This is a genomic window from Frankia sp. CcI156 (assembly GCF_001983015.1).
Taxonomy (GTDB): Bacteria; Actinomycetota; Actinomycetes; order Frankiales; family Frankiaceae; genus Frankia; species Frankia casuarinae.
Genome location: NZ_MOMD01000039.1, coordinates 1 through 53,550, shown reverse-complemented (window position 1 = coordinate 53,550; position 53,550 = coordinate 1). Strand labels below are relative to the sequence as shown.

Annotated in this window: 51 protein-coding genes and 4 pseudogenes; 34 read left to right on the top strand and 21 right to left on the bottom strand. The window is 72.0% G+C overall.

Annotated elements, in window-relative coordinates; translation table 11 throughout:
* The 3 pseudogenes from CcI156_RS15440 to CcI156_RS15430 all read left to right on the top strand — a co-directional run.
* A pseudogene (locus tag CcI156_RS15440) lies at window positions 1-219 on the top strand (ISAs1 family transposase); the annotation flags it as partial.
* 311 nt (window positions 220-530) lie between these two features.
* A pseudogene (locus CcI156_RS15435) lies at window positions 531-1,076 on the top strand (transposase); the annotation flags it as partial.
* Between the two features lie 29 nt (window positions 1,077-1,105).
* Window positions 1,106-1,623, top strand: a pseudogene (locus CcI156_RS15430) (IS5 family transposase); the annotation flags it as partial.
* 166 nt (window positions 1,624-1,789) lie between these two features.
* On the opposite strand, the gene CcI156_RS15425 reads toward CcI156_RS15430, so the two are convergent.
* Window positions 1,790-2,317, bottom strand: a complete 528-nt coding sequence (locus CcI156_RS15425; protein WP_011436730.1) for a DinB family protein — start codon at window positions 2,315-2,317, stop codon at window positions 1,790-1,792.
* Window positions 2,318-2,690: 373 nt separating this feature from the next.
* Here CcI156_RS15425 and CcI156_RS15420 point away from each other — a divergent pair, with 373 nt between their 5' ends.
* Both CcI156_RS15420 and CcI156_RS15415 read left to right on the top strand, forming a co-directional pair.
* Entirely contained in the window at window positions 2,691-3,206 is a 516-nt protein-coding gene (locus CcI156_RS15420; RefSeq protein ID WP_076806416.1) for a Tn3 family transposase, read from the top strand.
* Window positions 3,203-4,132, top strand: a complete 930-nt coding sequence (locus CcI156_RS15415; RefSeq protein WP_076806414.1) for a hypothetical protein — start codon at window positions 3,203-3,205, stop codon at window positions 4,130-4,132. The genes CcI156_RS15420 and CcI156_RS15415 overlap by 4 nt, the downstream gene beginning before the upstream one ends.
* 601 nt (window positions 4,133-4,733) lie before the next feature.
* Here the strand turns inward: CcI156_RS15415 and CcI156_RS15410 are convergent.
* The gene (locus tag CcI156_RS15410) at window positions 4,734-5,540 is read right to left on the bottom strand and encodes a methylenetetrahydrofolate reductase (protein WP_076806438.1); all 807 of its coding nucleotides are present in this window, start codon (window positions 5,538-5,540) and stop codon (window positions 4,734-4,736) included.
* Between the two features lie 504 nt (window positions 5,541-6,044).
* Between CcI156_RS15410 and CcI156_RS15405 the strand changes: the two genes are divergently transcribed.
* Window positions 6,045-7,391 (top strand): hypothetical protein, encoded by a 1,347-nt coding sequence (locus CcI156_RS15405; protein ID WP_254847451.1) that lies wholly within the window; start codon window positions 6,045-6,047, stop codon window positions 7,389-7,391.
* Window positions 7,392-7,468: 77 nt separating this feature from the next.
* On the opposite strand, the gene CcI156_RS15400 is transcribed toward CcI156_RS15405, so the two are convergent.
* A complete protein-coding gene (locus CcI156_RS15400; RefSeq protein ID WP_076806410.1) occupies window positions 7,469-8,143 on the bottom strand; it encodes an SUMF1/EgtB/PvdO family nonheme iron enzyme in 675 nt (224 codons plus the stop codon).
* Window positions 8,144-8,252: 109 nt separating this feature from the next.
* Between CcI156_RS15400 and CcI156_RS15395 the strand changes: the two genes are divergently transcribed.
* On the top strand, window positions 8,253-8,849 hold the full coding sequence (locus tag CcI156_RS15395; protein WP_011436724.1) for a TetR/AcrR family transcriptional regulator: 597 nt from the start codon (window positions 8,253-8,255) through the stop codon (window positions 8,847-8,849).
* Window positions 8,850-8,872: 23 nt separating this feature from the next.
* Entirely contained in the window at window positions 8,873-9,451 is a 579-nt protein-coding gene (locus CcI156_RS15390; protein ID WP_051875312.1) for a TIGR03086 family metal-binding protein, read from the top strand.
* 77 nt (window positions 9,452-9,528) lie between these two features.
* On the opposite strand, the gene CcI156_RS15385 is transcribed toward CcI156_RS15390, so the two are convergent.
* Both CcI156_RS15385 and CcI156_RS15380 read right to left on the bottom strand, forming a co-directional pair.
* Entirely contained in the window at window positions 9,529-10,212 is a 684-nt protein-coding gene (locus CcI156_RS15385) for a DUF2599 domain-containing protein (RefSeq protein WP_076806408.1), read from the bottom strand.
* 97 nt (window positions 10,213-10,309) lie between these two features.
* On the bottom strand, window positions 10,310-10,588 hold the full coding sequence (locus CcI156_RS15380; protein ID WP_011436721.1) for a GlsB/YeaQ/YmgE family stress response membrane protein: 279 nt from the start codon (window positions 10,586-10,588) through the stop codon (window positions 10,310-10,312).
* Between the two features lie 353 nt (window positions 10,589-10,941).
* On the opposite strand from CcI156_RS15380, the gene tatA reads away from it, so the two are divergent.
* Together tatA and CcI156_RS15370 are read left to right on the top strand one after the other, a co-directional pair.
* Window positions 10,942-11,226 carry a Sec-independent protein translocase subunit TatA gene (gene tatA, locus CcI156_RS15375; protein WP_011436719.1) on the top strand — a complete coding sequence of 95 codons (285 nt, stop codon included), beginning with the start codon at window positions 10,942-10,944 and terminating at the stop codon, window positions 11,224-11,226.
* A 91-nt stretch (window positions 11,227-11,317) separates the two neighbouring features.
* Entirely contained in the window at window positions 11,318-12,367 is a 1,050-nt protein-coding gene (locus tag CcI156_RS15370) for a site-specific integrase (RefSeq protein ID WP_108913407.1), read from the top strand.
* Window positions 12,368-12,508: 141 nt separating this feature from the next.
* On the opposite strand, the gene CcI156_RS15365 is transcribed toward CcI156_RS15370, so the two are convergent.
* Window positions 12,509-12,736, bottom strand: coding sequence for a hypothetical protein (locus CcI156_RS15365; RefSeq protein ID WP_217697702.1), 228 nt, complete (start codon window positions 12,734-12,736; stop codon window positions 12,509-12,511).
* A 142-nt stretch (window positions 12,737-12,878) separates the two neighbouring features.
* Here CcI156_RS15365 and CcI156_RS25725 point away from each other — a divergent pair, with 142 nt between their 5' ends.
* Window positions 12,879-13,055: a hypothetical protein gene (locus CcI156_RS25725; RefSeq protein WP_023841343.1), complete on the top strand. Its 177-nt coding sequence runs from the start codon at window positions 12,879-12,881 to the stop codon at window positions 13,053-13,055.
* 72 nt (window positions 13,056-13,127) lie between these two features.
* Here the strand turns inward: CcI156_RS25725 and CcI156_RS15360 are convergent, their stop codons facing one another.
* Together CcI156_RS15360 and CcI156_RS15355 are read right to left on the bottom strand one after the other, a co-directional pair.
* Window positions 13,128-13,727, bottom strand: coding sequence for an adenylate/guanylate cyclase domain-containing protein (locus CcI156_RS15360; RefSeq protein ID WP_011436715.1), 600 nt, complete (start codon window positions 13,725-13,727; stop codon window positions 13,128-13,130).
* 101 nt (window positions 13,728-13,828) lie between these two features.
* Complete coding sequence (locus tag CcI156_RS15355; RefSeq protein WP_076806404.1) at window positions 13,829-14,866, bottom strand: pentapeptide repeat-containing protein; 1,038 nt, start codon at window positions 14,864-14,866, stop codon at window positions 13,829-13,831.
* Window positions 14,867-15,613: 747 nt separating this feature from the next.
* Between CcI156_RS15355 and CcI156_RS15350 the strand changes: the two genes are divergently transcribed.
* The 7 genes from CcI156_RS15350 to CcI156_RS15320 all read left to right on the top strand — a co-directional run bounded on the left by CcI156_RS15350 (window position 15,614) and on the right by CcI156_RS15320 (window position 24,530).
* Window positions 15,614-17,872 (top strand): VWA domain-containing protein, encoded by a 2,259-nt coding sequence (locus CcI156_RS15350; protein ID WP_371681811.1) that lies wholly within the window; start codon window positions 15,614-15,616, stop codon window positions 17,870-17,872.
* Window positions 17,869-18,477: a cob(I)yrinic acid a,c-diamide adenosyltransferase gene (gene cobO, locus CcI156_RS15345; protein WP_011436712.1), complete on the top strand. Its 609-nt coding sequence runs from the start codon at window positions 17,869-17,871 to the stop codon at window positions 18,475-18,477. The genes CcI156_RS15350 and cobO overlap by 4 nt, the downstream gene beginning before the upstream one ends.
* The gene (locus CcI156_RS15340; RefSeq protein WP_076806401.1) at window positions 18,471-20,153 is read left to right on the top strand and encodes a cobyrinate a,c-diamide synthase; all 1,683 of its coding nucleotides are present in this window, start codon (window positions 18,471-18,473) and stop codon (window positions 20,151-20,153) included. The genes cobO and CcI156_RS15340 overlap by 7 nt, the downstream gene beginning before the upstream one ends.
* Window positions 20,150-20,626 (top strand): cobalamin biosynthesis protein, encoded by a 477-nt coding sequence (locus CcI156_RS15335; RefSeq protein WP_011436710.1) that lies wholly within the window; start codon window positions 20,150-20,152, stop codon window positions 20,624-20,626. Before CcI156_RS15340 ends, CcI156_RS15335 begins: the two co-directional genes overlap by 4 nt.
* 331 nt (window positions 20,627-20,957) lie before the next feature.
* Entirely contained in the window at window positions 20,958-22,655 is a 1,698-nt protein-coding gene (locus tag CcI156_RS15330; protein ID WP_076806399.1) for a carotenoid oxygenase family protein, read from the top strand.
* A gap of 58 nt (window positions 22,656-22,713) precedes the next feature.
* On the top strand, window positions 22,714-23,937 hold the full coding sequence (locus tag CcI156_RS15325; RefSeq protein ID WP_023841339.1) for an NAD(P)/FAD-dependent oxidoreductase: 1,224 nt from the start codon (window positions 22,714-22,716) through the stop codon (window positions 23,935-23,937).
* A gap of 41 nt (window positions 23,938-23,978) precedes the next feature.
* Entirely contained in the window at window positions 23,979-24,530 is a 552-nt protein-coding gene (locus CcI156_RS15320) for a hypothetical protein (protein ID WP_076806397.1), read from the top strand.
* A gap of 157 nt (window positions 24,531-24,687) precedes the next feature.
* On the opposite strand, the gene CcI156_RS15315 is transcribed toward CcI156_RS15320, so the two are convergent.
* Window positions 24,688-24,960 (bottom strand): helix-turn-helix domain-containing protein, encoded by a 273-nt coding sequence (locus tag CcI156_RS15315; protein ID WP_035941703.1) that lies wholly within the window; start codon window positions 24,958-24,960, stop codon window positions 24,688-24,690.
* A 214-nt stretch (window positions 24,961-25,174) separates the two neighbouring features.
* Between CcI156_RS15315 and CcI156_RS15310 the strand changes: the two genes are divergently transcribed.
* The 3 genes and pseudogenes from CcI156_RS15310 to CcI156_RS15300 all read left to right on the top strand — a co-directional run bounded on the left by CcI156_RS15310 (window position 25,175) and on the right by CcI156_RS15300 (window position 27,494).
* Window positions 25,175-25,663: a MarR family winged helix-turn-helix transcriptional regulator gene (locus CcI156_RS15310; protein WP_076806434.1), complete on the top strand. Its 489-nt coding sequence runs from the start codon at window positions 25,175-25,177 to the stop codon at window positions 25,661-25,663.
* 30 nt (window positions 25,664-25,693) lie between these two features.
* Window positions 25,694-25,887 (top strand): annotated as a pseudogene (locus CcI156_RS26995) (prolipoprotein diacylglyceryl transferase); the annotation flags it as partial.
* Between the two features lie 149 nt (window positions 25,888-26,036).
* Entirely contained in the window at window positions 26,037-27,494 is a 1,458-nt protein-coding gene (locus tag CcI156_RS15300) for an MFS transporter (protein WP_139341517.1), read from the top strand.
* Between the two features lie 82 nt (window positions 27,495-27,576).
* Here the strand turns inward: CcI156_RS15300 and CcI156_RS15295 are convergent, their stop codons facing one another.
* Complete coding sequence (locus CcI156_RS15295; RefSeq protein ID WP_254847450.1) at window positions 27,577-29,094, bottom strand: helix-turn-helix domain-containing protein; 1,518 nt, start codon at window positions 29,092-29,094, stop codon at window positions 27,577-27,579.
* A 196-nt stretch (window positions 29,095-29,290) separates the two neighbouring features.
* Here CcI156_RS15295 and CcI156_RS15290 point away from each other — a divergent pair, with 196 nt between their 5' ends.
* Entirely contained in the window at window positions 29,291-30,277 is a 987-nt protein-coding gene (locus CcI156_RS15290; RefSeq protein WP_076806395.1) for an amidohydrolase family protein, read from the top strand.
* Window positions 30,278-31,166: 889 nt separating this feature from the next.
* Window positions 31,167-32,117: a hypothetical protein gene (locus CcI156_RS15285; RefSeq protein ID WP_076806427.1), complete on the top strand. Its 951-nt coding sequence runs from the start codon at window positions 31,167-31,169 to the stop codon at window positions 32,115-32,117.
* 20 nt (window positions 32,118-32,137) lie between these two features.
* Here the strand turns inward: CcI156_RS15285 and CcI156_RS15280 are convergent, their stop codons facing one another.
* Window positions 32,138-32,410 (bottom strand): hypothetical protein, encoded by a 273-nt coding sequence (locus tag CcI156_RS15280; RefSeq protein ID WP_049760904.1) that lies wholly within the window; start codon window positions 32,408-32,410, stop codon window positions 32,138-32,140.
* 236 nt (window positions 32,411-32,646) lie between these two features.
* Between CcI156_RS15280 and CcI156_RS15275 the strand changes: the two genes are divergently transcribed.
* Window positions 32,647-33,120 carry a TM2 domain-containing protein gene (locus tag CcI156_RS15275; RefSeq protein ID WP_232235127.1) on the top strand — a complete coding sequence of 158 codons (474 nt, stop codon included), beginning with the start codon at window positions 32,647-32,649 and terminating at the stop codon, window positions 33,118-33,120.
* On the opposite strand, the gene CcI156_RS15270 is transcribed toward CcI156_RS15275, so the two are convergent.
* Window positions 33,105-33,683 (bottom strand): TetR/AcrR family transcriptional regulator, encoded by a 579-nt coding sequence (locus CcI156_RS15270; protein WP_023841334.1) that lies wholly within the window; start codon window positions 33,681-33,683, stop codon window positions 33,105-33,107. The two genes, CcI156_RS15275 and CcI156_RS15270, sit on opposite strands and share 16 nt — an antisense overlap.
* Window positions 33,684-33,786: 103 nt before the next feature.
* Between CcI156_RS15270 and CcI156_RS15265 the strand changes: the two genes are divergently transcribed.
* A complete protein-coding gene (locus CcI156_RS15265; protein WP_083718569.1) occupies window positions 33,787-35,136 on the top strand; it encodes an MFS transporter in 1,350 nt (449 codons plus the stop codon).
* Between the two features lie 256 nt (window positions 35,137-35,392).
* Here the strand turns inward: CcI156_RS15265 and CcI156_RS15260 are convergent, their stop codons facing one another.
* From CcI156_RS15260 to CcI156_RS15230, 7 genes are all read right to left on the bottom strand, one after another.
* Window positions 35,393-35,617, bottom strand: a complete 225-nt coding sequence (locus CcI156_RS15260) for a helix-turn-helix transcriptional regulator (RefSeq protein WP_011436695.1) — start codon at window positions 35,615-35,617, stop codon at window positions 35,393-35,395.
* The gene (locus CcI156_RS15255) at window positions 35,614-36,033 is read right to left on the bottom strand and encodes a hypothetical protein (protein ID WP_232235128.1); all 420 of its coding nucleotides are present in this window, start codon (window positions 36,031-36,033) and stop codon (window positions 35,614-35,616) included. Before CcI156_RS15255 ends, CcI156_RS15260 begins: the two co-directional genes overlap by 4 nt.
* A gap of 188 nt (window positions 36,034-36,221) precedes the next feature.
* Complete coding sequence (locus tag CcI156_RS15250; protein WP_076806393.1) at window positions 36,222-37,412, bottom strand: lysophospholipid acyltransferase family protein; 1,191 nt, start codon at window positions 37,410-37,412, stop codon at window positions 36,222-36,224.
* A 115-nt stretch (window positions 37,413-37,527) separates the two neighbouring features.
* Window positions 37,528-39,132, bottom strand: a complete 1,605-nt coding sequence (locus CcI156_RS15245) for a lactate racemase domain-containing protein (protein ID WP_076806391.1) — start codon at window positions 39,130-39,132, stop codon at window positions 37,528-37,530.
* A 118-nt stretch (window positions 39,133-39,250) separates the two neighbouring features.
* Window positions 39,251-40,414: a zinc-binding dehydrogenase gene (locus CcI156_RS15240; protein ID WP_076806423.1), complete on the bottom strand. Its 1,164-nt coding sequence runs from the start codon at window positions 40,412-40,414 to the stop codon at window positions 39,251-39,253.
* Complete coding sequence (locus tag CcI156_RS15235) at window positions 40,411-42,771, bottom strand: HAD-IB family phosphatase (protein ID WP_076806421.1); 2,361 nt, start codon at window positions 42,769-42,771, stop codon at window positions 40,411-40,413. The genes CcI156_RS15240 and CcI156_RS15235 overlap by 4 nt, the downstream gene beginning before the upstream one ends.
* 350 nt (window positions 42,772-43,121) lie before the next feature.
* Window positions 43,122-44,045: a 5'-3' exonuclease gene (locus CcI156_RS15230; RefSeq protein ID WP_082456744.1), complete on the bottom strand. Its 924-nt coding sequence runs from the start codon at window positions 44,043-44,045 to the stop codon at window positions 43,122-43,124.
* Between the two features lie 157 nt (window positions 44,046-44,202).
* Between CcI156_RS15230 and CcI156_RS15225 the strand changes: the two genes are divergently transcribed.
* The 4 genes from CcI156_RS15225 to CcI156_RS15210 all read left to right on the top strand — a co-directional run bounded on the left by CcI156_RS15225 (window position 44,203) and on the right by CcI156_RS15210 (window position 49,278).
* A complete protein-coding gene (locus CcI156_RS15225; protein ID WP_193359376.1) occupies window positions 44,203-44,643 on the top strand; it encodes an Lrp/AsnC family transcriptional regulator in 441 nt (146 codons plus the stop codon).
* Window positions 44,644-44,734: 91 nt separating this feature from the next.
* Window positions 44,735-46,381: an amidohydrolase gene (locus tag CcI156_RS15220; RefSeq protein ID WP_023841327.1), complete on the top strand. Its 1,647-nt coding sequence runs from the start codon at window positions 44,735-44,737 to the stop codon at window positions 46,379-46,381.
* 316 nt (window positions 46,382-46,697) lie between these two features.
* Window positions 46,698-48,290, top strand: a complete 1,593-nt coding sequence (lnt, locus tag CcI156_RS15215) for an apolipoprotein N-acyltransferase (RefSeq protein ID WP_254847449.1) — start codon at window positions 46,698-46,700, stop codon at window positions 48,288-48,290.
* 148 nt (window positions 48,291-48,438) lie between these two features.
* Window positions 48,439-49,278: a polyprenol monophosphomannose synthase gene (locus CcI156_RS15210; RefSeq protein ID WP_254847448.1), complete on the top strand. Its 840-nt coding sequence runs from the start codon at window positions 48,439-48,441 to the stop codon at window positions 49,276-49,278.
* A 317-nt stretch (window positions 49,279-49,595) separates the two neighbouring features.
* Here the strand turns inward: CcI156_RS15210 and CcI156_RS15205 are convergent, their stop codons facing one another.
* Entirely contained in the window at window positions 49,596-49,946 is a 351-nt protein-coding gene (locus CcI156_RS15205) for an RNA polymerase-binding protein RbpA (RefSeq protein ID WP_076806388.1), read from the bottom strand.
* A 96-nt stretch (window positions 49,947-50,042) separates the two neighbouring features.
* On the opposite strand from CcI156_RS15205, the gene CcI156_RS15200 reads away from it, so the two are divergent.
* From CcI156_RS15200 to CcI156_RS15175, 5 genes are all read left to right on the top strand, one after another.
* Entirely contained in the window at window positions 50,043-50,561 is a 519-nt protein-coding gene (locus CcI156_RS15200; RefSeq protein ID WP_076806386.1) for a hypothetical protein, read from the top strand.
* Window positions 50,558-50,977, top strand: coding sequence for a peptide-methionine (R)-S-oxide reductase MsrB (msrB, locus tag CcI156_RS15195; protein WP_011436682.1), 420 nt, complete (start codon window positions 50,558-50,560; stop codon window positions 50,975-50,977). The genes CcI156_RS15200 and msrB overlap by 4 nt, the downstream gene beginning before the upstream one ends.
* Window positions 50,978-51,576: 599 nt before the next feature.
* Window positions 51,577-51,972: a DUF5753 domain-containing protein gene (locus CcI156_RS15190; protein ID WP_083718567.1), complete on the top strand. Its 396-nt coding sequence runs from the start codon at window positions 51,577-51,579 to the stop codon at window positions 51,970-51,972.
* Between the two features lie 12 nt (window positions 51,973-51,984).
* Window positions 51,985-52,464: a DUF397 domain-containing protein gene (locus CcI156_RS27800; RefSeq protein WP_011436680.1), complete on the top strand. Its 480-nt coding sequence runs from the start codon at window positions 51,985-51,987 to the stop codon at window positions 52,462-52,464.
* A gap of 302 nt (window positions 52,465-52,766) precedes the next feature.
* Entirely contained in the window at window positions 52,767-53,018 is a 252-nt protein-coding gene (locus CcI156_RS15175; protein WP_076806384.1) for a hypothetical protein, read from the top strand.
* Between the two features lie 39 nt (window positions 53,019-53,057).
* On the opposite strand, the gene CcI156_RS15170 is transcribed toward CcI156_RS15175, so the two are convergent.
* Window positions 53,058-53,549 carry a recombinase family protein gene (locus tag CcI156_RS15170; RefSeq protein WP_083718565.1) on the bottom strand — a complete coding sequence of 164 codons (492 nt, stop codon included), beginning with the start codon at window positions 53,547-53,549 and terminating at the stop codon, window positions 53,058-53,060.
* Window position 53,550: the final 1 nt, after the last annotated feature.

The following is a 53,550-nucleotide window of genomic DNA, read 5'->3' as shown; positions in this document are numbered from 1 at the left end:
GTCCACTGGGTGCGCGATGTGACGTTCCGTGAGGATGCCTCGCGGGTTCGGACCGGCCCACTGCCCCGCATCATGACCACACTCCGTAACCTGATCATCGGGCTGATTCGCCTCGCTGGCCATAACCGCATCGCCCCGACCATCCGCAGAATCCGACACGACAACGCCCTGCTCCTGGCCATCCTCACTCTCGACAACCCCGCTGACCTGCATCAATGACTTTGCGGGTCACCCTGCGGGTACGGGATCTCCCGGTTCTCGTGCCTGAGGATTCCGTGCATGCCATGGTTCTCCGACCRCGCGGGGCCCGTCCCGAACTCGCGTCTAGCGCTCGCGACGGTGTTGCCTTCCGTGCTTTCKACCACGTCGGCGCACCCGGYCTTCTCATTTCGCGGCTCAATAGCCTGGCCTACACGTGCCCCTACCAACGCTTCAGCCGCCCCCTTGCGGAAGCAGCCACATGGCTCGGGGTCGTCGTGGATCGCTACTCCTTATCCTAAGGCCGGTTTATCCCGGCGCATCCGAAAGTCGAGGTCCGCACGTTCACCACGACCGGGGGTTCGTTAGGTCTCCTCGCGGACTGGCTGGCCCAGAACAAGGTCACGGTCGTGGGAATGGAATCAACAGGGGTTTACTGGAAACCTGTCTTCCGCCTGCTGGAAGACCAGTTCGAATGCTGGCTTCTCAACGCCGCGCATGTCCGTAACGTACCAGGCCGGAAAACGGATGTGGCCGACGCCGCGTGGCTTGCGGACCTCGTCGCGCACGGCCTGGTCCGGCCGTCGTTCGTTCCCCSGAAGCCGTTCCGGGACCTGCGCGACCTCACCCGGGCGCGGCGCACGGTCGTGGAGGAGAAGACCCGCGAGGTCCAGCGGCTGGAGAAGCTGATGCAGGACGCCGGGGTGAAACTCACCAGCGTCGCCTCCCAGCCGCTGGGAGTCTCCGGCCGGGCGATCCTGGAGAAGATGATCGCCGGGGAGCGGAACCCCGAGTATCTGGCGGAGCTGGCCCGCGGCCGGCTCCGCGGGAAGATCCCGGCGCTGAAAGTGCAGCCCGCTGGTCAACCGGGCCAGCACCTGCACATAGAGCGTGTCTCGTGTGGCCGCTCCGGTGGTCATCGGCGATCGTGGACGCGGCCAGCCTGCGGGCAAAAAAAGGGGAAGCCTGACCGGTCCGAACCCGGTCGACCGCGGCAAACCGGGCTCGAAGATCCATGTCCTGACCGACGCGGGCGGGCTGCCGCTGGTCGTGGCGGTCTCCCCGGCGAACCCGCACGACAGCGGGGCCTTCGTCCCGCTGGTGGCCAGCATCCCGGCGATCCGTTCCCGMCGTGGCCCGYGGCGGCGCCACCCGGCCAMGCTGCGTGCGGACAAGGCCTACGACCAGCCGGAACKACGGCGTTTCCTGCGYCGGCRCGGKATCGCGGTGCGGATCGCCCGCCGTGGTGTGGACAGTACCGAACGCCTCGGCCGGCACCGGTGGAAAGTCGAGAGAACCCTGGCCTGGCTCGGTGGCTACCGCCGCCTGAGCCCGCGTTATGAACGTAACGGCTACAACTTCCTCGGGTTCCTCTGCCTGGCTGCCGCGATCACCTGCTGGAAGAAGCTCCCGCACTCGACGTGAGACACGCTCTTAGCCTGTCCGGCCAGCTGTCGCAGCATRCCGATCTTCGCGAGATGGTGGGCGCCGCCGCGGGTCACCTGCCGGCGGACCCGCTCGTCGTTGACGGCCACCCCCAGCTCGTCGGCGGCGACGGACCGCGGGGGCCGGTGGAGCGACGGGCTGTCTGCTACCCGAGTACGCCGGTCGCTCCGTCGGTGAGCTCGCGCACGATGTCGGCGTGGCCGGTATGGCGGGCTGTCTCTTCGATCATGTGGATGTAGATCCACCGCAGTGATACCTGGGGTAGGTCGGGGCGGGAGACAGGGGTCGCGACGATGTCGTCGAGCGCGTACCCGGCCGCGGCCTTTCGGGAGGCTGCGCACGCCTGGTCGTACGCCGCCAGCAGCGAGTCGATGGTGTCGGTGTCGGCAAGCACCCAGCTGGTGTCTTCCTGGCCGGTCGGGAGTGTGTCGGGGTCGTCGGTCAGCCGACCGAACCAGTTTCGCTCCACCACGGTCAGGTGTTTGACGAGGCCGGCGAGGGTGGTGAGCGAGGGCAGCATCCTGCGTGCGCTGTCCTGGTCGCTGACACCGCGCACCTTGTGGACGAGGACATCCCGGTAAAAGTCGAGGAACGCTTCCAGGGTTTCGCGTTCGCCTGCGGTGCTGGCCTGCATGACCCGCAGTGTCGGCGGGCGTGGCGGTGGCGGCTGCATGCCGGCAACCGTAGCGCGCTGCGAAGACGGGGCCTGAGAGTGATCAAGTCTGGTGCGCGGGTTGGGTCAGGTTCCGATGACGAGGACTTCGCGGGCGGTGCGGTAGGATCTCGACGATGACCGCGAGCCGTGGCGGGCGGCCAGCGGGCGCGCTGACGGCCGCGGGTACGCGCTCCTGCCGACGTGGAGTCACACCGTTGTTCTTGCGCGTCTCCGAACGCACTCGACCAGGATCTGTGGGGAACCGACCTGGTAGGGAGGCCACCGAGATACGGCAGAAAGGGGCAACGGGCGGCTGTAGCCCGGTGGCGTACGGCGTTGGGTCGCTCGGTATCCTGCCGATCACTATCGGGGGTGTAGTACGGGGTGGCTGGTGGCATCGATCGAGGAGGAGGCTGCGGGGGCGGCCGATCCGATCGGGGAGGTCTCCGAACGCGCCGGCCGGCTGGTGATCAAAACGTTGGCGGAGGCCGGCYGGAAGAATCTGATCCGCGCCGCGATCTCGATCCGGGAAGGCGTCCGCTCCTCGGTCACGCTGCTGCGCCGTCTGGGCAAGGTCGAGGCCTTCCACGGCTTCGCCGACTGGCTGATGTTCGGCGGGGACCTGATCGGCCACAACGATCCCGACCATCACGAGAAGATCGTCAAGTTCAACGAGCTGACCGCGAACTGCGTGATCCACCAGAACGCGTTGGACATCACCGATGTCGTTAACCAGCTCGTCGCCGAAGGGCAGGTGGTCGAACCCGACGACCTGGCCACCATCAGCCCGTACATCCGCGAGAACGTCCGCCGCTTCGGTGAATGGGGGCTCGACACCACCCCACCCGAGCAGACCGTCACCCGCCTCGACGTCACTCTTCCCACCTCTGTGGATATTCGTCGATGACGCCGACGGCCCCCGGAAGTGGGGGAGACAGCGGGGGTGCGTGGCTTACCCGGATCGGGGAGCTGTTCGGGATTGTTCTGGCTCCGGTAACGGTACTCACCGCGCTGCTCTACGACTTCGGTTTCGTCCGTGCGCAGGCCCTGTTCGGCTATTTCGGCCTCGAAGTCAGCCAGCTGGACTTCTCCTTCCAGGATCTGGTGCTCCGCAGCGCCCAGGTCGTCTTCCGTCCCCTGATCTTCCTCGCCTTCCTGGTTCTGCTGACCCTGGCTGGCCACGCCCTGCTCACCCGGCAGCTGCGCCGACGTCCCCCCACCTCCCGCGTCGCTCGGGGGGCCTCTCCCGCAACCGGGCTGGTTGCCATGCTGCTGTTCCTGACCGCAGCCGGCAGCCTCGACCTGATCAACCTGAAGTTGATACCTGTGCGGGTGGCGCCGGTCGCGCTTGGCATGGCCGCCGTGCTGACCGAGTACGCCGTCCACCTAGCCGAACAGCAGTGTCACCGGCGACGCCGCCGCCGCGCCCGCCGCGGACCACCCCCACCGCTGATGTCCGCCCCGCTGACCCGACTAYGCCGCGCCACTCTCGCCGCGACACTGCTGATCGCCCTGTTCTGGGGGTTTTCCGTCGAAGCCGATCGCCAAGGCAACCAGCTTGCCCGCGGCATCGCCGCGACCGTCGGGCAACGATCGGCAGCCATCGTCTACAGCACCGACCGACTCCCGTTAAGCCCGGACTACCAGGTCGACGAAGTCGACCTCACACCCGCCAAAACCATCTGGCGCTGGCGCTACACCGGCCTGCACGTCCTGGCCTACCGCGCCAACCGCTGGTTCCTGCTACCCACCAGCTGGACGAAGGACAACGGCGCACCCGTCGTCATCCTCACCGAGGACCCCACCCGACTCCGCGTCGACATCGTCCCATAAACACAAACTCCCGCCAGGCCACTCTTCCGGCCGAATTGTGCGATATAAAAGAAAGCGAGAAAAGTGTCTCACCCGCCCCCGGAAATGTGCGAGGAAGGCGCGGTTCCCCCACCTCCCGCGGGAGCATTATCGCCATCCGGCGGGGATACCCGAGGACTGGAAGGAGGTGGAGTCCCCGATTCGGGGCGCACGCTCGGGATTCCGCCGCMACCACCGCGCGAAACGGCTGCCGAGACCCCAGGAATCTGTCCATTGATTGATTTTTTCTGGTCGATTGTGGGATGCGGCTGGGGTAGCGTGGGGATCGCGAAGCCGGTAGGAGTACTCGAATGCTCTTCCGTTCCGGAGGTTGTGGGGGATGGGCTAGGCACATGAGATTGAGAAGATGATCTGCACGCTGCCACGAGGACGATCAGACTGACGGGCAGCACAACGAACATAGCTGTCCACCTCCACCAGCCCTCCCTTTTCCTGGCACTCCTGCTGTTTCGRCGTCCACCCACCACATCCCCCGACGATGTTGCTCTGCGACAGATCGACATCTCTTCGTACTAATAATCACTGTCGGGGTGCCCTGTGTCACTCACTCCGGCCCGGGCGGTTAGAGAAGGTCCTCAAGTCGGGTGGCGACCTGGCGGTAGCGGCTAACCGGGACGAGGTGCACACCGGCGAAGGCGCCGCTGTCGCGCAGCCGTAGCACCTGGTCGCAGGCCGCTTCGACCCCGGCCGCCTGGTCCCGTTCGACTGCTTGGACGAGGTCGTCGGGAATGTCGATGTCKGGKATGGCCGCGGCGAGGCGGCGGGCCATCCCGGCGCTCGCGAGGACCATGACGCCGGCGTAGATCGGCAGTTCGACCGGATGGGCGTCGCGCCAGCGCAGCAGGGCGTCCACCGAGTAGCTGATCTGTACGAACAGGAAGTCGGCCGCTCGTTTCCAGGTGGGCAGTGGACGTAGGCCAGCCGCGGCGCCGACCCGGAACGCCGGCATGTCCGCGAAGACCGGATCCTCGCTGGCCGCGCGGGCCTCGTCCATCATCGCGCGCACGGTCAGGTCGCCGGTCCGGTTCCCGGCGGTGGGTTTGTCGCCGTGGACGAACAGGAATTCCTCGACGCCGTAGGCCGCGGCGGTGAGCAGGTCGCGGCGGAAGCCGAGCAGGTTACGGTCGCGGGAGTTCACGCAGGCGATGCTGCGTCCCCCCATCGTCGCCACCTCGTGGGCGACGGCGATGCTCGACACCGTCGCGCGTCCGATGTGGTTGTCGGGGATCAGGAACGCGTCGGTGACGGGGCTCAGGACGCCGATCTGGTGGCGGGCGTGGGTCAGGTCCGGCCGGGTCGGCGGCTCGATCTCGCAGATCATCWCGAAGCCGCGCACCGGGCGTTCGTGACCCGCCGTGGGTTCGCGCATCCTGACAGGATAGGACTCCACGGACCACAGCCACACCGCACGGGTGCGCTGCGCTGCTGTAGCACACCGTAGGAACAGTCCGAGGTGGCCCACCGGCAGTTCGTGCCACTGAAGTTGGACCGGACCGGATCACCATGTCGGCGCATGCGCTGGTCCGATTCCCCCCAGGCCCATGTGCACCCGAGCCAGCGCGGTCCCTGCCAAACAAAGCGGCCGGAACCCGGCCATCTACCGGGGCMGGTCACAGGGAACCATCCCGGGATGATCATTTTCTGACGCCCGGGAAGGGAGGCTTATCGGGCGTCAGGACGCGCCATGCCACGCGCTCCCCTGAAACGTTCCGTTTCGTGGTATAACGTTTTTTCAAACGTTTCATCGCTTGCGACGATATGTAAGTGGAGGGGATGGGTCATGTCTCGGGTGCCACGACCGCCGCACCAGCGTCGGGAGCCGCCTGAACCGGTGGGGCCGATGCGGCCGCCGCGTCCCCGTGACGGCGAACCCGTGCTCCMGGCGGCCGGCACGTCTTCGGGGGGAGCGCCGGGGGCTGGGGGCGGCCCGGCGACGCCGGAGGGATCCACCGCCGGCCCGGCGGCCGGCCACGCGGTCCCCGAAGGCACCCGCGCCCGCGGCGGCGGGGACGACGGCGGGGACGACGGCGGGGCCGGCGGCGCGCCCCCGTCCGGACACCCGGCGCCGTCCGGCGGTGCGGCCGGGTCCGAGGGTGCGGCGGCCCGCGCCGCGACGGCGCCGCGCTGCGCCTTCCCGGGATGTACCCGACCCGCCGCCCCCGCCGAAGGCCCGGGGCGCCCGCCGGCGTACTGCGACGACCCGGCGCACAACCGGCTCGCGGCCTACCGTCGCCGCCGTGAGCTCGCCGGGCGTGGCGGTGCGGACTCCGCCGGCACGCCCGCCGCCCGGGCCGACCTCGCCACCCTGCCGCTGGCCGCCGGTCGGCTGCGCGCCGAGGACCTCGCCGCTCAGGTGCGCGCCCTCGCCGCCGAGCTGACCTGCACCCTCGACGCCTTCAGCCGGCAGATGTCCGCCCTCGGCGACGTCACCGCCGTCGAGGCGGCCGTCGAGGCGGCCGAGGCCGAAGCCGCCGAACGGGTCGCCGAGGCGGTGGCCCGTGCCGTGCGCGCCGAGCAGCGGGCCCGCGCCGCCGAGGCGGCCCGCGCCGAGGCCGAGGCCGTCGCCGGCGAGGCGGTGAGCGCCCTGGAGGACGCCGAGACCCGCCTGGCCGCCGCCGAGGCGGCCAGGCGGCAGGTGGTCGAGCACTCCGCCGAGACGGTCCGCGCGGCCAACGACGCCGCCGAGGCGGCCCGCGTCGAGGCCGACGCGCAGGTCCAGGCCGCCGCCGCCCGCGCCGCCACCGAGATCGAGGCGGCCCGCGTCGAGGCCGCACGGCGCATCGACGAGGCCGTCGCCGCCCGGGAGCAGGCCTCGACGCGGCTGGAGGAGGCCCGGCGCGACGCCGAACGCGACGCGCACACCCTCACCGAGCTACGCGCCGAACGCGACGCCCTGCGCGAGGACATCCGCCGCGAACGCGCCGAGGCCGAGCGCGTGCGTGCCGAGGCGGCGGCGCAGCTCGACCAGGGCCGAGCCGCCGCGGCAGCCGAGGCCGAGCGGGTGCGTGCCGAGGCGGCGGCCGAACTCGACCGCGTCCGCTTCGAGGGCGAGGCACGCCTGGCCGGCGAACGTCAGGCCGCCGCCGAACGTCTCACTGTGATCGGCGAGGCCCGCGCCGAGGCCCGGGCCCGCGCCGAACGCGCCGAACGCCAGGTCGACGAACTGACYGCGGAGCTTCGCGCCGTGCGCGCCAGCCCCACCCGCCCCGACCCCACCTGATCAGGCCCCACCTGATCAGGATCGCTCTCGTCCGGCGGGCAACACGGACCGGTGCGTGAGCACGGATGCGACGTGGGTCAGGGCACGGCGCAACGCGCGACGCGGAACCCCACGTCGTCGAGGTGGAAGGCCGGGTGGCCGCGGCGGCGTACGGAGGCCCGGCAGCTCCAGTGCTCGTCGAACCACCCGCCGCCCCGCAGCACCCGATAGGTGCCGTAGACCTCGGTGTCGTACAGGTCCCAGCACCAGTCCCACACGTTGCCCAGCATGTCGTACAGGCCCCAGGAGTTGGGCTGTTTGCCGCCCACGTCATGGATTCGCCCGTGGGAGTTGCCGCGGTACCAGGCAATGTCGTCGAGCGGCCCGTACCGCGGGCCGCTCGTGCCGGCTCGGGCGGCGTACTCCCACTCAGCCTCGGTCGGCAGCCGGTACCCCTCGGCGCGGGTGTCCCACTCGACACCCTCGCCGTCGGCCTGGACACGGTACGCGGGCGCCATCCCGTCGCGGTGGGACAGGGCGTTGCRGAACCGGACCGCGTCCCACCAGGAAACCCCCTCGACGGGCAACCGGTCCCCGTGGGCCGAACTCGGCCGCTGGCCGCCGACCGCCGCGTACTGCTCCTGGGTGACCGGAAACGCCGCGAGACAGTACGGCGCGAGCTCGACCGACCAGCTGCGCTGCGTTCGCCGGTCGGACAGCGTCACCCGCCCCGGCGGGATGGAGATCAACGTGTTTCCCACGCCCGCGTCCATGKCCGGCGATCCTACCGAGGCTCGTCCGTACGGAGAGTCCCGGTAGGATCGYGGGACGTCCGTATAGAGTGTTACTCTAGAGTGGTGCTCTATGGGAGGTGTCGGGGTTATGAGAGGTGTCGGGGTAGCGCCCAGTCGGGCCCGGCTGGTGGACGCGGCCGTGGCCTGCGTGCTGGAGCAGGGCTGGGAGGCCACGTCCATGCAGGCGGTTCGGCGTCGGGCCGGTGTCAGTAACGGCAGCCTGTTTCACTACTTCCCCACCCGGGGGGACCTGGCCGCGGCCGTGGTGGGTGCKGGTCTTGCCGATCATCAGGGCGCGCTGTGGGGTGAGCTGCACACCTCGACCGGGCCCCGTGATGGCGTGACCCGCCTGGTCACCCGCCATCTGCGGTGGGTGGAAGAGCATCCGCGGCTGGCCCGACTGCTGCTGACCGCGCCGGTCGATGTCCTGCGCGGCTCGATCGATGAGCGCACCGCCGCGGACAACCGCGGCTTCTTCGCCGCGGTGGCCGACTGGCTGCGTGGCCACGGCTGGTCCGACCGGCCCGACCTGGCGGTCGTCGTCGCGCTGTGGATCGGCCCCGCCCAGGAATACAGCCGCCACTGGCTCGCCCGCCCCGCGGGCTCCCCGACGCTCGTCGCCGACGACCTGGCCGACGCCGCCTGGCGGACGCTCGGTCCCCTGCTCACCCCGCGGAAGGAGTAAGGAGTCATGACCCGTTCCTTGCAGTGCTACCGCCGTGCGCTCGACACGTTCACCACCATCGTCACTCGCGTGCCGTCACTCGCGTGCCCGCCGACCGGTGGGACGCCCCGTCCCTCTGCCCGGTGTGGACCGGGCGGCAGTTGACYGGCCACGTCATCGACGGCCAGCAGCAGATCGTCAGCCTGCTCACCGGGCACGGCCCCCGCCCGCCCGTCACCGATCCCGCCCTCCTCACCGCCCTCGCCGGCCCCGATCCGGGCGCATCCTGGCAGCGCACCCACCAGAACACCGAACGCACCCTCGCGGCCCTGGACCCGGCCACCGTCGTGGACACCCCCCTGGGCGCCCGGAGCGTGGACGAGGTCCTCACCGTCGCCGTCATCGAGCCCCTCGTCCACGCCTGGGATCTGGCCACCACCATCGGGCAGACCGTCCAGCTCGATCCCGACACGGTGACCGCGACGCTCCCCGCCGTCGAAGCACTCGGTGGCCAGCTCGCCGCGACCGGCATGTATGCCGCCGCCCAGCCCGCGCCCGCCGACAGCCCACCCCAAGACAGGCTCCTGGCCGCACTCGGACGCCGCTGGACCCCGAGGAACTGACATCAGCAGTATCACGTGGGGGCTGATCACACGGGCTCGTGCGCCAAGTCGTCAACCGCCAAGTCGTCAACCCGCCGTCAGGCCTGCTCGCCGGAGACCGTCCGCTGGGGGCGTACGCCGTCCGGCCGGTAGATCCTGGCCGGTGGCCCGGGGGGATCGGTGCCGAGGGTGTTCCCGCAGCGGGTGGAGATCCATGTCCGGATGCCGCCGGGACGCGGCGCCGGCCGCCAGCTTTCCAGGTCGTAGGTCTCGCCGGTGGCGAAGCCCTTCCCGCCGTTCAGCRCCGGTAGCTGCGCGAAGTTCTGATGGCACGCCAGCTGGTCACGCAGACTGTCGGCAACCTCGCCGCGCAGGCCCGTCACACACCCCTGCACGGCCTGCCAGATCTCGGCGGCAACCTGGCMGGGGTCCCCGGCGCGCCGCCCCTCGGGGGTGGGGCGCACCTGGATGCGAAACCGGCCGTCCGCCCACTGCTGCACGACGATCTCCTCGACGTAGCGGCTCGGGCCGCAGTAGGGCGTGCTGGCACCGGCGGCCCGCGGGCTGTGTGTCGCCTCGGGGCTGGGGCTCGGGCTGTGCGCGGGAGTCGGGCCGCCCGGGGGATGCACCCCCGCGATGGCGTGCGGACCGGCCGGGGTGTCCGGGCCGCAGGCGACGGCGAGCAGCCCCACCGCCGGCACGCCCAGCAGAACCCGCACGAGGAGCGCGCACAGGCGCGCCCCCACGATCCCGGACGCGGTGCTCCCTGCGGTCCCCGCCATGTGCGTTCCCCCGGATCCGGTGCGGGTGGGTTCCGCAGGTTATCGCCGCGTCAACCCACCGCACCGGGCTGCCGTGAGGCGGCCTCGGGGACGAGCGTCAGCGGTGCAACGTACGGCGGCGGCCCACCGCCCGCCACACCAGCAGCACGACGATACCCCCGATGATCGAGCCGACGATGCCGGACGGTTGCAGCGCGCCCTCGCTGAGATCACGGTTGAACAGGACGTAGCCGAGGAAACCGCCGACGAACGAGCCGACGATGCCGAGCAGGATCGTCGCAGGGATACTCATCGGATCAGGTCCGGGCACGAGCAGGCGCGCGACCGCGCCGGCAACGAGACCAAGCAGCATCCAACTGACGAGGGTCCAGACCATGGAAGACCTCCGACCAATAATGATCATCGATGGCCGACCTATGATCATGGTCGACCGATGATCGAGGAGTAGGACGTCCGCCGTATACCCGACCGACCCGGTTCGTCAAACAACATCCAACAACATCCGAAACGTCGTCCTGCGGACAGCCTGCCCGTCGAGCGGACAGYCTGCCCGTCGAGATGACTGTCGAGATGCCCGTCGAGCGCCCTCCCGGACCGGGCCGGGCGCCACCGCATCATCGGCCCGGCCGTGGCCCGATCACCGGACGGGGCTGCGAACGGGGCGGCGGCCGGTCGTAACATGTGGACCAGGCCGACCGTGCGTCGGATCCCGTCCGAAGGATGGTTCCCGTGGGTGACATCGGCGCTCCCGAACTGATCATCATCATCCTGGTCGTCGTCGTGCTGTTCGGCTCGAAGCGGCTGCCCGACGCCGCCCGTTCCCTAGGCCGCTCCCTGCGGATCTTCAAGTCCGAGATCAAGGGCCTGCACGACGACGAGGCGCCGGCCCCTACCGCGGCCGTTGCCGCGGCGCCCACCCAGGTCACCGGCCCCGCGCCCGCCGCACCCCACACTCCGCCGTCGGCCGAGCCGGCCACGCCGGCCACGGGTGGATCCGGGAACCGGTCCGCCTGAGGCCCGCTGAGCGTTTCCCGCGGCGAGGCCGGGCGAGTCGCGGCGGACTAGGGTGGATCTCGATGCCCCAGGATGCCCGGACGCCCCGGCGGTGAACGACGAGACCACCAGGCCGATCGCCGGCCCCCGTGCGTTACCGGCCGGCTCCGCCGGCGCGGCACAGCCGCCGGTGCCGGTCCTGGCGCCGGGCACCGATGGACAGCTCACCGCCGATCTGCTCGCTCGGGTAGGGGACTACGCCCGCGCCGCGCGTTCCACGGCGACCTGGCGGGCCTACGACAGTGACCTGCGTCAGTTCCGGGCCTGGTGTGAACGTCAGACGGTGCCGCTGTGCCCGCTGCCGGCGACCCCGGCGACGGTCGCGGGTTACCTCGCCACGCTCGCCGACGCCGGGTACAAGCCCTCGACGATCCGCCGCCGGCTCGCCGCGATCTCCGTCTCCCACCAGCTCGGTCGCCATCCCAACCCGGCGAGCGCACCGGAGGTCTGCGCCGTCTGGGACGGTATCCGCCGCACCCGCGGGGTCCGCCCGAACCGCAARGCCGCGCTGGACACCTCCCTGCTGGCCCGGGTCGTCGCCGGGCTGCGCGACGACGACCTCGCCGACGTCCGCGACCGGGCCCTGCTGCTGATCGGATTCGCCGGCTGCCTGCGCCGCTCCGAACTCGTCGGCCTCGACGTCGCCGACCTGCTGGAGACCCCCGACGGAGTCGTCCTGACGATCCGGGCGTCGAAGACCGACCAGGAGGCCGCCGGTGCCCTGGTCGGCGTCGCCTACGGCTCCTACCGGCCGACCTGCCCGGTGCGGGCCTGGCGGGCCTGGGTGGACGCCGCCGCGCTGACCGACGGGCCGGCGTTCCGCGCGGTCAACCGGCACGGGCAGGTCGCGCCGGGGCGGCTCTACCCGGGCTCGGTGGCCCGAATCGTGCAGCGCCGGGTGGCCGCCGCCGGACTCGACCCGGCCGACTTCGCCGGGCATTCGCTGCGCTCCGGGTTCGCCACCGCCGCCGCCCGCGCCGGTGTCGCCGACCGGTCGATCATGCGCCAGGGCCGGTGGCGCTCCTCAGCGTCGCTCGACGGCTACGTCCGCGCCGGACGGCTGTTCGACCGCGACAACCCCTCCGGCCGCGTCGGGCTGTGAACCCGACCGGCCTGGGATCCGGCGTGGACGGAACCGCGCACGCGGCGTCCCCGGCATGCAGGTGCGGGTCGGGCCGGTGCGCGAGGTGGCCTTCGCCCCGGACAGCCGACTGCTGGCCACCGCCGGCGAAGCGGTGCGCGTTCAGGCGTCGCCGAGATCCTGTCCAAGGGGGAGATGGCGGTAGACGGTGGTCCGTCCGCGTCGGGTGAGCGCGGCCACCAGGTCGATCGGCACCCCGCCGGCGCGGGCGGCGCGGGCGGCCTCCCACATTCTTTCCTCCGCCTCGCAGGCAGYGTCGACCGAGGCGGACAGGGCGGCCATGAGCTCATGGTGAGCCTGCGTCCTCGGCGTCCACGGCGGGCGGGGCATCCACCCACCTTATGGGCGTACCAGATTGACATGCAAACACGTGGAAGATTAGCGTCTCAGATAGGTATGCGAACTGGGAATGTGATGCGTCTGTCGCGGCATTGCCGCATTCTGGCCCTACCCGAGCATCCGAAGGGACCTCATGATGGCCAGATACACCTGCACGTACTGCGGTATCACCTCGGACCGGGTCGCCACCAAGGCCGAGGCGTCCCATCTGCTCGCCACCCACATGCAGGTCCGCCACGGCGGGCTGGGCCGCGGCCCCCAACCGGCCGCCATCCCGCGGACCGGTTCACGTCGCGTCCGGCGCCGCTGACAGTCCCGCACCGCCCTTCGTCCCGCTCGCCCACGGATCCGGGGCCGGAGCACCGGCGGCGGCCGGTAGTGCTCAGGCGGCCGGCGACGGAGCGGCCAGTCCGATCAGCCGGTGCACACGCAACGGGACGGGCCTGCCCTGCACGACGAGGGGATCCGCCTCGCTCGCGGTGACGCTGTCCCGGACGAGATGATAAGTGGTGCCGCCGATGAAGATCTCGCCGGCGGGCGCGGCGTGTTCCAACCGGGAGGCGACGTTCACCGGGTCGCCACTGGCGCCACCGGCGACGGTGACCTCRCCGGTGTTGATCCCGATCCGCACGCGCAGCCTCAGGTCCCGGTTGTGGTGCCGTTCGGTGTTGAGCGCCTCCGTCGCGGCCCGAATCTCAAGGGCGGCGTGGACGGCGCGCAGCGCGTCGTCCACATGCGGCTCGGGAACGCCGAACACCGCGAACGCGGCGTCCCCGATGAATCTCTCGACCGAGCCGCCATGCGTGGAGACGATGGTGCGCACGAGGGTGAACGCCCGCCGCAGGACCTCCTGCAGCGATTCCGGGTCGATTCCTCTGCCGATGTCGGTGGTCCCGGTGATGCCCACGAACATGCTCGTGGCGGTGATGCAGGCGTCCCGTTCCGGGTCCTGCCGGATGTCGCCGGTATCCTCGCGTGCCATGGTCCCATCCTGACGCGCCATCCCGCCGGTGAAGACGTGATTTCCGCGCCGTGACCCGACCGGGGGATCGGACCCGGCGCCGGCGACGACTGGTCTGCCGGTCAGCGGCGGCGTGGGGAACGAGGCGACCGAGGAGAACGAGGCGACCGAGGAGAACTCGCCGACCGCCGCGGCCGGGCCGCGCTGGGCGACGACGAGGGGATCGGCACCGTCCCGGGCCCGGGGCCCGAGCCCGCCACGGGGTGCGTTCTGGGGTCCGGCCGCGTCGGGTCCGCCGTGCGCGTCCAGTGCACGGGGCGGGTCAGAGCCGGGGGCAGCGCCGTGGTGGCGTCCCCGCGGGCGGCGTCGAGCTGGGCCTGAACGACGAACAGGGCGCCGTGCAGGTTGGCGCCGTGCAGGTCGGTGTCGCGCAGGTCAGCGCCGAGCAGGTCGGCGCCGCGCAGATCCGCCCCCCGCAGATCCGCGCCGATCAGGAGGGTTCCCTGCAGCGCCGCGCCGCGCAGATCCGCCCCGGCGAGGTTCGCGCCGAGCAGGTCGGCGCCGCGGGGGCGCCGCCGGGGACGCCTGTTCCCGGCACCGCCCGGCAGCTCGGCGCGGACCAGGTCGCTGGCCTGCAGCAACAGCAGATGGACCGCCTGACGCAGCGCGGGGACGTCCACGGCGAGCAGCGTGTCGGCGTCGGCGCAGGTCAGCAGCATGGTGCGAGCGCGGGCGTCATGCAGCTCGGCGTGCAGCGGGGCGGCGGCGGGCCGGCTCAGCGCCTCGCTCAGATACCACAGCAGCTCGTGCAGCGTCCGCATGACCGCGAAGACATCGAACATCTGCCGGGCACTGTCCGGGGCCGCTCGCCAGTCCCGCCCGCCGTAGGTGACCTGGCAGACCTGCTGCCCGGMGCCGAAGCAGTCATACACGGCGCAGCCGCGGAACCCCCGCGGCCGCAGCTGCTCGTGGACGGCACAGCGGAAGCCCGCGTTCAGGTTGGGGCAGGCCGTGCCGGCGGGTTTGTCAATCGCGAAGTCCACCGAGGCGGAGAACGCCGGTGCCACGCAGCACAGCGCGAAACAGCGCCCGCAGTCGGCACGCAGCCGGCCGCGGGCGTCCCCGGTGATTCCCGCGGCGGGATCGAGATCGTCGGGCAAGGTGTGTGCCCTTCTGAACGTCGACGGGAGACATCATTCTGACAGACGCGACCGCGGAGGATGACGTCGCCACCCCCGTGTCCACCGGCCTCGGGCTGGCCGGGATACCAGTTCGCCCGCGATCCTCGCCCACGACCAGCGCCGGTTCAACGAGCACAGGGCGTCTGGTCAGCGGTCAGCGGTCAGCACCCAATGGTCATCTGGGTGGGAGGGAGGGTCGTCTCGACGTCCTGGTCGTCGAGACGACGTACTGGTCGCCGACGGATATGTCATGCTGACAGACGCGACAGCAGGGGGAGGAAGCCGGTGCGAGTCCGGCGCGGTCCCGCCACTGTCACCGGGAAGCGAACCCTTCCTGGGCAGGCTCGCCGACGAGGAGGCGGGCGTGCCCGGCGATCGCCCGACCAGGGGTCCGGAGAGGAACCCCGAGCCGCCCCGGCGGGGCGACGGGCCACGGCCGCAGCGGCGGCTGGAAGGCCGAAGGTGCGCGTCGATCCGGGAGCCAGGATACTCCGGCCGTCGCCGTGATGACCATGGGCGAGGACCCTGGGAGGACCCCGGCATGCCCGTACCACTGCCACATCGGCCATCCCGGCCGCACGCGCCGCATCGGCATCCGTGGTATCCGTCGTGTCGATCCTGTCGATCCTGTCAGYCGCAGCCGGTGCACACGACGCACCGGCGACACCCGCTTGCCTCGACGGCGTCGACACCGTGGTGAGCTTCCCGCTGTCGGCGGTGGTCGGCATGGACGACCTGCGCCTGGCCCTGCTGCTCAACGCGGTCTCCCCCACGCTGGGCGGAATCCTCGTGCGTGGGGAGAAGGGCACCGCCAAGTCCACCGCCGTGCGCGGCTTGGCCGCCCTGCTGCCCCCGGTGACGGTCACGGAGGGCTGCCGGTTCTCCTGCGCGCCCGACGCGCCGTTACCGGACTGCCCCGACGGCCCGCATCCCGCGCCGTCGCCGTCACTGACCCGTCCGGCCCGGCTGGTGGAACTACCCGTGGGCGCCTCCGAAGACCGGCTAACCGGTTCCCTCGACCTGGACCGGGCGTTGGCCGACGGGGTCAGCGTTCTGCGCCCGGGTCTGCTCGCCGCCGCCCACCGCGGGCTGCTCTACGTCGACGAGGTCAACCTGCTGGGGGACCATCTCGTTGACCTGCTTCTCGACGCCGCCGCCTTCGGGGTCGCCCACGTCGAACGCGACGGGGTGTCGGTGCGCCATCCGGCGGTGTTCCTGCTGGTCGGGACGATGAACCCGGAGGAGGGCGAGCTGCGTCCGCAGCTGCTCGACCGGTTCGGGCTGACCGTGCACGTCGCGGCCAGCCGTGACCCGGCGGTGCGCGCGGAGGTCSTCCGCCGACGGCTGGCGTTCGAAGCCGACCCGGCCGGRTTCGCCGCGACCTGGGCGGACGCGGAGGCGGAACTCGCGGCCCGGGTCGTCGCCGCCCGCGGCCGGCTCGGCACGGTCCGGCTCACCGACGCGGCGCTGCGGGCCGTCACCGCCATCTGCGCCGGCTGCGACGTCGACGGCATGCGCGCCGACGTGGTGCTGGCCAAGACCGCGATGGCACTCGCCGCGTGGGCGGGGCGCGCCACGGTGCTCGCCGCCGACATCCGTACCGGTGCCCGTCTCGCGCTACCGCATCGCCGCCGCCGCGGCCCGTTCGACGCCCCCGGAATGGACGACGAGACCCTCGACGCCGTCCTCGACGAGGCCCTGGCCGCTCTCGACGAGCGCGTCGGGGCCGAACGCGAGGCCGGCGAATGTGAAGCCGGCGAAGAAGCCGGCGAAGAAGCCGGCGGATCCGGTGCCGGGGAATCCGGTGCCGGGGAATCCGGTGCCGGGGAATCCGGGGTACCGGTGAACGATGCGCGCCCCGATGACGACCCGCCCGACGGCGGCGGTTCGGGGGGCGCGCCCCGTGGTGACGGCGGTTCCCACGGCTGCGACGGTGCGGGGGATGGGAACCGCGGCGCGGGGAACGGCGGGGATGACGGGAACGGCGGGGATGACGGGAACGGCGGGGACAGCGGGGACGGCGGGGACCGGTGGTCGGCACGGCTGTCCCCGTCGGCGTCTTCGACCGCGACGGCGTCTTCGACCCGGCTCGCCGGCGCACCGGCGGCGGCGAGCCGGCCGCGGCTGCTCACCGTCGCCGGCCTCGGAACCTCCTCGGGAGCCACCGGACGTCGATCCCCGGCCCGCGGCAGCCGCGGCGCGCTCGTCACCACCGCCGCGGACGCACCCGGCCTGCATCTGCCGGCGACCCTGCTCGCCGCCGCCCCGTTCCAGGCCGCCCGCGGCCGGTGCGGACCCGGCCTCGTGCTGGTCCCGGCGGACCGCCGTGGCGCCGTGCGCGTCGGCCGGGAGGGCAACCTGGTGCTGTTCGTCGTCGATGCCAGCGGGTCGATGGCCGCCCGCGCGCGGATGACCCTGGTCACCACGGCCGTGCTGGCCCTGCTCGTCGACGCCTACCAGCGCCGCGACCGGATCGGGATGATCACTTTCCGGGGGTCGGGAGCGGAGGTGGTGCTCGCGCCGACCTCGAGCGTGGAGGTGGGCGCGGCCCGGCTGCGCGCGCTGCCCACCGGCGGGCGGACCCCGCTGGCCGCCGGGCTGGGCCTCGCCGGTGAGGTCCTGCGCGCCGAACGGCGCCGTGATCCGACGCGGCGGGCCCTGCTCGTGGTCGTCACCGACGGCCGGGCGACCGCCGGGGACGACCCGCTGCCGGTGGCCCGCGCGCTGGTGCGCGCCGCCGGTGGCGCGGCCGGACCGGCGACGGGCGGACGGGCCGGTACCGGGGGGCGTGGCGGTGGGGGGCGTGGCGGCGGCCGGGGTGAGTTGAGCAGCGTCGTCGTCGACTGCGAGAACGGTTTCCTGCGCCTGGGCCTGGCCCAGCGGCTCGCGGGCGCCCTCGGCGGCGTCACGATCCCGCTGGACTCCCTGCACCATCTCACTCCCCGCGCGACGCCCCGCGCGACGTCCGGAAAGGTGGCCTGTTGACGCCGCAGGGACAGCCCGAGACCGTCCCCGACGACGGGCTGACCACCCGCCAGCGCCGCGACCGGCCGCTGCTGATGGTTCACACCGGCGACGGCAAGGGGAAGTCGACGGCCGCGTTCGGTCTGGCGTTGCGCGCCTGGTCACAGGGCTGGCCGGTCGGAGTGTTCCAGTTCGTCAAGTCCGCGAAGTGGCGTATCGGCGAGGAACGCGCGCTGCACGTCCTCGCCGACTCCGGCCAGGGCGGCCCGGTCACCTGGCACAAGATGGGCGCGGGCTGGAGCTGGGTACGCGAACGGGTCGACCCGGACGGCGACCCGGGTGCCGCCGCCCGGGAGGGCTGGGCGCAGATCACCCGGGACCTCACCGCCCAGACCTACCGGCTGTACGTGCTCGACGAACTGACCTACCCGTTGCGCTGGGGATGGCTCGACGTCAACGAGGTCGTCGAGGTCCTGCGTTCCCGCCCCGGCCGCCAGCATGTCGTCGTCACCGGGCGACGCGCCCCCCGGGAGCTGCTCGACGCCGCCGACCTCGTCACCGAGATGACCAAGGTCCGCCACCCCATGGACACCGGGCAAAAGGGGCAGCGGGGCATCGAGTGGTGAGCGAGCCCCGGGCGGAGATCGACATTCCCCGGCTGGTTCTCGCCGCCCCGGCCAGCGGCGCCGGCAAGACGACGGTGACCACCGGGCTGATGGCCGCGTTCACCGCCCGCGGCCTGCACGTCTCCCCGCACAAGGTCGGCCCGGACTACATCGATCCCAGCTACCACGCGCTGGCCTGCGGCCGGCCGGGCCGCAACCTCGACGCGGTGCTCTGCGGCGCGGCGCGCATCGCCGCGCTGTTCGCCCACGGGGCCCGCGGCGCGGACCTCGCCGTCGTCGAAGGGGTGATGGGCCTGTTCGACGGGGTGGCCCGTCCCGGTCCCGGTGAGCAGGCCGACCATGCCTCCACCGCGCACGTCGCCCGGCTGCTCGACGCCCCCGTCGTGCTCGTCGTCGACGTCTCCGGCGCCGCCCGCTCGATCGCCGCGCTCGTCGCCGGGTTCCRCGGATTCGACCGGCGGATCCGCCTGGCCGGGGTGATCCTCAACCGGGTCGGTTCCCCCCATCACCGCGATCTGCTCACCGAGGCACTCGACGACATCGCCGTGCCCGTGCTCGGCGCGCTGCCGCGGGAACAGGCCGTCCACACCCCCTCGCGGCATCTCGGTCTGGTGCCGGCGGCGGAACGCAGACCCGCCGCCGTCGCCGCCGTCGACCGGCTCGGCGCGCTGGTCGGATCCGCCTGCGACCTCGACGCCCTGCTGCGGGTGGCACGCACCGCGCCGCCGTTGCGCGTCGCACGTTGGGAGCCGGCCACCGTGCTCGCCGCGGCCGGACCGGCAGCGGTCACCACAGCGGACCCGGCGATGCCCGCGATGCCCGCGATRCCCGACCGGCCCCCGCGGGTCGCGGTCGCCGGGGGAGCCGCGTTCACCTTCGGCTACCCCGAACACATCGAGCTGCTCACCGCCGCGGGCGCCGACGTCGTCCCCGTCGACCCGCTGCGCGACGAGACGCTGCCACCGGGAACCGACGCCCTGATCATCGGCGGTGGTTTCCCYGAGGAGCACGTCGCCGCGCTCGCCGACAACGCCCGGTTACGCGCCGAGGTCGCCGCGTTCGCCGCCCGCGGCGGGCCGGTCGCCGCCGAGTGCGCCGGACTGCTCTACCTGGCCCGCACCCTGGACGGCGCGCCGATGTGCGGGGTTCTCGACGTGGAGGCGGTGATGGGCCCGCGGCTCACCCTCGGCTACCGCAGCGCGATCGCCGCCGCGGACAGCCCCCTGGCGGCGGCCGGGACCACCGTGCACGCCCACGAGTTCCACCGTACGGTCCTACGGCCCCCACCCGGCCGGGCGCCGTGCGACCCACGGTCGCCGTCCCCCGCCCACGGCGCCGCAGGCCCGCCCCCCGGGTCGTCGTGGGTGGCGGCGTGGTGGCTGCCGGTACCCGAAACCGCGCCCCGACCCGCACCGGGACGCGTGGCGGGTGGTGGCCGGCGCGGCGGGCAGCAGGCGGCGTCGCCGTGGATGTCCGAGGGGTTCGTGTACCGCCGGGTGCACGCCTCCTACCTGCATCTGCACTGGGCTGGACGGCCCGGCGCCGCCACCCGCCTGCTCGCCGCCGCCCGCGCGGCCCGCCGGGAGGACGGCCGGGACACCGCCGGCGCCGCACCCCGCGTCCGCGCCCCGAAGCCCGCCGGCCCACCCGGCCGGATCCAGCCCGGCGCGGCGTGACCGGAGCGGAACCGGGGGACGGGAGGCTGGTCGTCGGTGTCGGCGCACGGCCCGGGGTGACGGCGGCGGAGATCCTGGAGCTGGTCGAGGCGGCGCTGCACGACCTCGCGGCGCCGGCGAGCGCGGTGCGCCGGATGGCGACGGTCGAGGCCCGCCGGGACGAACCGGGCGTCGTCGCCGCCGCCCGCCACCACGGCTGGCCGCTGGTGGGCCATCCCGCCGCCCTGCTCGCCACCGTCGACGTGCCCCATCCCGGTGCCGCCGCCCACGCCGCGCTCGGCACCCCGAGCGTCGCCGAGGCCGCCTGTCTGATTCCCTTCGCTGTCCCCCCGTCCCCGGAAACGGCCACCCTGCCCCCGGCAACGGCCATGCCACAGCCGGTCCTGCTCGTACCCAAACGCGCCGGCCGGCGGGCGACGGTCGCGATCGCCCGGCATGGCACGCCGGATCGGGATGGCGGCGCTTCCGCGTGACCGCGGACCAGGTCGGCTGGGTGGCCGAGCGGACCACCTTTGATCAGCATCGGCTCGCGCCGCTGGTGTTGTTGACGTACTACGCGGTCACCCCACTGCCCCTTTTTGCCGCATCTCAGCGTGACCCCTATAGATCTATACACGCGGACAATGGTACGGACGGCCGGTGTTTTTCGGCGTGGTGAGCTGTTGTAATCTGGCTGTGGCCGGTGAACGGGCCGTGTCAGGACAACCGTTCAGAGCAGCTGTTCAGAGCAGCTGTTCAGAACGACATAGCGTTGAACCCAAAACATGGTGGGTCATCGTCGCGGGGGCACCGACAAGGAGTCGCATGGATCACGCGCTCTACCATGTCCTCGAACCAAGTCGCGAGTATGACGTCGAGCTGACCACAACTGCCGGGCAGTGGCCGGCCGGCCTGCGCGGACACGCCTTCGTCGTCGGTCCGTCCCAGCCGACCGCGCTCGATTTCTTCCTGACCGGGCCGGGCATGCTCACCCGGGTCGACCTGGCCACCCAGCGCTGGCAGACGCGCCGGGTCGTCACTCCGGACCTGGCCATTCTCGGCGCGCTGCGCTCGGTGCTGCCGCCGGCGGAGCTGGCCGGGTTGCTGGTGGGCGCGCGACCGGCGGTGAGCCACACCGCGCCGCATTTCTTCGGCGACCGGCTGCTGTTGACCTCCGATCGGCAGCGGCCGGTGGAGTTCGATCCGGTCACCTTTGATTTCAAGAGTTTTCTCGGTGGCGTGGACGAATACCCGCAGGTCGGCGCGCACCCGCTGTTCCCGGGTGTGCAGACGACGTCCCATCCGGTCGTCGACCTGGACGACGGTTGCCTGTGGTGGTGCAACATCCACCTACGCCCCCGGGGAAATTCGAYGGCCGATGTCGAGGGGCCGCTGTGGGTGGTGCGCTGGGACGGCAGCGGCGCGTYGGAAAGCTGGCACGTACCGGGCGCCCGCATCGTGCAGGGCACCCACGAGGTGACGGTGACCAGGGACTACGTCATCTTCACCGAAATCGGTTTCCGGCCCGAGCCGGGCAGCGTCGCCGGCCGGAACCGGACCAGGCCGCACCAGCCGTTCACCGATATCTATCTGGTGGCGAAGAGGGATCTGACCACCAGACGGGTGGGGGGCGCTGTCCCCGTGGCGCACGCCCGGGTGCCCTACGAGTCGTTCCACGAGTTCGCCGACTACGCCCAGGACGGCGACGACATCACCCTGTACGTCGCCCACTCGAACGGCTGGGACATCAACTACGCGATCACCGACACCGACACCGTCTGGGGGTCCGGGAAGCACTTCCCGGCCAGCCTGCGCGGATTTCTCCCGACGCCGGTCGACGCCTCACCGGTGGGTCGGTACGTCATCGCCGGACGCACCGGCGAGGTACGCGCCACCCGGTACTTCCTCGAGCCCCGGCGGCACTGGGGCACCCTGCTCTACGCCAGGGACCTGCGACGCCCGGCCCTGGAACGCGGCCGGTACCTGTGGCAGGCGTATTGGGGAGCACCGCCGGACAGCCTGGTCAGCCGGGTCGTCGAGATGTACCGCGACCACCCGCACCGGGTCGTGCCGGTGGATCAGCTGCCGGCCGGCGGGACTGCCTCGTCGGTGGTGTGCATCGACCTCGAGACGATGACGGAGAAGTGCTCGTGGTCGTTTCCGACCGGCACCATCGGCGAGTCGCCGGTGTACGTGCCGGTCACCGGCGACGGCGACGTCGCGCCCGGCGGAGAGAACGGCGATGGTAGTGGGGACGGATGGCTGCTGGTCTTCCTCAAGCACGCCGACMGCACCGAGATCCAGGTCTTCGACGCGCTCGCGCTCGATGCCGGCCCCGTCGCCGTCGCCACCGCGCCCGGGCTGAAGATTCCGGTTCTGTTCCATTCCGGGTATGCGGCGAGCATCCGGTCCGTCGACACCGGATATCGCCGGTTCTTCGCGGACGACCTCGGTACCGCCTGGAGAAGTCTCGGGCCGACCGTGCGCAGGGTCGTCGCCGACGTCCTGGACCGGCTCGGCTGACCGGTGGACGGGGCTGACCGGCACGGGTGTGCGACGCTCGTTCAGAAGGGTTGACTGGATGTACGACGCAATTGTGGTGGGTGCCCGGTGCGCCGGTTCCCCGCTGGCCATGCTGCTGGCCCGGCGCGGCCACCGKGTGCTGCTGGTCGACCGCGCGACCTTTCCGGCGGACACGCTGTCCACCCACTATCTGCCCCAGGCCGGGGCACACCAGCTGGCCGGTTGGGGGCTGCTTGACCGACTTGTCCGAACCGGGTGTCCGCCGATCACCGAGATGACGCTGTCCTGGGAGGACAGCGTCATCACCGGCGGCGTCGATCCGGTGGACGGCATCAGCGCGGCCTACGCACCCCGGCGCACCGTGCTGGACGCGATGCTGCTGGACGCCGCGCTCGACGCCGGCGTCGAGGTCCGCCTGGGCTACCCGGTGACCGACGTACTGGTAGCCGACGGCCGCGCGGTGGGTATCCGCGGTGGCACCCGGCGCTCCGGCGGCGCCGCGGCCGAGGATCGGGCCGCCATTGTCATCGGCGCGGACGGCCCCCGCTCCACGATCGCGGCGACGATGAACGCCGCCTTCTACAACGTCGTACCGGCCGCCAGCTTCATCTACTACTCGTACTGGAGCGGCCTCGACCGGCAGCACAGCGCCCGCTTCCGCAACGGGGCCCAGATCGGCTGCTGGCCGACTAACGACGGCCTGACCGTGGTTGCGGTTATGCGGCGGCGGGAGCGCCTGGCCGAGTTCCGGGCCGACGTGCCGGGAAACTTCCTCGGTGTCGTGCGTGCCGTCTTCCCCGAGTTGGCCGACGAGCTGGCCACCCGCGGCCGGCGCGAGGAACGCTTCCACGGCTCCCTCTACCCCGACAACTACTACCGCGCAGGCCACGGGCCGGGCTGGGCGCTGGTCGGCGACGCCGGTTACCACCGCGATCCCGTGACCGCCCAGGGCATGCTCGACGCCTTCACCCAGGCGGACCTGCTGGCGGCCGCGGTGGACCGCGGCCTGTCCGGGCAGCAGCCGATGAACGCCGCCCTGGCGGATTTCCAGCGGCATCGCGACGAGGCGACCGCCGCGTCCTACCGGCTTGCCTGCACGGTAGGCGAACTGGCGTTCCCCCCCGAACTGGCCGCGCTGCTGGTGGCCGCGGCGAACAGTCCAGAAACCCGGAAAAAGTTTCTCGGTATGGTTGCCGGCTTCGTTCCGCTKGCGGAGTTCTTCGCCCCGGCGCACCTGACCGAACCGAAATGCTCTCCAACGAATCCTGACCCTGAACCCTGAACCAACCCCCGCCCCCAGCCGGCAGGAATCGAGATCATCCAGTGCTCGACACCACGCTCGAAGTCAGCCTGCACATTCCACTGTCCGCAGCGGAGATTTACGCCTTCATGGCAACTCCCGACAACTGGGTCGGCACCTTCGCTGCGACGAAGGCGGTCCGCGGGGAGAACACCGACCGCCCGGTGCCGGTGGGGGCACGATTCGTCGACGTCATCGAGGTCGCCCCGGACACAACCGTCGAGGTCGAGTGGACGGTCACCCGCGACGAGCCCGGAGCCATCTGGCAGATGACCACCRACCCCGCCATAAGCGCCGACCCGGCCGACGGCACTGTCCACATCGTCATCACCTACACCTTCGCCGGCGGCACAGAAACGGAGCTCGCCGCCGACACCGTAGCCGCCGCGGCCGGCTCTGCCGGTGCCGGTGCCGGGACGCTGGTCACCCGTGCCCTACGCGCCACCTACCTCGGCAACTCGCCCATTCCCCTGGCCTACCGCGACAGCTGGACAGACCAGGCTGGCCCAGCCCACTTCCTGCAGACAGTCCGGGAAACTCTGCTCAATACCAGGTCCACCGGCCGGCGGCCTTGACGTCTCATCAGCTTTGACCTACCAGAGCCGGGGATCGCGTGTTCTCCGGGTGATACGCCMCGCGCCCACGGTCGTGCCGTGCGGCTCCCCGCCACCGGTAATCTTCAGCGACTCARCCGAACGGAGGACAAACACGAATCTTTCTTCCCGAGGTTTCTCAGCCCCATGCGACGCCAGACGGGATCGCCGCATCGGCGCAGGCGTCGGCGATCAGGTCCAGGGACAGGCCGAGGACCCGCGCCAGCGCGGCGACGGTGAAGAACGCCGGGGTCGCGATCCGGCCCGTCTCGATCTTGCGCAGCGTCTCCGCCGACAGCCCGGCCGCCGCGGCGACCTCGACCATGCTGCGGTCCCCCCGGGCGGTGCGCAGCAGGGCGCCCAACCGCTCCCCGCGTTCGCGTTCCAGCCGGGTCAACGGCGTCCGCACCATGGCCATGATGGTAGTACCGGCATGCCCCTACCCGACTCCGCACCACAACCGTGATACTAATAACGGTATAAGAATTGGTCACGGGTGCKGGTCCGAGCCCGCCGGCCGAGCAGGGGCGGGTGAGGCCTGCGGTGGGGTCTGGGCCTCGTCGTGGAGAACCTGCTGATCCGACYGGTGAAACCGGCCCTTTTCCAGCTATCCTGTCGGGGTGGTGGTGCAGCTACGGCTGGAGYGGGACGCGCGGGCGTTGACCGAGGTCGTCACTCGACTTCGGCGGGTGCTGCGGACGAGTATCCGCAGCGACTACCCGTGGGAGGCCCTGCCGATGGCCCAGGTGGAGTTGTTGCAATGCCTGCAGGAACGCGATGGCGCGCGGGTGGGCGAGCTCRCCGGCCTRCTCCACCTGGCCCCGAATACGGTGAGCACCCTGGTGCAACAGATGTCGGACGCGGATCTTCTGCGGCGGSTCACCGACCCGGCCGACCGGCGCGCGGCCCGGGTGTCGTTGACCGAGACCGGTACCCGCCATCTGCAGGGGTGGCGCGAGGCCCACGAACGCAGGCTCGGCGACRCACTGGGCCGGCTCGCCGCCGCCGACCAGGCCGTTATTGTCGAAGCCTTGCCGGCCCTGTCACGCCTGGTCGAACAGCTCGATGACCGCCGCCCGGCCGACCCGTCCTCCGTCGCCACCGGCGGACCCTGACCGCAGGTTCCTCGGGAGGCGTGCCGAACCGGTTGCCGCCGCTGCGGGATCACGCCCGCCGGCTTCGCGGACGCCGCCGCGCCCGGGCTGGTGCTGGCGCAGGCGATCGGACGGTGGGTAACTACTTTCAGGACCTCGGCGTGCTGCTGCTCGCCGCCGACCGGCGCTGGGCCTTTCGCCGGGGAAGGCTGTTCGCCCTGTACGTCGCGGCCTACACCGCCGGCTGCCAACGCCGCGTGCCCACCTCCAGCGGCCGGCCTGGCATCCGCCCCCGCACCGGCCTACTCTGTCTGAAACAGAGTTTATCTGTCACAGACAGAGCTGGGGAGCCGCGCCCTGCCGTGAGCGGCTTCCGCTGGAGGAGCAGGTAGCCATGGACCCGGGCGTGCGTACCTCCGCATCCCGCAACACCCTGATGTCGCTGCTGGCCCACGAGCGGGCCCGCCCTCGCGCGGTCCGCGACCTGCCGGGCGGCTGGTGRCTGGCGGTCGCCACCGTGTGCTTCGGCGCGTTCATGGGCCAACTCGACGCCAGCATCGTCACCCTGGCCTACGGGCCGCTGTGCGCACAGTTCCACGCCCCGCTCGCTGCAGTCACCTGGGTCTCCCTGGCCTACCTGCTCACCCTGGTCGCCCTGCTGGTGCCCGTCGGCCGGCTCGCCGACGCCCACGGCCGCAARCAGTTCTACCTCTACGGACTCCTCGTCTTCACCGCCACCTCGGCCGCCTGTGGCCTGGCTCCCAGCCTCGCCGCTTTGATCGGTTCCCGCGTCGCGCAGGCCGTCGGCGCCGCGATGCTGCAGGCCAACAGCGTCGCCCTTGTCGCCACCAGCGCACCCCGCCCGAGGATGCGCGCCGCCCTGGGCGTCCAGGCCGCCGCCCAGGCCCTCGGCCTCGCTCTCGGCCCCACCCTCGGCGGAGCCCTGGTCACCACCCTCGGCTGGCGCTGGGTGTTCGCCATCAACGTCCCCGTCGGGACAATCGCCCTCATCGCCGGCTACTACCTGCTACCCCGCACCCGCCAGCGCACCGACCCTGCCCCCTTCGACTGGCCGGGCCTGGCCCTCCTCGCCACCGCCACCACCACCCTGCTGCTGGCCATCTCGGCCGTCTCCGGCCTGAACCTGCCCTCCGCGGCCACCGCCATCCTCGCCATCCTCGCCCCGCTCGCCGGCTACGGCCTCGTCCAACGGGAACGCCGCGCGCCGGCACCCCTGATCGACCTGCGCCTCCTTCGCATCCCTGCCCTCGCGGGGGGACTCGTCGGCGCGCTGTGCGGCTACCTCGTCCTGTTCGGCCCGCTCGTCCTGGTCCCCGTCGTCCTCACCGACCGCGGCACCTCCCCCCTGCACGCCGGGCTGGTCCTCRCCGCCCTGCCCGGAGGCTTCGCGCTCGCCGCCAGCGGCGCCGGGGCGGTCCTACCCGACCGGTGGAGCGACCGCCGCCGCTACGCGCTCGGCGCCGTCACCTGCACGATGGYACTCGCCGCCGCACTCGCCGTGCCACTGTCCGCACCCTGGCTGATCCCCCCGATGGCCATGCTCGGCCTCGGCCTCGGCGTCTACACCCCCACCAACAACACCACGATCATGAGTGCGATCCCGGCCCACGCGTCGGGTACCGGCGGCGGACTGGTCAACATGACCCGCGGTCTGGGCACCGCCCTCGGCGTGGCCATGGTCACCCTCGCCGTCCACCTCGCCGCCGGCGCCACCGGACCCCGCCTGGCAATCRTCGGCCTCACCGCGGCATCCCTCCTCCTGTTCACCCCCCTCCTCACCCCTAGCCGGGGCATGAGGAACATCGGAACGGAAAACAGCGCCAGGTGCTGATCTAGTACTCCCGTGACAGTTCTAGTACTCCCGTGACAGTGATCCTTACGTGGTCGCGRCCCGGTGAGTCCGGGCTGAGCGGCTACCTGACCCGGATGCCGTACTGGGCGATCCGCCGGTAGAGCGTGGACCGGCTCAGGCCGACCCGCTCGGCTGCCTCGGCCATGGTGAGGGACGGGTCGTTCAGAGCCCGCACGATCTCGTCCCGCTCGAACGTCTCCAGTCGCGTCAGCCGGTGGCGGCCGTGCGAGAGCACCTCGGCCGGGAGGTGTCCGACGTCGATCGGGTCGTGGCGGCGAGCCAGTTTCTTGACGACCTGCATCAGCTGCTCGACGTTGCCCGGCCAACGATGGTCGGACAGGGCGCGTTCGGCCGCCGGGGTCAGATCCACCTCGCGGCCCCGTGCCCGCAGGGCCGCCACCCGCGCCAACGGCCCGATGTCCTCGGGCCGTTGGCGCAGCGGTGCGACCGGGACGATCCCGTCAACGATCGCGCGCAGTGCGGCCGGGATATCCTCGAACCGCTCTACCGTGATCACGAAGGGTAGGCAGCCCGCCGGGTCGGCTGCGCCCGATCGCGCCTCGACCCGGGCCCTGAGCACCCGGTCCCGCACCTGTTCGGCCACCCACAGGGGGAGCAGGTCGACGTCGCGCACGATGACCGCCGTGCTCGCCTTCGTCAGCTCCGGGGTCCACAGGGACAGCCACGGCTCGACGTCCGCCGCTGCCGGGTTGCTCGCGGCCAGGATGCGGTAGCGCGGAAAGGCCCGGCGCAGGGCCTGCGCGAGCGCCGTCGTACGGCCACTGCCCGGCTCGCCGACACAGGCCACGACCCGCCCGTCGCGCAGGCCCGCCTCTGCCAGTGACACCGCACGGCGCCAGGAGCCGGAGAGGTCGTGCAGACTGCCGGCCCCKGGCTCCGCGCGCGGGCTTTCCACCCGGAACACCTCGCCGCGTGGGCGCGGGCGGCCACCCGTGACGCCCCCGGACCGCAACCGCATCAGGTCCGTCGTGTGCTGCGCGGCGGACTCAGYCAGCGCGAGCAGCAGGTTGCTCGACGACTCCGACCAGGTCGTCAGGTTGACCGAGCCCTCGAGGCGTCCGGTCCCTGGGTGGAGCACCGGCGCCGCGGCGCAGGTGTAGCAGCACAGCCCGACGGCGTAGTGCTCCTCGGCCCGCACCAGGGACGGGGCGCGGTCCGCCAGCGCGAGCCCGAGTCCCGWCGTACCCACCACCCGCTCGGCGTAGGAGAAGCCCGGCGCGAGGTGGACCCGGTCCAGCGCGCGCAGGAGGCTGGTGTCCCCGCTGAGACGGTTGAGCACCAAGCCGTCCGCGTCGGTCAACATCAGGCTGACRGGCTCCGCGGCCAGCGTCCGGTGGAGGCTGGCCAGCACCTCGCGGCCGCTGTCGTAGAACAGCGAGCTCTGGTCGWTCGTGCCGGAGAAGACCGGGTCGACGTCGTCGAGGGAGACGCCGTACTCCTCGCTGCGCTGCCAGGAGGCCATCAGCCGGCAGGAGACGTCCGACCGGGTGTGGTCGCGCCCCGCGCGCGCCTMGGCCGCGAACCCGCGGGCACGTGCCGGGATGACGTCGTCGGGCATGACACTCCCTGAAAGCCCCGCTGTGATCCAGGTCATAAGCGTAGGCGCCAGCCTCGTCCCTGGCACGGCCGCGCGTGTCTCAGTTTGGGACATTCGGTCATCCCACAATGAGACATCGACCCCGGGACCTCTCCCCCCACGCGGGCACTAGCCTCCCGACAGGCCCGCGATGGCCGTGGGCCGGAGGAGGACCAGGATGTACRCCAAGGACGGTGAGAACTACTTCATCGTGGACGCCCACATCGCGTTGTGGGACGGGCGMCCGGAGAACCAGCGCAACGTCCACGGCAAGCAGTTCATCGACTGCTTCTACGCCTACCACACGAGCTTTACCCCGGCGTCGGAGATGTGGGAGTACGACGAGTACCTCTACCAGGGCGGCGAGCGGCTGATGAAGGATGTGTTCGAGACCGGGTACGTCGACCACGCCATCTTCYAACCCGCCTACCTCGGGGAGTTCTACACCAACGGGTTCGGGCAGACCGAAGAGGCGTTCGCGCTCACCCAGGCCCACCCCGACAAGCTGACCTACAACCACAACTGGGATCCGCGCAACGGCGAGGCCGGCCTCGACCAGCTCCGCGCCGACGCCGAGAGGTTCGGTCTCAAGGGGGTCAAGCTCTACACCGCGGAGTGGAAAGGCGGCTCGCGCGGATGGAAGCTGACCGATCCCTGGGCTTATCGGTACCTGGAGGCCTGCCAGGAGTTAGGCATCAAGAACATCCACGTCCACAAGGGACCGACCATCAAGCCGCTGGACCGCGACGCGTTCGACGTCGCCGACATCGACCACGTCGCAAGCGATTTCGAAGACCTGAACTTCATTGTGGAGCACGTGGGGATGCCCCGGCTGGAGGACTTCTGCTGGATCGCGACCCAGGAGACCAACGTATACGGCGGACTCGCGGTGGTCATGCACTTCATGTACTCGAAGCCGCGCTACTTCGCCCAGGTCATGGGCGAACTTCTCTACTGGATCGGCGAGGACAAGATCCAGTTCTCCTCCGACTACGCGATCTGGACGCCCAAGTGGCTCATCGAGAGTTTCGTCGACTGGCAGTTCCCCGAGGACATGGGGTACGCACCCATCACCACGGAGCAGAAGAAGAAGATCCTCGGGCTCAACGCCGCCAAGATGTACGACCTCCCGGTGCCGGCCGAGCTGCGGCTGGCAGGCGCGTGATGACCGTCGCGTCAGCCGTCCTGACCGAGGCCGACGTACGACGGCAGCTGGACCAGGTCGTCGACCCGGAGCTGGGATCCGGATCAGCGCCCGCCGCGGCAGCAGCCGCCCACCCCGGGCCAGCAGCGCGTTGCGCCGGGTGATCTCGGCGGCGTTCGCGCGCAACCGGTCCTCGCCGCGCGCGACGAGCACGAGGTTGACGAGCACGAGGTCGGCGCCCCGGGCGGCGAACTCGCGGGCGAAGACGGCGCCGATGCCCGTCGACGCACCGATGATCAGTGCGGTCTGCCCGCGGAGATCCACTGCCTCTCCCTACCACAGTCTCTCCCTACCACAGTTCTCCCTATCGGCAGGGTGGCCCGGCCACGGGGAGGCGAGGCTTGCCCTGGCAGGTGAGTTGTCCGCCTGTGAGTTATCCGACGGATCGCGGATTGGCGGCGACGGCGGGGCGTCGAGGGAACAGGATCTGGACCGATGGCTCGACGACCGGGAACACCGCACCCCCCGACCTGCCTGACCTGCGCCGCGACCACCTCACCGGCGGGGGCGGGCAMGGCGGGGACGGACCCCGAGCTCGATCATCGGGAACGTCCGAGCTGTCCGGGCCAGACCAGGAGCAGACTCTGATCAATCTGTCAAACCGCTGTACACAACCCCCCTCTTGCGCGGTAGCTTGCGACTGGTCACAGTGTTTGCCGGATCAGCTACGCACTGGGGTGAACCGTGCGGGTTCATCAGCATCATCGGCGTACGGCCGGCCGTGCCGACCGGCGGCGGCCCCAGCCACGGGACGACGCAACGAAGCATGGTCCCCGCCCGGTCGGACATCCGTCGCCGGGCTGTGACCGGTGCGCCACGAGGCGCCGGTGCGGAACGTGAGGGGATGGTCATGAACGGCCTGGAACTGTCGCCCACCCGGGCCTCGGACCGGCTCGGTCTGGCGTCCGCCGGACGGGCCGCGGCGGTACTCTCCCGGGAGATCACCTTCGCCGATCCCGATCCGGTGACGCTCACCGAACTCGACGACCGGCTGCACCGGTACGCCACGACCCTGTTCTCCGCCCCACACACGACGCTGGTGGGCCCGGTCATCGCCGACTGGCGGCGGGTCCAGGCCGCCCTGGGACGGCGGCTGTCCCCGACGGTGCACGCCGAACTGACCCRGGTCGCCGGCTACTTGTCGTTCTCCCTCGGGATGCTGGCCGTCGACACCGGCGACGACACCTCGGCGCGGCGGTTCGCGACCCTCACCGAGCAGTTCGCCGCCCAGCTCGACGACCGGCTGCTCACCGGCACCGCGCACAGCCTGGACGCGGCGATCGCCTTCGTCACCGGACGCTACGCCGCCGCCGGCAACGCCGCGGCCAAGGCGGCCGCCGTCGACCATCCCTACCTGCACGGCTGGGCGGCGGCGGTGCAGGTCACCGTCGCCGCGGCCACCGGCGACGAGGCAGCCCTCGACGCCGCCCTGAACCGACTGCGCCACCGGCCGACCGTGCTCGGCCTGCGCCATCCCGGCTGGCCCCCCTTCGACGAGGTCCGGGAGGCCTGCGTCGTCGCCGACGCGATGGCCCGCCTCGGGATGCCCGGGGCGCGGTCCGCCGCCTACACCGCGATCGACCTGACCACCCCGGCGACCCTCGACCGCGGCTGGGCGCTGGCGTCGCTCGCCGCCACCACGCTGCGCCGCGATCCCGCGGTGGCCCAAGCCGCCCTCCTCGAGGTGGAGGACATCCTCGACAAGCACCCGTCGCGGGTGCTCACCCTGAGGATGAACGAGATCCTGATGCTCACCTCGGCGCACGCCGAGCGCGCCTCGCGGCGGGCCGGCGCCGCCTGAGCCGAGCCCGGGGGAGCAGGTCACCGGGCCGGGCGGCCGGCCGCGGCGCGCAGCCGCGCACCGCGGCGCACGAGCAGCCGTTCGGCCAGCGCGTCGGCGCGTTCGATGTCCTCGAGGGTGGCCCGCGTGCGCCGCTCGACCTCCAGGATCGCCGCCAGCAGCTCGGCGGACAGCCGGGTGCGGGCGGCGACCCGGGCGACGCTGGGAGGCAGCGCGGGCGCGCTGCCCGGCACGGCGGGCACGGCGGGCCGGGCGGTGGTGGTCGGACGAGAAGTCAGATGCGCCAGAGCCATACTCCAGTGATATCGCGGCCGGTACGCACCGCAACATCTTGACTTCTCGGCGAATCCGGGATCAGCATCGCCCCACAGGACATCCACAGGGTCGCGGCAGGTTACCCACCGGCTTGTCGACAGGTTTATCCACATAACGATCTTTGTGTGGTGAATGTCACATTCCTGAAGGTTGGGGATGCCGATCGCGGTTCCGGTATTCCGGTCCATTCACGTAACCGGATGATCCTGTTACAGTGTGCACCGACAAGATCGGGGGTCACATGACAAGGTGGGACGATCCGCACCGGCAACCGCAGCAGCCCGGGCCGGCCGGATACTACGAGCCGTACGGATACGAGCCGTACGGACAGCCGCCGCCTCACGGCCAGGCCGGCGGGCCGGGTCCGACGCCGTATCCGATCGGCCCGCCGCAACCCTTCCCGGGTCCCGGCCCGGGCCAGGGCTACCCGCCGGTACCGCCGAAGTCGGTCGCGGTCGCGCTGCTGCTGACCTTCCTGTGGCTGGGCGTGGGCCACATCTACGCCGGCAAGACCACCACGGGTGTCGTGCTTCTGATCGCCGACCTGTTCCTGTGGATGTTCTCCTTCTTCATCATCACACTGATCATCACCGTTCCGGTGTGGTTCATCGTGTGGGTGATCGCCATGGTCAGCTCCGCCTCGGCGGTCCAGGAGTACAACACCCGGCTCGGCTACCCGCGCGGCTGACCACCGCCGCGGGCGAGTAGGGCGTCCACCAACCGGCGGGCGTCGGCGAGATCGACCGGGTCGGCGACGAACAGGATGCGGTACATCATCGGCGCCATGACTCCCTCGACGATCTCACCAACCCCGGGGGTGGGTTCACCGCGACGCGCGGCCCGTTCGACGATGACCCCGATCTGCTCGCGGATGTACAGGTCACAGCGGCACGCCGGCCGGTCGTCGCCGCAGGAAGCGACCAGGTCGCGCAGGAACGCCCGGCCCGCGGGGGAGGACATCTCCTCCAGGTACTGCTCGCAGTAGGCGGCGAGATCGCCGCGCAGCGACCCGGTGTCCACCGGCGGGGTCTCCGGGCGCAGCCGCTCGGCGGCGACGTCGGCGAGCAGCTCGGTCAGATCCCCCCAGCGCCGGTAGACGGTGGAGGCGGTCACCCCCGCCCGGGCGGCGACCAGCGGCACCGTGATCTCGTGCCGACCCCGCTCGGCCTGCAGCGCGCGCGCCGCGGCATGCACGGACTGCTGGACCCGCGCGCTACGCCCCCCGGGCCGCGGACCCTCGGACGGACTCACGCATCCAGCCTAACGCACATCCTTTGCGTTAACGTCGGGCCGAGGGTACCGTCGGGCGCTAACGCAAAATCTTAGCTTTAGCTGTCCGGTGAAGGGAAACCCGATGTCCTCCCAACCCATCGCCACCGGCCTTCCCGCCGACCAGACCGGCCAGACCGGCGCCGCCGGTTACGGGACCCCGTCCTCGGCCACCGCCCCGGTACCGGCGGTGGCCCTGCCGCGGCAGGCCGCGGCCCGCGACGCCCCGTCCGACCCGGGCGCGGCGCCCCACCGGGGCAGGCTGTCCCCGCGCGCCGGATTCCTCCTGCAGACGTCGATGATCGGCTCGTTCCTCGCCGCGTCCTCGGCCCCCACCCCCCTCTACCCGGTCTACCAGGCCCGCTGGGGGTTCTCCCCGATCACCGTGACCGTCGTGTTCGCCGTGTACGCCCTGGCCGTCCTCGCTGCGCTGCTCACCGTCGGAGCCCTCTCCGACCACATCGGGCGCCGTCCGGTGCTGCTCGCCTCCTCGCTGCTGCTCGCCGCCGCCCTGGCGGTGTTCGCCACCGCCGGCGGGGTGGGGGAACTGACCGTCGGCCGCGTTCTGCAGGGCCTGGCGACCGGCGCCGCCAGTGGCGCCCTCGGCGCCGGCCTGCTCGACCTCGACCGGGCCCGCGGCACCCTGGCCAACGGAGTCGGCCCGTTCACCGGCCTGGCCCTGGGCGCCCTCGGGTCCAGTCTGCTCGTGGCCTACCTGCCCGCTCCCACCCGTCTGGTCTACCTGGTGCTGTGCGCGATCGTGCTCGCCCAGGCGGTCGGGGTCGCGGCGATGCCCGAGACCGCACCGCGCATCCCCGGAGCGCTCGCGTCGCTGCGCCCGACCATCGGCGTACCCRCCGCCGCCCGCCGCGACCTGCTGATCGCCGCGCCCTGCCTGGTCGCATCCTGGGCCCTGAGCGGGTTCTACCTCTCCCTCGGCCCGAGCCTGGCCCGTCTCGTCGTCGACTCCCGCTGGGTCGTGCTGGGAGGTCTCGCGGTCTTCGCCCTCACCGYGACCGCGGCCCTGACGGTGCTGCTCCTGCGCGACACCGCTGCCCGTACCGTGATGTTCCTCGGTGCCCTGGGCCTGCTCGTCGGCGTCGGTGTCACCCTGCTCGGCGCGGACCTTCCCTCCACCCCGACGTTCTTCGTCGGCACCACGCTGGCCGGTATCGGTCTCGGCGCCGGTTTCCAGGGCGGCCTGCGCGTCCTGATCCCCCTGGTCGCCCCGCACGAACGCGCCGGCCTGCTCTCGACCGTCTACGTGCTGTGCTACCTCGCCTTCGGCGTCCCCGCGGTCGTCGCCGGCTACCTGGTCACCCACCACGGGCTGCTGCCCACCGCCCGCGGGTACGGCCTGGTCGTCATGGCCCTCGCCGCGCTGGCGCTTCTCGGCCTGCTCACCCGCGCCCGGCGCCCGGCGCCCGGCGCCTGACGGTCCGGCGGATCAGCCGCCGGTCTTCGGCCAGCGTCCCGACTACTGGGGATACGCCAGCAGCGTGAAGTGCGGGATGCGGCATGCAGGAGGCATGGGCGCGGCCCGAGGTTGCTGGTCCGGGTGAGCTGTTTGCGGTGGAGGGCAGGACCGCTGTGGTCACCGGTGCTGCCGGTGCGTGYCGGTGATCGGCGATCTGTCGACGGAGCGGGGTGTCGATGTTGGAGTGGCTGGGGCGCGTTGGCCGAGGTCGAGCTCAGGGCCGGTCGGTGGCGGTGGTTGTCCCTGACCGGTCGGGGATGAAGATCTCCTCGATGGCCAGGCTGAAGATGTCGGCGAGGGTGAATGCCAGGAGAAGACTGGGGTCGTACCGTTCGGTCTCGATCGCGTTGATGGTCTGCCGGGACACCCGGCATCGGTCGGCCAGGTAGGCCTGGCTCCACCGGCGTTCCGCCCGCAGCACGCGCAGCCGGTTCTTCATCGGCGTAGACGGGTGCGCAGGTCTGCGATCAGCAGCCACATCGCCACGCCGCCGATGGTGATTATCTGGGTGAGCTGGCGTAGCTGGACGATGCCGGCGGCGTCGAGCAGGGCGGCTAGCTGAAGCCCTACCAGGACTGCCGCGAAGGTAATCGCCATGCTCTCCACTTGGATCTTGCGCTGGTACTCGTCGGCGCGGCGGAAGGCGCGCAGCAGTACCCATGCCACGGCGAGCGTGAACGCGCCGCTGGCCCCCAGCCACCAGGCCTTCTGGGCGGCGGTCTGGTCGGGGCCGCTGCCCAGGGCCAGAGCGATCCCGCCGAGGGTGGCGACGGGGAGACCGTCCAGGAAGATCGCCCTGCGGGCGGCGCGTGTCACGTTGTCCCGCCGCGTCTCATCGGTCATGTCATCGGTCATGGCATGAATGTAAAGTCGACTTTCCATAAAGTCAAGTTTGCTTGTCATAGGCGGCCCTGGGCGTCAACGTAGGAGGAGTGAGAGGAGACCGGCGTGGTGTCCCCGCGCGCCTACCTGGCCCATCTCGCGCAGACCGGCCCCGCGCTCTGGCCATCCTCGACCTCGCCGGGCCAAGCCGCGGCCCGGTTCTAACGCCGCCAGGGGGAACGCGACCCGGGGCGCGGCGCCGGCTCGGTCGCCGCCCAGATCCGCCGCCACCGCGCCGTCGGGGTGTTCGGGGCGCCACGCAGCCGCGCGGAGACCGCCGCCGACCCCGCGGCCCCACCCGTCCCACCCGTCCCACCCGGTCGGGGGACCGCCCGCGGGCTGGTCCGACCGGGGAAGCCCCCACCACCGGCCGCACCGCCGGGGTCCCCGGCGGTGCGGCCCGCCGGCTCGGACCCCGCCGGGGTCGCTGCGACGTCCGGGGCCGAGCGCGCCGCCGGCACCTGCGCCGCATCCCCGACCCGCGCCTCCTCAGCCGTCCCAGCCGTATCGGGCAGACCAGCCGCACCGGGCAGACCCGAGGCGAAGGCCGCCCGCGTCGCCTCCCACCAGGAGGTCGCGTCCTCGGCGCAGAGCCGGTCGACCTCGGCGGCCAGCCGCGCGGTGAACGCCCGCACATCCTCACCCGGCGCGGGGCGCATCGGCCGGCCGAACCGCACCGACACCGGCGGACGGCCCGCCACCGGCCAGGACCGTCCCCGCGGCATCGCCGCGTACGCACCCCGCAGCCCCACCGGAACCACCGGCACCCCCGCGTTGATCGCCAGATAGGCGGCCCCCAACCGGAACCGGCCCCGCGCCCCGTCCCGCGACCGCGTCCCCTCCGGGAAGATCACCAGGTTCCAGCCGTCCCCCAGCAGGTTCATCGGCGTCGCCGACGGCGCCCCACCGTGCCGTTCGATCGGCACCGTCGCGAACGCGAACGCACTCGACGCCCCCCGCCAGGCACTGTCGAAGAAATAGTCCGCCGCCGCCGTCACCACCGTACGCGCCCRCACCCACCCGGGCACCGTGCACAACAGCAGCGKGGCGTCCAGATGACTGCTGTGATTCGACACGATGATCACCGGGGTGTCGCGGACCCCGTCGAACGCCTCCGCACCGTGCACCGCCACCGTCAGCGTCGTCCGCAGCAGCGGGCGCATCACCCCACGCAGAAACACCCCCCGGGCGGCCCGCGCCGCCGGGCGACGCGCCCACGCGGTCGGGAACTCCCGCGGCACCTCGGGGACCCGATGCGCCTCGGCGCTGCCCGGGACCGGCCCGCGGCCCCCCGGCCGCCACCCGGCCAGCACCGCCCGCAGCCCCACACCCCGTCGCGGCCTACCCGCCATCCCGTTCACCTCTGCCCCTGCCGATCCGGTCCACCGCTGGCACCTGTGCTCCGCCGCGCATGGCCACCGCGTCCCAGCCGGCGACCGCRCGATCCGTGACCCGCATCTCCCGCGGTCACCGTACTTCGGCGATCAGATGGGGTGGGGAGTGCAGATAGGTGATAGACGGATCACGGCCCACCGATCCCGACACCATCTCCAACGCATCCGCCAACGTCGACRCCGCCCGGAACCCCAGCCGCGCGCACGCCGCCYGATCACCGCCCACCCACACCACATCCCCCACATGGGCCATCGCCGGCGCCGCCTCATACCAGCGGTGGAACGGATGCACCCCGTGATGAGCAAGCGACGTCCGATACAGCGACGCATACCAGGGATCGGTGGCGTACTGCCGTTCGAACTTCGCCTCCACCGTCGCAGCCTCGGTCGACTCGGCGAGCACCTCCTCGTAGAAGTCCACGTAGGAGGGGTGATGCAGCTGGGAGAACCGTGGCGTCAGCGGATGGTAGACGATCAACGCCCCGTTCTCGCGGACCACCGGCCGCCCCCGGTACCGGCCGAAAACCTCCCCGAGCGCGCCGTGCGCCGCCAGCACCGGGTTGACCACCGCACCCGCGTCGAACGGCCCGAACGGGCCCAGCCCGACGACAACGACGTCGCTTTGCCCATCGACGGTGACCCGCTGCTGGGCGTCGACCGCCGCCGCCGCGACCGCCGCGACCGCCGTAGGATCCCCCGCGCTCACCGAGGTGACCGCATAGTCGGCAGCGAAGTCACGCAGCAGCCGGCGGYGCGCCCGCGACCCCACCAGCTCCAGGCCACGGCCCAGCCCGACCGCCATCGCCTGATCGGCCAGCGACCACTCCCACTCCCGGCGGGTCAGGAACGGATAGTGCACCGGCGCCGTCGCGGCGTTCACCGTCACCGCGACGGCGAACACCCGCACCGCCTCGCACAGCAGCCGACCCATCCGCGCCGCCGGACCCGGCGGCGCACCAACCCCCCCATCCCCGACGCCGCCAGCGCCGTCCCCGGGCAGGCCGACGCGGCGGACCGCCGCGGCGACGCTGTGCACGTGACGCAGCGTCGCATACGACGACAGGCCGGTCACGAGCCCGCCCGCACCGACCGCCGCCGGGCTCTGCACGACCCCGACGTGCACCAGCAGGTCGGCGGCGGCGACCCGGCGGGAAACCTCCACCTGCTCGTCGGCGTCGGTCACCCCCACGACGGTGAGATTGTCAGGATCCTCCGCGTCATGGCTGCGCAACTGTCCGGGCCAGAACGAGCGGAACACCCGCTCCCCGACGATCCGCTCCACCTCGCCGGCGCTCAACCGCCGGTTCAACCCGTTCGCCACGACCAGCGCCACATCGTCGACACCGGCCGCCGCCGCCGCCGTCAGCACCGCCTCGATGATCCGCCCCCGCACATCCGGGCGACGCATCCGCGGCAACGGCGTCGACAGATCGTCAAAACTGATCGTCAGCCRCATCCCCGGACGCAGCAACGCCRCCAGCGGCTCGCTGCCCACCGGCGCCGCCAACGCCGCGGCGATCGCCGCATCGACGTCACCGACCCCGGRCAGCGACTCGGGCGGATACACCACCCGTGTCCCGAGCGGGAACTGCTCGAGCAGCACGCCCTCACCCTGGTGCACCAGCAGCGGGGGAGTCCGCTCGTCAACCTCGAGCACGAACCCCGGTCTCACCAGCATGATCCCTTCCACGTCCGGCACGAAGGGACAACCCCTCCGTGTTGGCGCCCCGYCCGGCGGCGCAGCCCCGCCATGACCCCACCCGCCCCGGCCCTCGGCCCGATCCCGGCACGCCCGCTCACAGCGCCACCGTCGGATCGAACGCAATCCGCACCGCACCGAGCCGACCCGCGCACAACGCGTGCTCCAACGCCTCCCGCCAGCGGGTCAGCGGATACGTCGCCGCGACCACCCCGTCCAACGGGGCGCCGGCGGCCAACGCGAACGCCCGGGCCAGCACCGAAGGCGCCGCGCCGCGCCGCGCCGCCCCCACCAACTCCAACCCCCGCGCCCACAGCGGCGTCAGATCCACCCGGCCCGTGGGCACACCCGAAAGCACCACCCGCCCCCCCGCCCGGGTCGTGCGCAGCGCCGTGGACAACGACGACGCCCGCCCCGCCGCGTCGAACGCGACATCCACCCCGCCGAGCAGGAACGCCCCACCCRCCCGCGGCGACACCCGCATCGCATGCGTGGCCCGACGCACCCCGGCGACCGCCCCGTCCGGGTCGAACACCACGTCCGCCCCGAACCGGCGCGCCAGCTCCGCCTGGCGGGGATACTTCGCCACCACCGCCACCTGCCCCGCCTCGGTATGGGCCCGCAACGCAAGCACCGTGCACAACCCGGCCGCCCCCGCCCCGACGACGAGGACCCGCTGCCCGGCGCCGACCCGCGCCCGGTCCACGGCATGCACCGCGGCGGCCAGCGGGTCGACGAGCACCGCMCGGGCATCCGGCAACGTCGCGGGCACCGGGCACAGCTGCCCACGGTGGGCGAGCATCACCCGGCTCCACCCACCGCCGCCCACCCCCCGCGCCCACCCGCCGTCACCGGCTCTGCCGTCACCGACTCTGCCGTCACCGGTCCCGGGACCGCTGCCCGGCGCCGGATCGACAACGACCCGGTCCCCGGCCGCCAGCACCCGCCCGTCGTCCAACGTCACCGACTCCTGCACCTCGGCGACGACCTCCTGACCCGGCACGAACGGCAGACCCACCATCGCCGTCAGATAGGCCGACACCCGACCCGTCACCAACGCCAGATCCGACCCGCTGATCCCCGCCAGCCGCGGCCGCACCGTCACCCACCCCGGACCCGGCACCACCGGATCACCATGCTCGACATAGCGCAGCGGCGCCGCCACCCCGGCCAGCCCCGACCACCCCGACGGCCCCGCCCCGACCAGCCGCGACGCCGCCTGCCGCGACACCGACGCATACAGCTCCAACCCGCGGGTCACCGCCCACCCCCCGACACCACGACCCCCGCCGGCCCCGTGCCCGGGCCTGGCCTTGAGCTCAAGGCCGCCGCCCCCGCCCGCGCCGCCGCGGCCCGCAGGCCACGCTCCCGACGGTCCCCGACGACCAGACGCGGCTCCCCGGCCGCCGACGCCCACTCCTCGATCGGCCACCCCGCCCCCCGCGCCACCTGATGCAACGCGAGATCCGGGTTCACCGCCACCGGGTTACCGACCGCCCGCAGCAACGGCAGATCCGACTGGCTGTCCGCATACGCCCACGACACCCCCAGATCCGCCCCCAACACCCGCGCATGATGATCAATGAACGCCGCCCGCGCATCCCCGACCAGCGGCGAGGACTCCAACCGGCCGGTCAGCAGACCATCCGCACCCACCTCCAGCCGCGCGGCGACCACATCGTCGAACAACGGCGCGAACGGCCGCGTCAACACCTCCACCGCCCCGGTCAGCAGCACCGTGCGATGCCCCGCCGCCCGATGCTCACGCACCCGACGGATCCCCGCCGGTTTCACCCGCCGCAGCAGAATGTCCCCGGCGACCTCCACCACCAGCCGTTCCAACTCCGCCGGATCCACCCCCGCGTAGCGCGCGTACACCGACCGCATCAGATGCCCCCGGTCACGACGCTCCGCACGCACATACCGCGGCAACGCCACCGCCAGCGACGCAAGCTCCCGCACCCGCCGCGGCGCCGAGGCGTCCGCCAACCGCATCCACAGATACRACTCGATCACCGTCGCCGACGCCACCGCCCCATCCAGGTCGAACACCGCCAGCACCCCGTCACCGGCGGCCAGATGCCCCGACAGCCGCCGCGGCGGCGCGGGATCACGCGGCCGGCGCAGCACCGCCGTCACCGCCGGGCAGTGCACGTCCTGCAGATAGTGCCGCCAGTCGAAACACGCCGGATCAAACCCGAACTCCGCCTGATCGGCCGGATCCATCGCCGCGTGCAACGCACCCGTGGCGTCGTCGACATAGACCAGCTCCGCCTTCGTGTACGCCCGGTACACATCCGAGTAGCGGCGCAGAAACCCCACCCGGCTCTCCGCCCGCTCCAGCTCCCCGRCAAACCGGCGCACCCGATCCGAGGGCGGGGCATGCTCCAACGCCCGGCCCGCCAACCCCACCAGCCGCTCCGAGCGACGCAGCTTCGCCTCCACCGCCGCCGCCCCCGCGAACGGCCACTCCGGCACCGCGAACGTCCCCCGACCGCGCCGCGGCAACGGATCGGCCTGGAAATAGTCCCGCACATAGGCGTACAGATCCCGAAACAGCAACGGATTACGAAAACCCGAACACACCGTGTAATAGGCCGGGGTGTCCGCCGGCGGCACCACCGCCGCCGCCGCCAGGATCGCGTTGACAACCAGATCCACCGGGATGATGTCCACCACCGCGTCCGGGGAGGCGGGGAAGTCCGGCAGCTCACCGCGGCCATAGGCCAGGATCAGCGGCTCGGCCATCTTGAACCCCTCGATCCACCCCGGGAACGGCCGGCGCAGCGCACTCTCGATGATCGAGGGACGGACGACCGTCAACGGCAGATCCCCGTGATGATCCTCCAGATACCGCTCACCCAACGCCTTGGTGAACGTGTACGCATCCGTCCACCCCAGCACCTGCGCCCGCTCACCCCCGGCCGTCACCATCCGCCGCGCCACCCACGCCCGGCGCAGCCGCTCCGCCTCCGCCGACACCGTCTGCGCCCCGGCGGCGGCGAACCGCCGCGACGCCTGCGCCCKAAACCGCGCCGAACACTCCGGCGCCCGCGAGGCGTCCTCGGTCTGCTGGCGCACCCGCGACGCCGCATCCCACTCGACCCGCCAGTCCACGTCATGGGCCAGCGGCCCCTCGGCGATGTGCCCCGAACGCAACCCCGCCACATACGCCGTCGACACATGCACCAGATGAGGCCTGGCCCCCCCGGCCGCAAGCGCCCGCAGCAGCTCCGCCACCCCACCGACGTTCGTGGTGAACGCCTCGTCGACCGGCGGGTCGAACGACACCTCCCCGGCACAGTGGATGACCACGTCGAGGTCGGCGGGCAGATCCGGCATCGACGCCAGATCCCCCTCGATCACCTCCACCCGCTCGGCGAGCAGCGCCGCCACCCCCGCCGCACCCAACCCCTCCCGCAACCCGCGAAACGCCGGCTTCCGCATCATCCGCGCCAGCCGCGCCGCCCCGCTGTGACTGCCCCGCGGCCGCACCAGCGCCACCACCGCCGTGTCGGGGAAGTCCGACAGCAACCGTTCCAGCAGCRCCTCCCCGACGAACCCGGTCACCCCGGTCACCAGGACCCGCCTGCCCGCGAGCCGCTCACGCAGCCCCACCCTGACCTCCGCTGCCGTCACCTGCACCGCCACCTGCTCGTCCGGTGAGCATCCGCTGCACCGCTGCGCCGCCTGGGCCCTGCTCGTCCGGGTGGGCACCCGCCCACCCGAAGCTCACCCGGAGGGCAACAGTAGGCGACGATCCGCCCCCGCGACGTCAACCGGCGCACCGCCTGCGTGTGCCCACGCCGAGGTACGCAGGGAAACCTACCGTCACCAGGGCAGCGCCATGACGGGCAGCCCCACCACCCACCCGCCGAGATGACCCTGCGCGTCACTGCGACAGCCGGACGAACACGCCCGCTCAATCGGCAACCGGACGAACACGCCGGCTGAGGCCGTCCACGGCCTCAGCCACCCGCGGCCTCGGCCAGCGCCCGCACCAGCCGCGTGCACGAACCGGTCAGCCCCCACCGTTCGGCGAGCGCCCCCACCGCCGCCGGATCGACCGGCGCCGCCGGCAGCAGATCAGCGAAGGCACCCACCGGCACGTCCCGCACCACCGCCACCACCCCCACCGCGGCACGCACATAGTCCCGGGCGCCCCGCAACCGACGCCGCGCCCCGGCCGGCAGACCCGCGCCGCCGTCGGCGTCAACCGCGGCGAGCACCGCCGCGAGCGACCCGAACCGGGTCAGCAGCGCCGCGGCGGTCTTCGCCCCGATCCCCGCCACCCCCGGCAACCCGTCACTGGGATCACCGCGCAGCACCGCGAAATCGGCATAGGCCCGCCCCGGAACGCCGTAGCGTGCCGTCACCGCCGCCTCGTCCACCACCGCGAACTTCTCCACCGCGTACCGCACCCGCACCCCGGCCGCGTCGTCGACGAGCTGGAACAGGTCCCGGTCACCGGTCAGAATGTCCACCTCCCCCCGGTGACGGGTCGCCAGCGTCGCGATCACGTCGTCAGCCTCGAACCCGGCGGCCTCCGCCCGGGCGATCCCGAACGCGTCGAGGACCTCGTCGATGATCGGGAGCTGGGCGAGCAGGTCGCCGTCCACCCGCTCGACCTGCCCGCCCCCGCCGGCCTCGCCGGCCCCGACGTCGGCGACCCGGTGCGCCTTGTAGGACGCCAGCAGCGCCACCCGGAACGCCGGCCGCCAGTCGGCGTCGAAACACGCCACGACCCGCTTCGGGCGCACCTCGCCGATCTGCCGGGCCAGCACGTCGAGCAGTCCCCGCACCGCGTTCACCGGCGTGCCGTCGGGAGCCCGCACCGAACGCGGCACCCCGAAAAACGACCGGAAGTACAGCGACGGGGTGTCGACAAGCATCAGCCGACCGTCCGCCCCCGCCCGCTCACCCACAAACACCGTCCCACCCTCCCCGCACACAGCCGGTACCCATCCCAGCGGCTATCCCCACGGGACCAGACCACGGACCAGAAACATCCACATCATCCCCCGTCCTCCTGCATACGCTCCGAACGTGCTGGAAGATCTCGACCGTCAAATCGTGCAGATGCTGTGCCGAGATGGGCGTATGAGCTTCACCGACCTCGGCCGAGCCACCGGCCTGTCGGTCTCCGCCGTCCATCAGCGCGTCCGACGCCTGGAACAGCGTGGAGTGATCACCTCCTACACGGCGCTCGTCGACCCCGCCCAGGTCGGCCTGCCCCTGACCGCCTTCATCTCGATCACACCGATCGACCCGAGCCAACCCGACGACGCCGCCGACCGGCTCGCCCACATCGTCGAGATCGAGGCCTGCCACAGCGTCGCCGGCGACGAGAGCTACCTGCTCAAGGTGCGAGTCGCCACCCCCGGCGACCTCGAGACGCTGCTGCAGCAGATCCGCGCCGCCGCGAACGTCTCCACCCGCACCATGGTCGTGCTCTCCACCCCCTACGAAGGACGCCCCCCCGCCCTGTGAACACCCGCCGGACCAACCCCCGCCCCGGACCGCCCCCGGACCGGAGCGCCGCTCACCGCACCAGGGCACGGCCACCGCCCGGATCGAACAGATGGATCCGCGTCACGTCCAGGGCGGCAGACTCACCACCGTGACCGACGACGCCCCCCGACCCGCCCGCACCATCCTGTACCGGGGCGGGCGCATCCACACCCCGGCCGACCCGTTCGCCACCGCGATGCTCACCGACGGCGACACCATCGCCTGGGTCGGCTGCGACGCCGCCGCCACCCATCTCGACGCCGACACCGTCATCGACCTCGACGACGCCCTGATCACCCCCGCCTTCGTCGACGCCCACGTCCACACCACCGCCACCGGCCTGGCCCTGTCCGGCCTCGACCTCACCGGCACCCCCACCCGCGCCGCCGCCCTGTGCGCCCTCACCGCACACGCCCACCGCCACCCCACCACCACCCTGTTCGCCACCGGCTGGGACGAGACCACCTGGACCGACGACCCACGCCCACCCACCGCCACCGACCTCGACCGCGCCGCTGGCGGCGCGGTCGTCTACCTCGCCCGCGTCGACGGCCACAGCGCGGTGATCTCCTCCGCGCTCGCCGCCGCATCCGGCGCCCCCCACCACCCCGGCTGGCACCCCGACGGCACCGTCACCGGCCACGCCCACCACCTCGCCCGCCGGACCGCCGACGCCACCCTGACCCCCACCGGGCGCCGCGACGCCTGGAACACCACCCGCACCCGCGCCGCCGCCCTCGGCATCGTCGCCCTGCACGAGATGGCCGGACCCGACATCTCCTCCGCCGACGACCTCGCCGGCCTGCTCGCCCACGCCCGCGCCGTCCCCGGACCCGACATCGTCGGCTACTGGGCCGGGGACATCGCCACCGCCGTCGAACTCGGCACCGCCTGGGGCGGCGACGCCTTCGTCGACGGCTCCCTCGGCTCCCACACCGCCGCCCTGCACACCCCCTACGCCGACATCCCCCACATCCGCGCCACCACCCACCTCGACGCCGACACCATCCGCGACGCCGTCCTCGACTGCGCCGACGCCGGCCTACAGGCCGGCTTCCACGCCATCGGCGACGCCGCMATCACCACCGTGCTGGACGGCCTCGAAGCCGCCGCCACCACCCTCGGCCACAACCAGATCACCGCCGCCCGCCACCGCCTCGAACACGCCGAAATGACCACCCCCGACCACCTGCCCCGCATCGCCGCCCTCGGCCTCGTCGCCAGCGTCCAACCCGCCTTCGACGCCCGCTGGGGCGGCGAGAACGGCATGTACGCCACCCGCCTGGGCCCCACCCGTGCCGCCGCCATGAACCCCTTCGCCGCCATGAACCGCGCCGGCATCCCCCTGGCGTTCTCCTCCGACGCCCCCGTCACCCCCCTGGACCCCTGGGGCGCCATACGCGCCGCCGTCACCCACCACACCCCCACCGCCCGCCTCTCCGCCCGCGCCGCGTTCACCGCCGCGACCCGAGGCGGCTGGCGCGCCGCCCGCGCCGACACCGACGGCCACGGCACCCTCGCCCCCGGCGCCCCCGCCACCTACGCCGTCTGGGCCGTGCCCGGCGAACTCGTCGCCCAGGTCCCCGACGACCGCATCGCCGCCTGGTCCACCGACCCCCGCGGCGCCGTCGCCGCCCTGCCCGACCTGTCCGCGCCCGCCCCGACCTGCCTACGCACCGTCCTGCGCGGCCGCATCCTGCACGACACCCTCACCTGAACACCGGCCCCGCCCGACCTGCCCACGCACCGTCCTGCGCGGCCGCGTCCCCCTCGGCTTCGAGTCAGCTTCGAGCGTCAGGGCCGCCACACGCCCGCCGACCAGGACCGGCGTGCTCAGCACGACCCGTGTGACCGAAACTGGTCCAGTGACCCCACCGCCCGCCCGCCCGCCCCACCAAGCGGCCGGTGACACGGCCCCCATCCCACCAGCCGTCCCCGAACCGCGCGTGAACGGCGAACCACCCGTGAACGGCGAACCAGGCATGGGCCCGCGGCCAGACCCGGCGGACCCGCAACCCACCCTGAGATCCACCTTGAGATCCACCCTGATCCGCCACACCCGACGCCCACTCGCCGCGCTCCTCGGCGGCGCCCTGCTCTACCTCGCCACCCCACCGGTCGGCTGCTGGCCCCTGGCCCCCGTCGCGGTCACCCTGCTCACCCTCGCCGTCCGCAACCGGCGTCTGCGCGCCTCCTACGGCCTGGGACTGCTGTTCTCCCTCGCCTTCTGCATCCCCCTCCTGCGCTTCGTCTCCTTCGTCGGCGCAGACGGATGGCTCGTGCTCTCCCTCGCCGAAGCCGCCATCCTCGCCCTCGTCGCCCCCGCCACCACCCTCGTCTGGCGGCTACCCGGCGCCTGGCTGTGGACCGCCGCCGTCTGGGTCGCCCAGGAAGCGCTGCGCAGCCGAGCGCCCTTCGGCGGCTTCCCCTGGGGACGACTCGCCTTCACCCAGCCCGACAGCCCCTTCACCGCCCTGGCCGCCCTCGGCGGCGCCCCCGCCGTCACCGCCGCCGTCGCCGCCACCGGCGCCCTGACCGCCCTCACCATCGTCAGGATCACCACCCCCGCCCGCGGCACACCCACCCCCCGCACCCTCCCAACAGCCGCCACGGCCCGCCGCCTCGCCGCCCCCATCCTCGGCACTGCCGCCCTCACCCTCACCGGCCTGCTCGTACCCCTGCCCACCGCCCCCGAGCACGGCACCCTCACCGTCGCCGCCATCCAGGGAAACGTCCCCGCCGACGGCGGCTACCGCGCCCTCGGCCGCGCCTTCCAGGTCACCGCCAACCACGTCACCGTCACCAGGCACCTCGCCACCGACGTCACCACCGGAACACACCCACAACCCGACCTCGTCCTGTGGCCGGAGAACTCCTCCGACCTCGACCCCCTCACCAACCCCGCCGTCGCCACCGCCCTGCGCGCCGCCGCCCGCACCGCCGGCGCCCCCCTCCTCGTCGGCGCCGTCCTGGGCGGCCCCGGACCAGGCCACCTCCGCAACGCCGGCATGATCTGGACCGCTGACGGCTTCACCGGCCAGATGTACGTCAAACGCCACCCCGTCCCCTTCGCCGAATACCTCCCCGGCCGCGCCCTACTCGAAAAACTCATCCACCGCTTCGCCGACGAGATGCCCAGCGACTTCCTCGCCGGCACCACCCCCGGCGCGCTCCACGCCGCCGGCACCACCATCGGAGACATCATCTGCTTCGAAGTCGCCTACGACGGCCTCGTCCGCGACACCGTCAACCACGGCGCCGATATCCTCGTCATCCAGACAAACAACGCATMCTTCGGTCGCAAAGGTGAAAGCCAACAGCAACTCGCCATGTCACGTCTGCGCGCAGTCGAACACGGCCGGGCCACCGTCCAGGTCTCCACCAGCGGTGAAAGCGCCCTCATCACTCCCGACGGCACCCTGCTCGCCAAAACCGGCCTCTACGAAGCAGGCATCCTCACCGCCGCGCTACCCCGACGCACCACCCGCACCCYCGCCGACCAGGCCGGGATCCTCCCGGAGGCGGTTCTCATCGCCCTCGGCCTGACCGCCATGATGGCAGGGGTGATCCACGCCCGGCGAACCCGTCCCACGGCCCGGACCGTGACACCGCCAACACCGACATGACCGCCAACACCGACATGACCGCCACCCCGTAGCCGGCACACCACCAAACCCCATGACCCCGCGAAACGACACCGACAGCGCCACCCACCGTGACGCCACCCGGGCAGACACYACCGCGGACATGGTCCCTGACCAGGAGAGGAAGCGCGTGGATCCCAACCGCGTTGTCGTCTGCGTCCCGACCTACAACGAACGGGACAACCTACCKGACACCGCCCGCCGCCTGCGGACGGCCAACCCGACGGTCGACCTGCTCGTCATCGACGACGCCAGCCCCGACGGCACCGGGAAGATCGCCGACGAACTCGCCGCCTCCGACGACCACATCCACGTCCTGCACCGCGAAGGCAAATCCGGCCTCGGCACCGCCTACGTCGCCGGGTTCTCCTGGGCACTACACCACGGCTACACCGTCATCGTCGAAATGGACGCCGACGGCTCCCACCAACCCGAGCAGCTACCCCGCCTGCTCGCCGCCCTCGACCAYGCCGACCTCGTCATCGGATCCCGCTGGATACCCGGGGGAGAGGTCCGCAACTGGCCGCGGCGCCGCTTCCTGCTCTCCCGCGGCGCCAACCTCTACGTCCGCGCCGCCCTCGGCATACCCCTACGCGACGCCACCGCCGGCTTCCGCGCCTACCGCGCCGACGTCCTCCGCGACCGCGACCTGCACCGCGTCACCTCCCAGGGCTACTGCTTCCAGGTCGACCTCGCCTGGCAGGCCTGGCGCCGCGGCTTCCGCGTCCGCGAAGTCCCCATCACCTTCGTCGAACGCGAACGCGGCACCTCCAAGATGAGCAACRCCGTCGTCGCCGAAGCCCTCTGGCGCGTCGCCTGGTGGGCCGCCACCACCCGACGCCACCGCCCCACCCCGAAGACAACCACCGACACCACACCCCACGAGCCCCTCCACACCCCCCAGGACCGCAACGTCACCCAGGACCGCAACGTCACCCAGGACCGCAACGTCACCTCCGGCCACGCCTGAATCCGACGCCCACCGGCCGAACCGGCCCCCCACCACCGCCCAACACCCGACCGCCCAACACCCGACCGCCCAACACCCGACCGCCCAACACCCGACCCGAGGCCGCACGCAACCAGTCGGCACAACACGATGCGACACCCGGCCGGACCCGACGCGGCCACCACGGCCGCCCGGGCACGGCTCAACCCGCCCCGTGCCCGGCAGCCCACCCCACGAACACGACACAACGAACCGACCGCGGACACGGCGAAAGGTCGGACACGGCAACCACCCMGCGCCCGACCCCTACCGCACAACCACCCAAACGATCAGGCCGATCAGGCTGAACGCCTGTCCGTACCGGCACCCCGCAGAACGGCCAACCGCTCCGCCAGGACCTCTTCAAGGTCATCCGTCGTCCGACGCTCCATCAGCATGTCCCAGTGCGTACGCGGCGGCTTCGYCTTCTTCGGCTCAGGCCGCTCACCATCGACGATGACCGACGCCCCACCACAAACCCTGCACTCCCACACCGACGGCACCTCGGCCTCAGCCGCGAAGGGCATGGTGAACTGGTGGCCGTTCGGACAGTCGTAGGACGCGGACTGCCGTGGGGCAAGCTCGGTGCTGCGGTCAGTCTCGTAGGACACAGCACCGAGACGGCTYCCCCGCAGGATGCGCTCGCCCATATAACTCCTCCGAGCGTCGAGACGTGTGCAACTACCCCTCGATAACGTTCCAGCCAGCCCAGGCGTTCCCACCGACGAAGGACCACCAACACAACCATGAACACCCAACGCTCCMACTCCACCACAAAATACCGCACCGCCCACTCCCGAACCCTGCACACCACCACCCTCGGCATCACCCGCGCCACCATCGGCATCCTCGCCCTCAGCCGCCCCGTCGACATCATCCGCCTCACCGGCGTCGACCGCGTCACAGCCGGCAGACTCGCCTGGCTCGCCCGACTCGCCGGCATCCGCGACCTCGCCCTCGGCACCGGCCTCCTCCACGCCCTGATCACCCGCCGCGACACCACCACCTGGCTGTGGACCGGAATGATCGCCGACGCCGCGGACGTTGCCGTCCTTGCAACCGCCACCACCCGCGGCGAACTCCCACCCATGATCGGCACCGCCATGACCACCGCCGCCCTCGGCGGCGTCACCGCCGCCGTCCCCCTCGCCCTGCCCCGACACCACCCGAACACCGACCCACCACCGACCATCGACACCGGGGGAGAGCACCACCACCCCGCCCCACCCACTCCCACCCGCAGAAAGGCAGCCACGACACCATGACCGACCCCCACGACACCACCGGACCCGACAAAATCGTCAAGACCGACGAGCAGTGGCGCGCCGAACTCGACCCCGAGCGCTACGCCATCCTCCGCCGCGCCGCCACCGAACCCCCCTTCACCGGCGCCTACACCTACAGCAAAGAAAACGGCACCTACCGCTGCGGCGGCTGCGGCGCCGCCCTGTTCACCTCCGACACCAAATACGACTCCGGCTCCGGCTGGCCCAGCTTCACCCAACCTGCCGTCGCCGACGCCCTCGAACTCGTCGAAGACCACTCCCACGGCATGATCCGCACCGAAGTCCGCTGCGCCCGCTGCGGCGGACACCTCGGCCATGTCTTCGACGACGGACCCGGCCCCACCGGCCAGCGCTACTGCATGAACAGCCTCGCCCTCGACCTCGACCCCCACTGAAGCCGCCTCCAGGTAAACCGTTTCCCCCGCAGCCCGGGCTGCCAGGCACAGGGAAGCAGGGCCCACACCTCGGCGGGTTCACGCCGGGCCCTCCCCCACCCACCAAAAACGCCGATAATGAGCATTATGTCAAGTAGAGCTGGTCGCAGGGCCTCCCCTCCTCGGCCCCGGGCCGCTCAGCCGCAGTTGATTCACCGGCCCGGCTGAACGTGACACACCTCGACCGGTGGCGTCCCCGGCCAGCGATGTCCCCCATCCGGATGCCGCCGGTCAAACCCGGCCGTCACCGGCCATACGAGGCTTCCATGCCTACCAATGATCAACTTGGCTTGATCTGCCTTTACTCCCCCGGTGCTGGTTGGTGTTTTTGTTTTTGATCATGGCATGTGAGATGTCGTCAACACTGTTGATTATCTTGAAGTGAATGTGGGGGACCTGGGCACGGTCCGCGGTCCCCCAGCGGACCGTCACCGCCCATGCCTTGAACAGCTCGGCAGCCGCGCCCTGGATGACGGCGTTACGGGCGAACCTGCCCCGGGCCGCCTCCGGGACGGCGACGTTCGCCGCCGCGTCGGGATCGTCGGGCGGGTCGGCAGCGGATGCTGCGGCGACCTGGCGCTCCGAGCTACGAGCTGCTGATCGACGAGGCCGCGGTCCGGCGACCGTCCGCGCCGCCGCCGGTGATGCGCGAGCAGCTCGCGCATCTGGCGGCTCGGGCCGACGAGGAGAACGTCACGGTGCGGGTGCTGCCGATCGAGGCGGTGGTCCGCGACTACCAGACGTTGCCGGGAGCGCTGTCGCTCTACACCTATCCCGATCCGGGCGACCCGGTGGTGGCGGCGATCGAGTCCATCACCACCGACGTCATCGTGACGGATTCCGCGCAGGTCGCACGGTACGCCGAGCGGTACGACCTGCTGGCCGAGGTGGCGCTGTCCCCCGGCGACAGCGTCGAGTTCATCAGCCAGGCCGCGACGAAGCTGCCTKACCGTTAGGAAGCGACCACCATGAACAGTGCCGTGAGCACCCCCGCCTTCGCCTCCCTCGTCACCGCCTGGCGCAAGTCCAGCCGCAGCGAGCCGACCGCCAACTGTGTTCAGGTGGCCGCGGCCGGGGCTGGCGCGGCCCGCCGGATAGGCGTCCGCGACTCCAAATTCCCGTCAGGCCCTGATTTGTGGTTCACCCCGGCCGTCTGGGCGGCCTTCGTCGACCAGACCAGGCGGCAGCCCGGCGCGCAGATCCGGGACGGCGGCGTCATCACCGGGCACATTCCGGCCGAGCAGGTCCCAGCGGACTTCCACAGGGACGACAAGGTCTTCGAGCCGGGACGGCCGGCGATCACGATGCGCGGTACCGCCGGTTTGGATGGCCCGGTCCTCTACTTCACCGAGGTCGAGTGGGAGGCCTTCGTCGCCGGCGTGACGGCCGGCGAGTTCGACGACCTGCCCGGCGGCCTGGCGGAGGAGCCAGGGCGCCCCAGCCGGTAGCGTCACCGACGTCCCAGCCGTCAGGGGCCGCAGCCATTCAGAGGGCTGCGGCCCCTGACGCGTTCTCGCGTCCTTTCGCCCCGCCGCGCGGCGCCGAAACCCGTTGGGGCTTGTCACATTCGGTCCGAACTCGGATACTGCCCTCACGATGTGCGTTGCTGCACTGTGCAGAGCTGTGCGCAGTGATACGCACTGGCAGTCCGGGGAGGCCTGGCGTAAGCGGGCGTCACCGTCGTGGCAGAGGCCGCGTTCCAGGACCGGCTCTGGACCCCCATCTGGAACCGCTCACCGCCCACGCCGACGTGCKAATCATCCGCTGCACCGTCGACGCCGCCGTCGCCCACCAGCGGATCACCACCCGCGCCGGGCTCGATCCCCACCGCACTGCCCACGGCGACCGCGACCTCCTCGACGACATCGCCGCCGGCCGCCACTCTCTGGATGGCTTCGTCGACATCAGCCTGGACCTCCCGCGGCTCCCCGTCGACACCAGCGACGGCTACCGCCCCGGTCTCGACACCATCGCGGCGTTCCTCACCGAGTCCGTCCCGTGAGCGCTGAGCCGTCGGACGGGTCTGGCAGGCCGTGTCGACTCAGYCCGCGGCAGCTGCCGTCTCGGTGGCGCGCAGGTAGCTGTACACCGTCTCGCGGCTGACGCCGAACTCGCGGGCCAGATCGGACTTCTGCTCGCCGGCGGCGGCGCGCGCGACCAGATCCCGGGCCTGGCCCGGGGTCAGGGCGGGCTTGCGGCCGGTGTAGGCGCCGCGCTGCTTCGCGGCGGCGATGCCCTCGCGCCGGCGTTCGAGGATCAGTGCGCGCTCGAACTCGGCGAACGCGCCCATGACGGACAGCAGCAGGGTCGCCATCGGCGAGTCCTCGCCGATGAAGGTCAGGCCCTCCTTGACGAACTCGACCCGCACGCCCTTGGCCGTGAGGGTCCGCACGATGCGGCGCAGATCGTCAAGGTTGCGGGCGAGGCGGTCCATCGAGTGCACGAGCACGGTGTCGCCCTCGCGGACAAACGCGAGCATCTCGTCGAGCTTCGGCCGATCGGCATCCTTCCCGGACGCCTTGTCCGTGAACAGC

Bases quoted from the DNA above. Each gene is read 5' to 3' on its own strand.
- msrB (WP_011436682.1), top strand. From the start codon at position 50,558: ATGACCGACCCCCACGACACCACCGGACCCGACAAAATCGTCAAGACC.
- CcI156_RS15280 (WP_049760904.1), bottom strand. From the start codon at position 32,410: ATGGCTCTGGCGCATCTGACTTCTCGTCCGACCACCACCGCCCGGCCC.
- CcI156_RS15230 (WP_082456744.1), bottom strand. From the start codon at position 44,045: ATGCTTGTCGACACCCCGTCGCTGTACTTCCGGTCGTTTTTCGGGGTG.
- CcI156_RS27800 (WP_011436680.1), top strand. From the start codon at position 51,985: ATGAACAGTGCCGTGAGCACCCCCGCCTTCGCCTCCCTCGTCACCGCC.
- CcI156_RS15380 (WP_011436721.1), bottom strand. From the start codon at position 10,588: ATGGTCTGGACCCTCGTCAGTTGGATGCTGCTTGGTCTCGTTGCCGGC.
- CcI156_RS15425 (WP_011436730.1), bottom strand. From the start codon at position 2,317: ATGCAGCCGCCACCGCCACGCCCGCCGACACTGCGGGTCATGCAGGCC.
- CcI156_RS15260 (WP_011436695.1), bottom strand. From the start codon at position 35,617: ATGAAGAACCGGCTGCGCGTGCTGCGGGCGGAACGCCGGTGGAGCCAG.
- CcI156_RS15315 (WP_035941703.1), bottom strand. From the start codon at position 24,960: ATGGTGCGGACGCCGTTGACCCGGCTGGAACGCGAACGCGGGGAGCGG.
- CcI156_RS15255 (WP_232235128.1), bottom strand. From the start codon at position 36,033: ATGACCGATGACATGACCGATGAGACGCGGCGGGACAACGTGACACGC.
- CcI156_RS25725 (WP_023841343.1), top strand. From the start codon at position 12,879: ATGATGGCCAGATACACCTGCACGTACTGCGGTATCACCTCGGACCGG.